The sequence below is a fragment of the Lysinibacillus sp. EB271-A1-10B genome, assembly GCF_058791335.1.
In genome coordinates this window covers 1-57,671 of the sequence record NZ_JBYTDL010000025.1, presented here as the reverse complement: position 1 = coordinate 57,671, position 57,671 = coordinate 1, and the positions used below count along the sequence as shown (strand labels likewise).

Sequence of the window (57,671 nt, the reverse complement as noted above, 5' to 3'; positions counted from 1 at the left end):
ATTTCTCTCCCTTTCTCCTGATACTCACTTGAATCAGAAGAATTACTTGTTAAAACTTTCATAATTTCTGCTTCATTCTCAGGATTTTGTTCAATCAATTTGGCGGATATTTCTCCCCAGGCTGTAATAGAATCCATTTTTAAATGATTGTAAAATATTTGATGTGAAATTAACTGATAAACCATAAATAGAGAAAATAAAACCACCAGTATTATCATATAACCTTTCAATTCGGTATTTTTCATCATCTATTCTCGGTTCACATCCTTATCCCAATGATATCCTAATCCTCTTTTAGTAATGATAAACTGAGGATTTTTGGGGTCATCTTCAATTTTTTCTCTTAAACGCATTATGTATACAGATAACGTATTTTCACCAAAAAAAACATCATCTTCTTCTGTTATTTTCAGTAGGATTTCATCTCTTTCTAATATTTTGTGAGCGTTTTTCATAAAAGTTAACAAAAGCTTATATTCTAAGCTTGTTAATGAAACAATTCCTTGATTTTTATATACCTTTACTTGGTTCATATCCACTTTTATATTTTCAGATATTAAAATCATTGAGATTTCTTCCACCCTAGCTTGTTTGCGTAATTGCACTCTTACTCTCGACATAAGTTCTCTAACTCGAAAAGGTTTTGTTATATAATCATCTCCGCCTATATCTAGCCCCATTACCACATTTGCTTCTTCATCAAGAGCCGTTAAAAAAATAATAGCTGTTGCATTATTTTGGTTTTTGAAGTGTAAGCATAAATCATAACCATTTCCATCTGGAAGGTTGATATCTAAAATAGCCAAGTCAAAAGTATTATCATTAAATTGGCTTTTCGCTTCTTTTACACTAGTGGCTCTAATCACCTCATACCTTTCATTTCTTAATGAAAATTCAATGGCTAGACCGAGCGCTTCATCGTCTTCTACAAGTAGTATTTTATTCAAATATATCTTCTCCTTCCTCTCACTCCATATTAACATTTACCACCAAATCAGAATAACCTGACTATAAGTAGCCAGGTCATAGGTATTACTCTTCTCTTATCATATCTATAATATTATCCTGTTGGACTCTTCTCAGCGGTAGCAGAACAGATAAATAACTGATTAACAAAGCTGCAGCAAACGTAATGATACAAGCATTATAGGGAATCGACCATTCAACATGAAAGTGACCCGATGCAGCCGTGTATATAACATATGAAAGTATACAACCGTAAAAAATACCTTGCAAGCTTCCAGAAAAACCGTAAATCAATGCTTCATAAATAATCATTTTTTTCAAATCTCTTTGGGACATGCCTATGGATTTTAATGCAGCCAGCTCTTTCCGTCTAATCATGATACTTATAGTAATTGTATTAAGTATATTTAAACTGCCAATTAAAGAAACGACCACAATAAAAGCATATACAAGAACTTTGATGGTGAGAGCTTCTTCATTTTTGGCTTTATTCTCTTCAAAGTTATTGACCACTGCAATATCGTGTTTTTTTCCAATAGTCTTCTGGATGTCTTCAACAGTCGCGATAGATTGATTTGTATCCTTCAATTCAATCTTAATACTTAAGTCTTGTTCGGAAACCTCGGATACATTTTTAATCAACTTTAATTGTTCTAAAACTTCCAGATTTTCAGAAGAAACATTATTTTCTGCTTGTAAATAGATTGTAAGATCCGATTCGGACGGATCGTTCACAAGTTTGGATGATAATGCGATGTTCATTAAAGATGAAAAAGTAATAAACAATACACTACTTATAATGATTGATAAAATAGTAACGACATAACGATTTTTATTTCTTTTTACATTTTTAATGGCCATACTTAATGGGAACGAAAAAGGCTTTCTTAGCACTTTATTATTTTGTTTTTTGATTCTCTCTTTTTTTATTGACAATCTACTGCTAATTGCCAACAATGGTGATATTCTTCCTGCGAAAAAGGCGGGGTAGTAACTGGACACTAATACAGCTATCAGAGTAAGAATCGAACTAGTAAATACTATCTTCCAATCAATATTGAAAAAGGAATATGAGCCTTTGTCTAATAAAATCCAGAAAAAAGCTTGGAGAATAGCAAGCGCCAATAAGCTGCATACAATCCCAATTGGTATGGCTATGAAAGCAAGAACCGCAGCTTCTTTCATGACAATTTGTCGAATTTGTTTTCGTGTAGCACCGATGCTTCTCAACAAGCCGAACTGCTTCATTCCCTCTACGATACTGATTTGAAAAGCGTTATAAATAACAACAATTGTCGTAATTACAACAATGCTAACTACAACTACTAGAATAGCCAAAATCGATTGATCCGATTCCGGTTTCAAAGCTCGAATCAAATCAGTATTAATAGCAATGTTATTGTCTTCAGTAATTGAGTTTAATTCGTCTAAAACCTCATTAAAATCTGCCTTCTCGTTAATTTCTATTAATATCCTTCCCTCTCCAATAGCAAACTCGCTTTTATACGTTAATAATCTCCCCTGTTTATTTTTTTGTGTAAACTCGCTATTATTTAGTAAACCGACCAGTTTATATGATTGTCCATCCAGTTCAAATGAATCACCTAATCGGAGATCTTTTTTTATAGAAGGAATTAACCAGGAATCGATAGCGGCTTCATGAGCATTGGTTGGTAATTTTCCATCCAGAAGACTGTAGGTTAGAAAATTTAAGGCGTGATGATCCGCGAAATTAATTTGCGCAGAAACCTCTCCAAGTGGAAAGATGTCCCCTTCAGACATTAAACCAAACGATTCAACTTGGGGATTAAATCTGATTTTATTTAATATTTCTTCATCGTAATCTGAAATACCAACATGAAAAGAAACACCGTTTAATTTCTTCATGTTCTCAATTCGAGCGAGTTGAGATCCTTTCATATATAGACCAATAGTTGAAATTAACGCTACAGAGAGTACGATTCCAACCAAGGTCAAAATTGTTCGTTTCATATTCCCTTTTAAATACTTAGTACCTAGTTGCTTATAACTATTGATCAAAATCATTCCCTCCGGTCAGTGACTCTTTCGCAGTCAGTCGTTGGTCAGAAATGATTTCACCATCTTGTATAGTGATAATCCGATCCGAAGCTGATGCTATCGTTAGATCATGAGTAATCATTACAATGGTTTGATTGTATTTCTTTGCAGTGAATCTAAATAAATCCATCACTTCTTTCGTATTTCGAGTATCTAGATTACCTGTAGGCTCATCAGCAAGTATCAAATGCGGACGATTAATAAGCGCCCTGCCGATTGAAACCCGTTGCTGTTGCCCTCCAGATAGTTCGGAAGGTAAGTGATCCTTACGTTCTTGAAGCCCCAGGATATTAATGATTTCATTTAAATACTCCATATCTATAGATTCACTATCCAATAACGTAGGTAAAGCAATATTTTCTTGGACATTTAATACCGGTAGCAAATTAAAGAATTGAAAAATGAACCCGACTTTTCTTCTTCTGAATACTGACAGCTCATTATCTGAATATTTATAAATATCATTATCCCCAATGAATACCTTCCCAGAACTAGGGTGGTCCAAACCACCTAAAATATGAAGTAGAGTACTTTTACCAGAACCAGAAGCACCGACGATTGAGACAAACTCGCCTTGCTGAATAGAAAGATTAATTCCTTTTAATGCATCTACCCTGTTATTGCCTTCCCCATAACTTTTCACTATATTCTCCATGCGTACAACTTCCATATGACCCATCCTTTCATCATTAAAACTCAATCTTTTATGTAAGTTTTGTCATTTAGAATAACAAAATCCAAAGCCATATATCCGACCCATATTTGATTCTTAATATAACTTACAAGTATCATTTGTCCATTCAAATCTATCTGGCTATCTATCAAATCATAATCACTTATAGAATAGAACAAATTTAGTGAACCAGGTAAATCTTTAATTTCATTAACAGGGTCTGAAATGGTAGACACACTGTCTGGTTCTTATCTTGCTCTAATAATTCCTTTCTTAACTACTTGTTCAGCAGTAGTTTTGTTAATAACCATATACTCACGTTCTGATTCACCTTTTTTTGTTACGATGAACTTCGCTTTGTAATCATCAGTTTGTTTGGTTTTATTTTTATATCCCTGCTTAACTTTATTTACATCTTCTTCTGTACTGATAACTAAAATTCCATTGGCCGGTTGTGGTGGTCCTTGAATATAACGTTTTACTCCGAATCCTATACCTATAAAAATAGCGATAACTAAAATAAACTTATAATTTTTTTCATTTTCTTTCTCCTTTTTACTAGATGTCTAAATTATAGACTAGATATTCTTTATATTTGAATAACTGTTATCTAACTATTTATTCTCTATTCTTACTCAATTGTAAGAATAGATACTTTTCCATATGTTAGGAAATGGCAATTTACTTCTAAAATAATAGTATGATACATTGCGTTGTTTGGAGAAGCATCGCTCGACTCCTGCGGGAAAGCGAGACAGACGAGACCCCGCACGAAGCGAAGCGTAGGAGGAGGCTCATCGCCCGTCCGCGGAAAGCGAGCGGAATGCTTCGGAAAACAACAGTAGAATCACAGTGCCAAATGAAAAAAGCGAGGTATTCAACGATTAAATCGTTGAATACCTCGCAATGTGAGAGGATATGGACTTTTTCAGTGCCCTTGAATCTAGCATTCAGTTTTTTTAAATATCATTTGATATGTATTTTGAAGCAATACTATACTACCTTTAGTTATGTTTAATTTTAAACCTACTGATTTCGTCAATTATTTCACTTGACATTTTATCTAATACGCTTGCATAACTAGCTATTTCTTCATTAGAAGCTGTTTGTTGCTCAATCGATAATGCAATAATTTGTAAGCTTGAAGATGTATCCTCTGCAACTTCAGCAATTTCAACAATTGCTTCATTGGTTTTATTTGCTTGTTTATTTACATTTAGCACAATACTTTTGACTTCATCTGTAGCAACGCTAATTTGATAAATATACTCTACAATGTCTTTAAATGCTTCACCTGATTGTTCTACTACTTCTCTACCTTCATCAACAAATTGCGAACCATTATTAATCGATTTAACAGCACTAGATGTTTTGCTTAGAATGTCATCAATTAATATTTTGATATCATACGTAGCCTTCCCTGCTTCTTCTGCTAATTTTCTAACCCTATCAGCTACCACTGCAAAACCTTTTCCTGCTTCACCAGCTTGAGCTGCTTCAATAGAAGCATTTATTGCTAGTAAGTTTGTTTGATAAGTAATACGTGTTATAAGCTCTAAAATCGTTCTAATTTCTTGTGATTTTTCCCCTAAAGCATTGACAACATCCGTTGATTCTTTTACAGAAGCGTTAATTGTGTTCATTTTATCAATTGATATTTCAATTAATGACAACCCTAAATCAGCTTTTAAATTAGTCTCACCCGCTACATCTGAAACTGCTTGTACTGCATGTGATACATTTCTCATTTCTTCATTAATAGCTTGAAACGATTCTGATATTATTCACCTGAACATCTGATCCAGATACGATTCCCTTATTGAAATTGGCTATTTTCTCAACTGAGGAACTATTTTGATCAGCAATTGATGTAAACTCCTCTGTATAAGACGATACTTTCAAAGAAGCTTTCTTCGCCTTTTGAATCACTGTTTCTATGTTATCAATCATATTATTAAAATAATAGGATAACTGTCCAATTTCATCTTTAGATTTATCCTCAAGGCGTATCGTTAGGTCACCTTTAGCAGCAAATGTCATCGCATTTAATACCTTGTCAATTCGCTTAATAACTATAAATCGTGTACATAAAGAAATAATGAATGTTCCAATAAATAAGGATACAAAAGTATTGATGGTAACTTCAAGACTACCATTGATTTTATCTACTTTATCAATTTGATCATTAATAAAATTTGAGATATGAGAACTGATATATAAACTGATAGCTACAGCTAAAATCATTTTAAAAATTAGACTTTTTCTAAATTTAATCGTACCTTTTTTAGTTTCATCTGTATTCATTTATTTACTCCAATCTTATGTATGCTTACGTCGTACTGCCCCTTACATACATATTCGTTACTGTATAATAAACTACTTCATATTTACATATGTTGGATTATCTTGTGTTGTAGCATACTTTCTGATGTTGCAAAATCCCAACTTGGTTCTGCAATACCCACTCCTGTAATGGCACTAGGAATTTAAATCATTTTCCCTGCAACTTCACCTATTAGCAAAAATGGTGTACTGAAACTATTTATAAGTTGTTCTATTTCATAGGCAATACCAAATAAGCTTTTTACATAAAATGCGCCTGTGTCGATTCAACCACAGGCGCTTTATCGTAGCATCATTACCTAACTAATTTAGTTAGATTAAGTGGGTTATAGCATTCTATTAAGATTCGTTAATGGTAAAAAGCTATGGCAATTTCAAGAGCTTTAAGTGGCTCTTTGATTGAATCAAGCGTATAGACCAGTTTTTCGTCCTGCCAAACAATTGAATTCCCTGATTCATAAACATCTAAGCGCGCAAAACCATTTTGTTTTGGAATTGGGAGCATATGTGTTTCTAGAAATTGGACTGCCTGTTTTGCAAGTTTTACACCTGCTTCTGAATTGACTGTTCGTGTATGTGTCGCAATTGCCCATCTACCCTCATTCCAACCAGTCCATAAAGAACCAGCTCCTGCATCCTGATAACCTTTAATTTTATAGCCAAGATCAACCTCTTGACCACCATTTTGACTGAAGTTCATAAAAGCAATTTGCTCATTTGCTTCTTTAGCATTCTGATATTGCTTTACTACCAGCCTTGCAATAGCAGTAGCTGACTGTGAATTTTTAAGCTTCGGATCATTGATTGGCAAATACTTTTTACTTTCAAAAAATAGTATTTCAACTTGGTTAGCTTCAGCCTTCGTTGTTGCAGTTAAAAATGTACCTTCTGTTATCGGTAGCCCTTTTGGTAAAGTTATAGATAAATTAGTTTTAAGCTGGTTCTTAATATTTTTTAGTACACCCGCCTGTGTAAGAGATGCTTCTGTGTTTCCCTTATTTGTTTTGGACGGTTCCTGATTTTCGTTTGATTGATGCTCTTCTTGTGACTTGTTTGGCACGTTAGATTCTTGTTCCTCTTGCGGCTTGCTCGGCACGTTAGATTCTTGCGCCTCTTGTGGCTTGCTCGGCACATTGGGTTTTTCTTCTTTATCAGAGCATGCACTTATTATACTGAAACTTAAAAGCATGGAGATAAAAAGTACTTTTTTCATGGCATTGGCCCCCTAATTTTTTTCTTCCTGTCCTTAATCAACTGAAACTTTTTGTTATTTAATCTCATTAATTCATTTCATCAAATCATTAAACTTTTGACCGAGTATAACGTATTCCTTATTCTTTGCCTTTAGAAAACCAAACTTATTTAAGCCTTAAACGAAGAACAGCTTTGTCATCAACTAAACCACAAAATACTGACGTTGTTACTACCACTAATGGAATTAGAGTTCTTTAATGTGAAAGGTTACTTGTTTCTTTTCAGGTTAATCTATTCTTTCACTTCTTTTAGGGTTACTTTAATACGAGGATAATAGATACTCGTAACACCTTCAAACGCAGAATCTGTGCCAATAAATAACCACAGTTCTCCTTTTTTATCAGTTTCAACAATAAACGGGCGTTGTTTATTATTAAAAGGCTTTAACTCATACTTCTTATCTATTGTCGTCTTTGCCAAGTCACCAATCATAAATGCATCTTTACCTTCTTTTTTTTGATTCCCTTTATCAATATTCATCAAATAAAATCCCGTGTTATCTAAAACTGGGATTGGTTCCGTATTGGTTGCACCAATTTTCACATATACACTTTCACCAGGCGATCCACCTACGCCTATTTTATCTCCAGCATTAGTGGCAATATCGAAATCAAACGTCACACTATATTTTGTATTTGGTTTTAATCGATCATTTGTATCCAATTTCTTCTTAACAAACATAAATAAATCGTCACTTCCATTATATCCACTTAAGTAAAGACCTTTTTGTTTATTGTTTATCTCTTTAGGTAGTGACTTAAGAGAAAATCGGAGCTTATAACGAAGTTTATCTTTATATGGATAGTCAGAAAATCCACCGATCCATCCATTTTTATCCTTGCTAAAAGTTGATTCAACAATGATATCATCGTAATTCGTTACTACCTGGTCTAAATCAATAAGTGTGACAAACGCATTTTTGTTTAACAATAAAATTTGCTCTTTGGTTAAATCTCCAGCAAAACCACTAATAACGCTATCATAAGTATATCTTATTGAAAATTCGCCAATTTCCTTTTCAAGTTTCGCATAGTCTTCTTTGTCGAGCATTTTATTAAAACTAACAATTACTGAGAATACATCCGATGTCGAAGCTCCCTCAATCTTTCGAGTTAGTTCTTCTGATATTTTATAAGGGAGAATATTTACATCGTGTACATTACTGTGTGCTGCTAATGCCGGTTTAGTCAAATTTAATCCTGAAACTGATCCGCAAAATACTAACGTTGTTGCTACTACTAATGAGATTTTTTTACTACTCATTTATTTACCTCCTAAAATTCGATTCAGTTAATAGACGAGAATAAGATTGGATTTTTTTAAAAAAATCCAATCCAAGAGTATTAAAATATACCTTACAGTTATAGAACTCATTTACCTAACTAAATTAGTTAGGTAAATGCTATTATAAACATTTATTCTCGAAAATTCACCAATTTTCTTTTCAACTTTTGCATAGTCAGTAGTCACATAATCTTCTTTATAAGCGTTTTATCAAAATAACAATTATTGAGAATTTGTTTGATGTCGAATCTTCTCCTATCTTATAAGGGTGAATACTTACTCTTGAACCTTACTGTTTCTAATAGCGGCTCAGTCAAATTTAATTCTGAAACTGGTCCGCAAAATAATACATTGTTACAACTACTAAGGATTTTTTTCAATTCATTATTTACCTCCTAAAATTATAATTTAATTATTAGACGAGAATTCATTAGAATGAGTTTCATTATTTTTCAAAAGAACCAATTAAAGGATGTAAAATGCTAACATAAAATTATAAAGTTCTTTAAAATGAGGCTGCGCCTAATAGGGTTCTTTCATCAACCGGAGCCCACTTTCGAAGGCTTTGGCCAACATGTTTTTTGTAAGAAAGCAGATAATGGGCGTTCGCGTAAGCCTAAAATAGCTTTGTACATATTCTGTGCTTAAGACATGTATTGAAACTTAACTAGAGAAAGGATGTAAGTATTAGCTCAAATATTGACTATACTTCACCGTCAACACAGTTCACCTCTGATGTCAATGACAACACTCTTTTTAAAAGAGATGATCGGAATTTTATAAACATTCTAGGTGTAGAACAATTAAATACGTTAGAAAATACATCTTTGCTTGATATTTTTCTAAGTAAGAATAAGATGATAGAGCCACACTATCATCAAAATGCAGCAGAACTTGTTTATTGTATTTCCGGTGCTGCGATTGTTTCTATATTTAATCCCTTTACAAAAGAGATTAAAAACTATCCGATCGAGCCTGGCCAAGTCGCCAATGTACCGCAAGGATGGTGGCATTATGAAATAGCTACTGAGAATGACACGCATTTACTGGCTATTTTTGATTCTCCAACTCCTGACGTTATTTTAGGTTCAGATATATTGAAATTTACACCTTCCAATGTCATGGCTCACGCGTATTGTTTAGATGAAACTCAGTGGAAGAAAACAATTGCGCCTGTTGTACCATCAACATATATCGGTCCACCTAAAGATTGTAACCGTGTAAAATCAACTGCTGAAAATCAAAAAGATCAAAAGCAACAAAATGATCCTCATCATGAACATAAAAATAAATATATGCCTTTGAACCCATATCCGCCATATCGCTATCCAAATATGAATCCTTATATGAATCCTTATGGCTCATATTATTAATCAAAAAACGAAAAATCATAATTGTTCATACGAGTGTATGACTCGACATCATAAGCTCTACACCTTTCATTGCATAAAAATAAATAAAAAGGAAAATCTATATTTTAAGTCATAGCTTCGTTATTACTAAAAGAGGTGTAGAAGATGGAATTATTTCCAGTGATCCATACAAATTTTTGGGATGCTGTAATAGCCGTTCCAGCAGTGTTACTTATTACACAGCTAATTAAGGTATTTATGCGCGTTAAGCCTAAATATGTTCCTGCAGTCGCCCTTGTTATTGGCTTGATTATTTCTATCTTCATTAGCCATAGACATAATCTTATTGCTGGAATATTTATGGGCTTTTTTTATGGTTATGCAGCTATCGGAAACTTTGCTGCATTAAAAACAACTATTAATAGCTATAAAAGAAAGAAATTAAAGGAATAAAACCTTAGCTCATAACGTGGAGCTGATTTCCGTTCCGACTGGGGGCGTCGAATAAACTGATCCCTAGACAAACGTTTTTACAAAATGACATCCAACTCTTTAGTTTTATCGGAACACTTTCAGAAATTATCGATCAACTTTCACATTTTATCACCCAACTTTTAATTTTTATCGACATCCACCTTCCAAAGAGCAAAAAAAGGATTCATACACAAAACTGTGTGTGAATCCTTTTACGTTGTCATCGCGATTACCCATTTTATTGTAAAAAATGATTAGAATTTCATTTATTAACACATCCTAATCTCAAATAAATGAACGAGAACATGAGTTAGGATGTGTATTTATGGAATTGGCAAATGGAAATCTAACATCTTTACGCTATAAGGAAATTTTTAAGATTTGGACGCAGATTGGCGTAAATAATGGTTATATAGCTTCAAATCATGCATTTTTCAAGCACGCTGTTGATAAAAAACTGAAGGCTATTATTGTGAATTTTGTGCAATGTTTAAAAGAGGAAAATAAACAACTAACAGCGTTATTAAAGGAAAATGGGATACTTGCCCCTACTACATCGATCGACTATGGAAAATTGAAAATGAAAAATATACGAGGGAAAAAAGCTATTAATGATACAGAGATCAGCACCATTTTATCGATGAATATAGCTTCTTCAGTTATTTCAGTCAGTCAGGCTTTAGAAATGTCTGTGAAGAAGAAGCATACTGCAAAATACGGTGAGCTTCATATGAGGTATGCGATACTTGGCGCAAAGCTAATACGGCTCAGTAACGACAAAGGCTGGCTACTAGCTCCTACAACAATTTAATGTTTCTCTTTAATGAGGAAGGTTCCTGTTCTATGTTACTCGCTTTCCCTTGGAAAGCGTCAGCAGCAAAGCGACCAGTCGGAACGGAAATCAACTCCTCATTTTGTCCAAGACTATACCTTATTTAAGTAAGATATCTTCATTTCATTACACAAGCGCCTCATTCACAAAAATTTCTGGTTTTTAACACTAAAAAGCTCTCGTTTCAACAAAACGAGAGCTTCAATATTTATTACTCATTATCGACTTCTCACAAACAACAGCTTGTACCACTGATTCACGATGAACGGTAACACAGACAAGCTATAAATAAAGCCTAATTGTGCGGTGCTTAATGTGGCAACTTCAAACACACCTGTAAGCATTGGAATAAACAATACTGCGTGTAAACTTAAAAAACCGATTAAGAATGCAAGCCAAGTATATTTATTCGAAAATAGTCCAATGGCGAAGATAGATTCTTTAGCTCTGGAATTGAAGCCATGCACTAATCGTGACAAGCATAATGTTGTAAATGCCATCGTGCTCGCCGTTAAAGTATCTCCAGTTGACAATCCGATTTCAAAGGCAACCGTTGTCGAAATGGCAATTAATATTCCTTCGAGCACCACTTGAGTAGTAAATGCTTTATTTAATAATGGTGCATGAATATTTCGAGGCTTGTCCTTCATTGTTTTTTTATTATTCGGCTCTAAACCGATTGCAATCGCCGGTAAACTATCCGTTAGTAAGTTAATAAATAATAGATGCACAGGTGCAAAAGGAACTGGCAAACCTAATATTGTTGCATATAAAACAACAAAAATGGCACCCGCATTCCCAGATAATAAGAACAAAATAGCGTTTTTGATATTCGTATAAATACTTCTACCGTTTGCAATAGCCTTTACAATCGTTGAAAAATTATCATCCGTTAGTATCATAGAGGAGGCATCCTTCGCGACCTCTGTGCCGGTAACTCCCATTGCCACACCAATGTCGGATTGTTTTAGCGCAGGACCATCATTAACACCATCTCCTGTCATGGCGACGACATGCCCTTTTTCTTGCCACGCTTTCACGATACGAATTTTTTGAGCCGGTGTTACTCGGGCATAAACAGAAAAATCGTTAACCTTTTCTTGAAGCTGCTGATCTGTTAAGCCTTCTATTTCATGCCCTTCAATCGCTTCAGAAGGATCATTTAAAATCCCAATTTGATTGGCAATAGCCGTTGCCGTAATTTTATGATCACCTGTAATCATCACCGGCTTGATACCAGCTTTTATACATTTTTCAACCGCACCTTCAGATTCTTTTCTTGGAGGATCCATCATCGCGACTAAACCAACAAAGATTAAATCTTTTTCAGCTCTTACATCGATTGCTCGATGTCCATTTACCTCTTTGTAGGCAACTGCTAGTACCCTTAACCCCTTTATAGAAAATTCACGATTTACCGCTTCGATTTTTTCGCGTTGTTGTTTTGTAATATTAAATATACCTTTTGAAGTTTCAACCTTTACAATTTTAGGAAGAAGGACATCTAATGCTCCTTTTGTAATCATAATAGATTGCTGATTGATAGTGTTCACAGTACTCATGAGCTTTCTATCTGAATCAAAAGGAATTTCGGCCACTCTTGGATAATAATCTCTTACTAATAATTCGTCAAAATCATATTGCTTCCCTAATTTTACGAGTGCCAGCTCAGTAGGGTCACCGATTTCCTTACCGTCCCTTTCCACAGCATCACTACATAATATTGCCTTTAACATAAGATCTTTCTCAACTGTATTTTCAGTGTATAGCTGATCATGTGGAATCACTTTTTCATCCACATAAACCTCTTGAACAACCATTTTATTTTCTGTTAATGTTCCTGTTTTATCTGAACAAATGACAGATACACTTCCAAGACTTTCAACAGCATAGAGCTTTCGAATAATGGCATTTTCCTTTGCCATTTTCTGTGTCCCAAAAGCTAGCACAATAGTAACGATCGAGCTTAACGCTTCTGGAATTGCTGCGACGGCAAGTGAAACAGCAAACATAAACGATTCTACAAGCGCACGTCCTCTAACAAGGTCAATTACGAAAATAGCTAGACAGATTAACGTAATCCCTAAAGCTAATTTTTCTCCGAAATGATCTAAACTTACTTGTAGCGGTGTTTTCTTCTCTTTCGCAGTATCTAGTAAATTTGCAATTTTGCCGATTTCAGTCTGCATTCCGATAGCTGTAACCATGACAATACCACGACCAGTTGTCACATAGCTTCCAGAGTATGCCATGTTCTTTTTATCAGCAACTGTTACATTGCTTTCCTTAATAGCATCAACACTTTTCCCCACAGCGATTGATTCACCTGTCAGCGAGCTTTCATTGATATGCAAATTATGACTTTCTAATAGTCTCCCATCTGCATTGATATAATCGCCAGCCTCCAAATAAAGAAGATCTCCAACGACTAGATCTTCTGAAGCAATCTCTATTAGCTGATTATTTCGCATTACTTTGGCAATTGGGGAGGTTAAGGCTTTTAAATTATCCAAAGACTGTTCTGCCTTGACATGCTGAACAGTACCTAGGATAGCGTTTAATATAACGACAACCATAATGACAACGGTGCTTCCTACTTCTCCTAATAGAAATGAAACGAAAGCAGCAATGATTAAAATAATGACTAATAAATCTTTAAATTGTCCAAAGAAAACGGCGAATGCACTTGTTTTTTTTCCTTCCGCTAATACATTATAGCCGTATACTTCCTGCCTCTTTTGAACGTCATAATCACTCAATCCTTGATCTGTCACGTTCAAAGTTTTCATCACTTCAGCTGATGATTGTTGATGATATTCTGACATTCGATTCCCCCTCCATTTGAAATTATTAGACAATCATGCCAATTAAGTAACTCACAGCATCCCTGAGAAAATGCTGTTATTAGTTAACAAGTTAGATTCCCATTAGTAGACCCCTTTGAATTATCTATCTTAGGCAGAGAGAACATAATGTATCCTAAAAATAGTATTGAATCATCAGACTCCCTATCTATTGAGCCCCTAAAATACTTTAACTACAACAATCTATTCCTTGTCCTATTCCAGTATGATAATAATCGATATAGAAATTAAATATTTGTTTAATATTGAACATATAAAATAAAGTGAAACTTGAATCAGTAGGGTTTTACGGGTAGTTCATGCAAGACAAAACGCGATGACAATGAAGCGATATCGAACATAATAACCTCCGCTTACTAGCTATATGAACAAAAAAAGACATTTGGAATATAGCTATTCCAAATGTCTTTCATCACATGCATAGACTCCCGATAGGCCAGTCTTGCAAATATTATCTTATTTTAGTTATCTTTCTTTATTTGCGGATATTAAGTAATCGAGTGTATTACGAGTTGTTATGTGCCGATTTCATCCCTAACTCAGCTCCATGTGAAACTGGCGCTCTTTTTAGAGAAAAAATGGCACAGCCTAAAGCACATAAAACTAAAATGGCACCGAAGCCCGCTAAATGCTTAGCAGATCCTGTAACAGCAAACATAGCCCCACCAACAGCTGATCCGATAGATATACCGATTTGTAATGCAGCAGTATTTAAGCTTTGTTGAATATCAGACGTTTTTGGATCAGTTTCTATTAAATAATTTTGTAATGGAGGGGTAAGTGCCCAGCTAAGTGCACCCCATAAAACTGTCGCGACTAAAAAGAGTGGAAAAGCAATAATTGTGTAAGGAATACTAAATAATACAACGGCAAATGTAGAGACAATAATTAGAATGGCTTTACCAGTACCAATTTTGTCACTTAGCCAACCACCAAGAGCATTCCCACTGACAGACGCTATTCCGAAGATTAGATAACAGATACTAATCCAAGAGGCATTCATATCAAATGCTTCTACTAAAAATGGCGTTAAATATGCATAAAGCATATAATGACCAGCCAGCATAAACAGTGTTGTTAATTGTGCACTTAAGATTTTTAAATTCGCCAATGATTTAATTTGAGCCTTTAATGGGACAATTTCTACAACTGGCATTTTTTCAAGTAATAACGCAATAAGAATCATAGATATAGTTGAAAGAAGCGCAATTCCTAAAAATATAGCTCTCCATCCAAATGCTTCCGAAACAAATATCCCAATTGGCACACCGATGACAAGTGCCGAACTAACACCTATGAAAACAAGCCCTAACGCTTTTGCACGATGTCTTGGTTCAACAATTTTTGTGGCAATTGTTAAGGATAAGACGATGACCAATGCAGTACTCATCGCCGTGAAAATTCTAGCAATCATGACGATCAAGAATGTCGTACTAAAATACGTCATAAGATTACCTAAAGTAAAAATAAATAAAGAAATAAGATAAAGGCGCTTCCGTTCCACTTTTGCGGTTAATGACAAAAGGACAGGCGCAGATATCGCATAGACGAGAGCAAATATTGTAATTAATTGTCCCGCTGTTGATAAGGACACATTTAAATCTTTTGCAATTGTTGGTAATATACCACCTACAATTAATTCCACCAATCCTACTGCAAAGGTAGTAACGGCCAGAATGTAAACTCTCCAATTCATAATTATCACCCTTCTGTTACACTTTCATTTTTGTAGGGAGATATGGATTATGCCTCGGCATAATTGCGTCCGGAATCGGCTTTATGCATAGGCCTGCACGACGCAGGTCAGTTAGCCGTTATCGCATGGATGCGATGATTTTAGGCTAACATCCTCTAAGAACTCCTTTCCGATTCCGTGACATCCGCCGGAGGCTTTAACTTCTTTCAGCAAATGATTTTTGTAGCGAAAGCGAAGCGTCGGCTACAAATGTATGTTTGGATACTGATGAAAGAAGTTAAAAAAAAATCCTGACTACAAAAATGAAGCACGATTTTTGTAGTCAGGATTTTATGGTTCCTGGTAGAGACCCTCAATCCATATTATTGAGGTTATACATATCAAATATTTACGTTAGCTATATTAGCATATTGAAATTTGCATGACAACACTTTTTTATTATTTCTTCTTGTCATCCATAAACTTAGTTCACTATAGCACTCTCATTCATTAAAGTGCAACCCCTTACCTACTAAAAAACCATATTAAAAGAAAGAAATTTCAGATTTTAATTATATTTTTTCAAGTTTGACCATACATACTAATATAACAGAACATTGTGAGGTGATTGTTTGCGAATAGTAGGTTTAGTATGCTATTTTTTATTGTTGTTTTATGGTGTAGAACCAATAACAGAAGAGCTCTCAATCGATCAACAAGCAATCAATTCTCCTAGTCTGAGCAAACAGCAAATCCCCATAAAAGAAACGGTTGAAAATTCAACAGTTTGTTCCTATTATTCCACTTATAAAGTTTGCAAAGATTTATCAGCGGACTAAAAAAAGAGGCTACTTAACGTAGCCTCTTTTTCACTGCAAGTCCCTATTTAATTTACTTTGAACCAATATGGAAACGATTAAACGGATATATTGTTAATTTAGCTTCACCATATACGGCATCTTTAGAAATTAAGCCATAATGGCGGCTATCAGAACTTCTTAAACGGTTGTCCCCGAGTACAAGATACTTACCTTCAGGTACCTTTTTCTCATTTACTAATTGCTCTAACGTGAAATTTTCTGTAATTCGTAATTGCTTAGGATCATCTGTTTGACGATTCACATAATCCTCTTTATAAGCTTTTCCATTTACATATAAAACATCGTCTTTCATTTCAACTGAATCACCTGGTAGGCCAATTACTCGTTTAATATATAACTCATCCTCTGTTGGTGATTGAAAGACAATTTGATCAAAGCGTTCAATTTTACTCATTTTACTTACAATAATAATATCCTTATCATGATAAGTTGGGTACATAGAAGCCCCTTGTACTTTAATCGGTGCAAATAAAAATTGCTTACAGCCTAAAACAACTATAGCAGTAATTACAATAATTTTAAGATAGGATATTATATCCTGTTTGAAACTACTTGTTTTCTCTTCTTGCATGCTCATTCCCCGATACTGTTTTTTTATAGTATAACATTTTCTACAGTATATGGACGAATTTTCACATAAATTGTTTCATGTTCATAAAAAATAGACAAAGCTATTTTATAACTTTGCCTAGATGCATTCTATTCTTTTATTTTTCGATTATGAGTGGTTACTTTACGTAGTAGTAGAGTGTTGCTGATTAGTTAATAAGTCTACTGTTAAAACAATACCTACATGTAATGCAACTGCTAAAAAAAATGTACCTATAATCATCACAATCACTCCTTCAACCATTTCTAATACAATTATACATCAATTTTCTGATATTTCAAATAAACAAAATAATAAATCAATTATGTTTAGGCCTAATGTGTCCGGTATCGGCTTTGTACCGAAAGCGTAGCGGCAGGTACAGGTGTTTAGACACCCACTGAAAGTAGATAAAATAAAAAAAACCATTCAACTAGGCATGCACCCTACCTGAATGATTTTTTATGTTTCACATGAAAATTTTTAAGCACAATAGTTGTAGATGACGCATAGCAGAACTGAATGAATTTTTTTGAACTTTACGCTTAGGCACATAGCTTTGCATGCAATTGTTTACAGCTGTATACCTAAGCACCTGGGTCCTTCCATTCATGTATCTCCCTCCCCTCATTGTCAAAAGGTTTACCACTATCGTACTCAAATTGTTACTCTTTTATTGCAAATGAGCTTTTAATTCCGATTTTATTTTTTCTAGCTCGGTCTCTTTAGGGATGAAATACCATATGTTATCAATTCTTTTGCCATCTCCCTCTTTAAACGACAACTGCTCAAGATTCCCATCCATATTTTTATAAATACTTTGTAGTTGAATTAAATCCTTCATCGTAAAATTCATACGAACATTATCTCCTACTACATCAAGCATATCTGAAGCCTTTAATAATATAGAAGATTTCGATGAAGCTTTTTTCAAAACCGCTTCAATAATTTGTCGTTGGCGAATTTGACGACCGAAATCACCACGAGGATCTTCATAACGAATACGTGAGAAGATCAGTGCATTATCACCATCTAAAGTTATCTCACCTTTCGGATAATGATAGGAATCAAAGGTTAAGTCCATGTCATTATCAATGGTTACCCCACCAATCGTGTCAATAATTTGCAGGAAGCCATCCATATTAACAAACACATAATAATCAATAGGTATATCTAAAAAATGCTCCACCGTATCGACTGCCATTGGGACGCCGCCAAATGCATAGGCATGGTTGATTTTATCGACGGAATTATGTCCAATAATTTCAGTACGAGTGTCTCGAGGTATACTGAGCATCTTCATCGTTTGTTTTTCAGGGTTCACGGTAATGACAATCATCGTGTCAGAACGTCCACTGTCATCTTTTCGTTCATCTACTCCAAGCATTAACACGGAAAACGGGTCTTTTTTCGTCACTATTTTTTGTTCTTTACTTTCATCCGTTGTTTCAATTAATGGTGTATTTATTTTATTCATTGTTTTTTGGATAGTGTAATAAGCAGTACCTATAAAAATTAAAAAAATCGTTAATAAGCCACCTACTATCCAAAGCCATATTTTCTTCTTGCTCTTTTTTTCTTTAGTGCGTTTTGTGTTTTTTTCCATACATAAGTCCTCTCTTGCAAAAATTTACCCTACTTTTTGACGTATTAAGTTGGAAAAAAGTTAATATAGTCTAATTATATGCATATCGGACGAAAAAAAGACGTACAGTAATATTTACTAATAACACATAATATTACTTTATTTGTAAATTAAATTTCGATTATTTAATGTCAGCTAACATTATGATAAAAGGACTAATATTATGCCACTATGTTTTTTACAAAAATAGACACTCTTTATCCGCATTCATCTCATGATCTATTGAGATTGCAGATTAGAATGGCCTTTGCTTTCTACTACAAAAAAGGAATAGAAAAAAGGTCAAGACACCTTTACATTGCCCTGACCCTTTTACACCTGTAACTGACGCTTCGCTTTCGCTACAAAAAAACACCCTGCTGAAATAAATTAAACCCTATTGTTCAACATTCTTACATTTCATTTGCAATCTGTTTGACAATTTCATCAATAGTTGGGATAGCTGAAGTTTTATTGGCCTGTGTCAAAATACTAAAGATATACCACTTGCCACTCTTTCCTTTTACATAGCCACACAAAGCATATGTTCCAGAAATATAGCCTGTTTTAGCAGATACACTATAGCCCTCCATGCGATTCTCTAAAGTCGCACCAACAAGGCTGCCCTTTCTTCCTGCATGCGGTAATGCATCTAAATAGGAGGAATACCAGGATTTATTGCGAACATTATATAATAATAGACTTACTTGCATACTGCTTACTCGATTTTGATGACTTAAACCAGAACCATCTTCAATATACCAATGCTCCATATTAAGCCCAATATCACTACCATACGTACGAATCGCTTTAATGCCAGCCGACCAGCTTCCTTCGTCAAGTAACTTTCGCCCGAGTTGTTTAGTAAACATATCACCCATCCCATTAATGCTTAACTTTAAATACATAAAGTTAATATCCTGTAATGGTTTTGAATATGAAATACCTACTTGTTGTGCATTCTCAGGTACTTTTCCTGTTTCAATTGGCATTGTTTGGATACCTTTCGCTATTAATTTTTCTCGGAATACATCAAGTGTATATAGCGTTGGATGATAGACAGCTACATTTGTACTTTCCTGCGAATCTACTGGTAAGTTACCTGTTACAATGATTTGATCTGTACCGTATTCTCTTGTAATTTTCACTGTACTTTTCTCGTCCTTGTTCACAACTTTTGTTTTGTTAACAACCGGAATGGTACTTGCAAACGGAACAAGCTGGACATTACCCGTAGTGCCAACCTTTGAGCCTGTCACTTTCACTTGCACAGTTGCAATATCATATTGATCATTAGGCGAAATCGTTAATGCCGAAATGCGCGAAGCATATGGTTGATCTTCTTCTTCAGGTACAATTCCCTTTGGTAAACGATCTGCATCAAACCAAGTATCATCCCCGATTAAGGAACCCGTAATTTTCGAGATACCTATCTTTTTCAATTCATTCGAAAACGATTCTAAATGAACAGGTAAAAGCGTTGGATCTCCCCCGCCTTGTATATAAATATTACCGTGAAGAACACCATCTTCAATTGTGCCATCGACATATGTCTTCGTAGCAAAGCGATAATCAGGCCCTAATAAATCCAAAGCAGCGGCGCTAACTAAAAGCTTGAGCGAAGAAGCAGGGCGTATCATTTTATCTCCATTTCTATTGTAAAGTACTTCCCCAGTTTCTATATCTCGTACAGTAATACTATACTCATTGTTCTTCCAATTTTCAGCAATGATGCTATTCACTTTTGTTGTCATCATTTGCTTTCGAGCTCTTTCCTTCACAACAAAGGTAATTGGCAAACAACAAACCATTAAAATAATCATAAAAAAAATAATTTTCTTTTTCATAGACCCTCCAATTGGCAATTTTTACTTCAACACACTTTATCCCGCAGGAAAAATCGGCATTTTTCACAAAAAATAATATGTCAACTTTTTTATTCGACAAGAATAAACTGTAATAGCTAGCTAAATCATTTCATCGGGAAAGGAGTTGTTTATAAATGGGTGCTAAATGGATAAAGATTTCAGTCTTATATTTAGTGATTGTTTTGGCTTTTGGACTGTTTATGCATTATACAATTCAACTCGAATGGACGGCGACACACGCACACATCGGTGTGGTAGGTTGGCTGACTACTGGTTTAATCGGTTTAATTTATTCAATATATAAAGATGCAGCCGAGACAGGACTGGCCAAAGCACAATTTTGGTTCTACAATCTCGGATTGCCGTTCCTCTTAGTCGGTATGATGATGGTTCATCTAGACGTACCGCGCTGGTTATTTGAGCTCTTTGTATCTGGTGGCGGTATCGCAGTAGCAATTTCAGTACTGTTCTTTTTTGTCAATGTCTTTAAAAATGTAAAATCTTAAAATGTAAAATCTTAAATAGAAAGCCTCACTTTTTCACAAAGTGAGGCTTTCAGCTTGTCGGAGTTTAAGTATTATTGCAATGAATTCGCCTGCATTTGATACATTTTTTCATAAATGCCACCCTGTGCTAATAGCTCATCATGTGTGCCACGTTCCATAATCTTGCCGCGATCTAACACAAGAATACGATCGGCATTTTTAATAGTAGAAAGTCGGTGAGCGATAATAAATGTTGTACGTCCTTTTTTCAGTACATCCATCGCATGCTGAATAATCTCCTCTGTTTCCGTATCTATATTAGAAGTAGCCTCATCTAAAATTAAAATTGCCGGATCAAAGGCAAGGGCACGCGCAAAGGAAATTAACTGGCGTTGCCCAGATGACAGTGTGCTCCCCTTCTCAATAACAGGCTCATCATAGCCATCTGGCAAGTTCGCTAAAACACGTTCCCCACCAACAGCCTTTAATGAGGCTTCTATTTTTTCTCGTGAAATTTTAGGATTATTTAGGCTAACGTTCGAAGCAATAGTACCTGTAAATAAGTATGGGTCCTGTAAAACAATACCCATATGTTCACGCATTGTTTGACGAGGAACCGAAGTGATGTCGATTCCATCAATCGTAATTCTCCCTATAGATGGGTCATAGAAACGGAACAATAAGTTCATAATAGAGCTTTTCCCAGACCCTGTATGGCCTACTAAGGCAATTGTTTCACCTTGGTGTGCTTCAAATGATAAATTTTTCAATACGTAATCATCATTTTTATAGGCAAAGGAAACATCTTCGAACACCACATTTCCTTTATATCTAGGCATACTTTTTTCAGCCACTGGCTCCCCGTTCGTATCTAACACTTCAAAGACACGCTTTCCTGCAACGAGTGAGCGCTCAAGCTGAGAAAATTGATTGACGATATTCGTGATTGGATTAAATAATCTCGTTAAATAATCGACAAAGGCATATAATGTCCCCGCAGAAATTACCTCCGTGGCCGTAAATGACTGTGTACTAAAGTAGAAAATAAAGACCGTAAACATAATTAGTCTTAATGTATTAACAAGGTTGAAGGACGTTGCAGAATCAAGGAAAAGTAGCTTGCGTTCATATGCATAATGCTCATTATTCATATCATCAAATTCCTTCGTCATTTGCTGCTCACGACGGAAAGCTTGAATAATTGTCATTCCTTGAATCGATTCGTTAATCATCGCGTTAATATCGGCAATTTTCGTTCTGATGACATCATTATATTTCGAGGCCACTTTACGGTATAAAATCATCCATAAATAAACGACTGGTATCATAGTCAATGCTAACAATGCCATTTTCCAATTTAAAATGAAGAGTGCGATATAAACACCCACAATAGAAATTAAACTCGTAACGAAGTTTGACAGTACTTGAACATATAAATTGCGAACAGCCTCGGTATCATTCGTTACACGGGCTACAATTTTCCCTGCTGGTAAAGTATCGAAGTACTGAATTGGCAATGTTTGAATATGCTCAAATACATCCTTACGTAATTTTTGTACAACACGGTTGGCACCCATTTGTAAATAAACATACATAAAATAGCGTAAAACAGCAGTAGCTATTGCTAAAAGTAAATACACAAGTAATAACCAAGTGATTGGTTTTAATTCAATGTGACCAATTGTCATGTAATTATCAATAATATGCTTTGCAATAAACGGTCCAACAAGCTCCGTAAAGACGGCGATTGTTAAGAAAAATAATCCTAGTAGAATCGTCTTTTTAAAATACATTGCATAGCGTGTTAAACGTTGACTCGTACTCATGAGGCACCTCCTTCAAGCTGCTGACGGTCAAATTGCTCTTTATACCATCCTTGTTGTGAAAGAAGCTGCTCATGCGTTCCCTGCTCTACAATTTGGCCTTCATCTAGCACGATAATTAAATCTGCATGCTGAATTCCTGATAAACGATGCGTTGTAATAATCGTCGTTTTATCTTGTCGTTCTCGCTGTATATTTTCAATAATTCTTGCCTCCGTCTTGGCGTCTACAGCAGAAAGCGAGTCATCAAGCATTAAAATTTCAGGGTCTTTAATAAGAGCACGCGCAATGGAAACACGTTGCTTTTGACCACCCGAAAGAGATACACCCTTTTCACCAACAAGTGTCTCAAGGCCCATCGGTAAATTTTTTAAATCTTTTTCAAAGTATGCAGAACGAATCGCCTGGTGCAATTCAGACTGTGTAGCATCTTCTTTCCCAAATAAAATATTTTCACGAATAGTACGTGAGAATAGAACATGATCTTGTGGAACATAACCAATCCAATCGAGTAACTGCTCCTTCGTTTGTGCAGCAATATCTACTCCATCAATCGATAGCTGGCCCTCCCCGATTGGATACTCACGTAATAGCTGTCGCAGGAAGGTCGTTTTTCCCGCTCCCGTTTTACCAACAATCCCTAGTGTTTGCCCCTTTTTCAACGACAAAGAAATTCGCTGAAGGTTTTTCACCTGACTCAGTGGATATTGGAAGCTTAAATCATCAAAGCCAATCGCATTTGGCATCGCAATTGTTTGTGGATTCGCAATATTTCGAACATCCGCCTCATAGTTTAGTGTTTCCTGTACGCGATCAAGAGAAGCGTTACCTTGCTGCATCACGTTTATAAGTTCCCCAATTGCAAATATTGGCCAAACTGCTAGCCCTAAGTAAACATTGAACGTTACAAGTTGCCCAACTGTCATAGCCTCAATTGCTACTAAATGAGCACCATAGCCAAGCGCTACAACATAACTAATCCCAGTACCGACCTTTGTAATCGGTCCAAATAAGGCATTAATTTTTGCGGTATGCATATTTTTTTCATACACTAACTCGCTCATCTCTGCAAAATTTGCTTCGTCCTTTTTTTCTTGTACGTATGCCCGTACAACTCGCACACCTGCAACCGACTCTAGAACACTATCATTCAGTTCACCAAAAGCATCCTGCGCCTTCATATAGCGTTCATGCACTATTTTCCCTAAATATTGAATAAGGATGGCCATGATCGGTACTGGTAGCATTGCAAAAAAAGTAAGCTTCCACGAAATCATATAACCCATGGCAAAAATAATAAAGCCCATGTAGATAGTAGAATCGATCAGTGTCATAATCCCAAACCCGGCAGTCATCGACACTGCGTTTAAATCATTCGTCGCACGGGCCATTAAATCTCCGGTACGATTTTTCTCATAAAACGTTGGCGTCATGCGCAAAAAATGCTGCATAAGGTTTCGACGCAAAATTTTCTCTAGATTAATAGCCCCTTCAAATAATCTGAATTGCCACACAAAATTAAGGGTATAACCCCCAATAATGATACATATGAAAATCAAAATATACTTCGTTAAAAGAGCTTGTGTCATTTCTCCAGCAGTCAATAAATCGATAATTGACCCTAGCAAATACGGTGGAACAACTTCTAAGCCACTCGCAATCATTAATAGCACGACAGCTATTGTATATTGTTTCCAATATTCCTTAAAAAACCAGCTTAATTTACTTAAAACATCAAACATACTTTATAACCTTCTTTCTCTAGTGCTGTTAAAGCTTTGCTACCCACTATCCAGAAATACCTTGATGAAAATCAATTTTTCTACTTTGTTTCGCATACACATGCACTCCTATTTTCATGTTCACTACAACCCTTTTTTGCAACAAAAAAAGACACATACCCAAAAAAGAGCATGTGTCTCTTAATAAAAGGCAAGGAGTAACCCATGCCTTTTATTGCAATGTAAAATAAAATGTTAGAGGACATGGACAATGTATGCAGTTGTGATTTGAAATGATACTGGTAAAATTAACATCGTCATGCCCTCCTTTACTTAAGTTTGTTATAGTGTTCTTGAAGATTATCACATCTTAGAAATATTTGTCAACCAACTCGTTGTTATTTTTTACGTTTTCCAGGAAATAATTAGCGCTTTAAAGCAATGAATTGCTACATGTCAATTATGGCGATACCTAATTGCGTTCGAGGGCTTTAGGCCAACAGATTTTGCGCGAAAGCGTCGTGCTAACGTAGCAGTAGAAAGTACGATAGGTCCAAATCATTTTATCGGAACAATTTTTAAATTCATCGCCTAACTTTGTTTATTTATCACCCAACTTTTAAACTTTATCGCTTCAAGAGGTCAAAATCATGTCATTTTAAATTTGCGCTCTCTTTCATATATTTGAATCCATATAACTTATAGAAATATATCTAAATTGATACTCTCATGATACACTTTTCAATATAGATATTTTAGTAAGGAGTCTTTACTTTGAAATCATTTTTAGCTGTTGGAATCGGCGGGTTTTTGGGTGCCATCTGTCGATATAACCTTGGTCAAGCACTTCAAAATACAGGTGGTTTTCCAATTGCAACACTTTGTATGAACTTAATTGGTTGCTTTTGTTTAGCATGGCTATTTACTATGTTTACAAAGCGTACGCCTATTATTTTAGGAATTGGCACTGGTTTTTTAGGTGCCTTTACGACATTTTCGACATTTTCTTTAGAAACGCTATTACTTTTGCAAGATAGTAAGTGGCTACTAGCTATTCTTTATATTTTAATAAGTGTTTTTGGCGGTTTAGCATGTGCATGGCTAGGATTTAGACTTGCGAAGGGGCGCAGCGTATGATAGTTATTGGTATCGGTGGATTCTTTGGTGCACTAACCAGATTTTATCTTGGAAAATTGATTGCTCATCCATACCCATGGGCAACATTTTTTATTAATATAACAGGTTCTTTTGCACTTGGCCTTCTATTTGCATTACAGCCAAATGATTGGATTTGGCAGTTTATAGGGCTTGGTTTTTTAGGGGCCTATACGACATTTTCAACATTTGGTTTTGAATGTTTGCAGCTCTTGGAACAGAAGAAATGGAAACAAGTGATTATTTATATATGTACTACCGTTTTATTTGGTTTACTTTTCGCTACACTTGGCTTTTTCCTTGTGTAGCAGCATTTATGACATACTAGAGGTGATTTTTTGACACAGCCATCCATTGAACAATTACAAGTGCTCGAAGCTGAAATTGAACAAACATTATATACTTTAATCGACTTAGAGCTAGAAGAAAACTTTCCAGAAATGAATACCCGCTTTGCACAATTACTTGCAAAGGTTCAGGCTGCTCAGTTAATTGATTATAAACTTGACGTCCTCGTTGATCCTCAAGCATTAGCAACAGAAACATGCACTCTACTCCAAAGTTTAATAGAGGCAAAAGCTAGACCACAAAAAAGACAACGACTTTTAACACACCGTATGATTTTAAAAATATGGCTACGTAAAAACCAACGCTTTATGACCGAATTTTTACCACAAATGTTTTAGGCGCCTCTTGATGTTTCAAGGGCGCCTCCTTTTAAAGTGACAATTGCTGCGACACTTCTTTTACTTTTCCTTCAACTGCATGATGCGCAATATCTAAATTAATATAAGCAGTTTTTCCTTTTGTCATCATTGGAAGTTGATTGACAGGAAACACTTCAAGGCTTGTCCGATAACAAGAACAAGCTCCGCTGCACTGATTGCTTCCATTGCATTGTTCCAGCTTATTTGTGGTAAGTTTTCTACAAAAAGCACTACATTTGGCCTTAGTTTGCCATTACAATGTACACTACTCTCTTTGTGTAAAAAACTTTCCATTGGAGCAGCTTTTTCGCAGCGATGACAACGAATGGAGCGTATTGAGCCATGTAACTCCTCTACCCTTTGATTTCCTGCTAGCTTATGAAAACCATCAACATTTTGCGTAGCAACTAACGATACAATTCCTCGCTTTTCCCAATCAGCTAAAGTTTGATGACTTTTCATGCGGTGCTACCTTTTGGAAGCTTCTCACTTTATGAAAATCCACGCCAACTTATAAAACAAGCGGGATTAACATTACGTGAAAGCTCGTCTGGTCAACATAAGGGACAAAAACATATCTCTAAACGAGGACGAAAGAAGCTTAGAAATGCTCTATTCAAGGTTATAGTCCCGCTGATTCGTCAAAACGAAGCGTTTAAAAAGCTTCATGAATATTACACAACAAGACAACAAAAACCCTTAAGGGGAAAGCAGTCAATGGTGATACTCTGTGGTAAATTACTGAAGGTATTACAGCGTCGTCATAAGTATCGCAGAGATCCATTGTGCATCACATAGTGAACGGAACTTGAAAAAGCTGCCGCCTGCAAAGTACAGACAGCAGCTTCAAAAGGTTGCCGCTCTTTTCAAAATGCCCTTACAAAGGGTACACTTCAATTCCCCAAAGTTTTTAATAAAATCACCTACACACTATGCCTTGGAAAATGTAATGGTTTCTCCAATATTAAATGTTTTACTTTTCTTCTTTCCCTCTAAATCCCAAGTTATTGTGATCGTTCCTTTACTCAATAAATCTTTGATATCCTTATTTTCAAGCTGCTTATAATTTATAATGATCTCGTCTTTATATTCTATCTTATTTTTTTCTGAATCTTTATCTTGATAACTAGAACCGTTCCAATAAACGTCTTCCCCTAATAACTCACGAAATGAATAGGGTATGTTTATTTCTAAATCATCGATATTATCGGAATAATCTACATTTAATGTAAATTCTAGTTTTTTATAGTTATTTTTCTGAGATTTATCTATATTACTGTAATTTTTCTGAGTCTTTTCATCAACCTCAATTATTTTAGTATTAATATTAATTATTGGATTAAAGCGATAATACGTATAAGTACCTACCCCGACTACTAAAAAGACTAGCAAAAGAACAACTATGAACCGACTTTTGTTCAAAATATCCCTCCTACTTAAAAAGAAAAACAATAACTTAATGCTCAAGCATCGGTTATTGTCTTTCTATTACCAATTACGGTTGAATTAACTTATTAATTTAACTTACTTTAATAACTACTTACCAGTTTAATACATTATCATCCCATAACGGCCACTTTTGTTGATTAGTACTTATACTAACGTCAAATGAAAGGCCACCTGTTATACTTCCTTTTTCGTAGTGGTACGTGCAAGTCGTAATATTAATAATGAAGAATTTATATTCTTCTTCTTTCTTGTATCTATAGCGTTTATTGCTTTTATGTTTTTGAGCTTATTAAAAGGAAGTTTTTTCCATAAACTTTCTTCATCATTACCTATTAGATTAAAGGCACAATCTTTTTTCTTGGATTAGGAAATGTTATTTATTTCTGATAGGGATTTTCTACAGTTTTACATTTTACGGCATTTTAACTAGTGTTTTTATTGTTGTTGGTCCTTATTTATTAAGGATTATAATGTCTACATTTATAAACAATACAATTACCAAGAAAATAAATCCAGTATATATTTTCCTATTGATTACATTTTTAATGATATTTGGATTTTACTCACCGATATTTATTATTCTTAGTGTAGTGTTTGGAAGCTATACAATTAATATGATTTCTTCTCAAAACAATATGAAAGTATATACCCTGAAGTTGTTCATATAACACCTAACTACCCTCAAACTTTTTTGACAGTTGGAGATGCTGATCCACTTGCCCCACAATCGACAGAGCTTATAGATGGATAGGCAATACTTATTCGGACAAATTTAATAGGGACTAAGGGGCAATCACCCATCATTCCAACGAAGAAGAGCTTGATATGGAGAGGTGGGCATGATGGCCTGGTTTGGCGAAGCAAGCCCTATTCAGCTGGCTTTTCGGGGCAAAGAATCATGCCCATAGAGGCTCCTTGAAGCTACTTATGCGCCCCTTATACTTGAAAAGAGCTATTTATTCCCCTTAAAAAAGCTGTCCAATTCTGTTGCCATTCCATGAACTCTCCCTAGAAAAAATTTAAAAAACCTTTTATTTATAATTTTCTTCATTTTTGCCAAACTAAAAAATATGTATTGATATTTAAGGTGGAGAGCGATGAATAGGATAATTACGGGCTTATTTATATTAACTGTAACACTCCCTCTTCTATCCGGATGTTGGGATGAGATAGAACCCCAAAAAATGTATTATGTTAATGGGGTCGGAGTGGATTTTAAAGATAATCAATACGAAATTTATCTACAATTAATTAACTTTAATGACGTAGCAAAATCTGAAACACCTTCTGTTCCGGAAGCGCCTGCAGAGATTGGATATGCTACAGGGGAAACTATGGAGGAAGCAATTTATGAATTATATCGCTCCATTGACCAAGAAGTATTTTGGGGACATATGACCTATCTGATATTTACAGAAGAGGCTTTAAAACACGAGGAAGTTAATTCAGTTTTCGATACTTTTTTGCGCTTTAGAGAAACAAGATACCAGATGAATGTTCACTTTACCCAAGACTCACTAAAAGAAATTCTTTTGATAACACCTATTTTGAATAAATCACTAATTGATTCAAAATTAAGCCATCCATTAAACGCCCGAAAATTAGAAGTGTTTACGGAACCTGTAAATTTAAGAAATCTAGTTATTGGTTTAAATGAACCTAGTCATGAAGTTAGTTTACCTCTCGTTTCGATTGATAAAAATTGGGATACAACAAAGGAGCACCCTTCAAAAGAAACTACAATTAAAGGGATTGGGATACTTTCAAAAGATGGATTTAAAGGGGTAATTAAAGGTGATACTGCAAGAGGTATCAACTGGATGTATAACAAAAAAAATAGAGGAGACTTAACCTTCAAATTAGACAACAATAAAAGTATAACAGTAGATATGGAAGAAAAATATTTTGATGTTAAACCAGTTATTAAAGGCAATCAAGTACAGTTTGAGGTTAACATTAAAGTCGATGTTATACTTAATGGTTTCAAAAAAAAGGCAACAGAAAATGAAATACGTAAGGGAGTTATTAAAAAAGTTAAAGAGGAAATAAAGACAACCTATAAAGCAGGGTTACAGTTAGACGTTGATATTTATCGTTTATCAGAACACCTTTATCGAAACAACGTAAAAGTATGGAAAACATTAGAGATCAATGGAAAAATACCCTTGACTGAAGAATCAATTAGTAAAATCAATGTTGAAATAGACAAAATAAAATCTGGAAGAAAAACATTTACAGAAACAATTAATAAATAAACACAAAATGACCAGGCTCACAAAGGCTGGCACCATTCAGTGACAAACAAATCATTTTGCCTGGTGCTTTAGTTAAATTTTTGAGTCACGAAAAATCAAACCAAAAGACAGATTTTCTACATTTGTAGATTAGATCTGTCTTTTTAGTTTTAACAGTAACAATCTTTGAGAACACAGCCTTCTTTAAACAATTCTCCCTCTTCATATAAAAGGTTATTTTACATCCAATCATCATACATTTCCTTACGAGCATGATCGAACAACTTGGTATATACTCGGGTAGTTTGATATATTTCATGTCCCAACAAGGTCTGAATACCCTCGATTGGCATTCCCTTTTGTGCTAGATGTGCAGCTAAATTGTGTCGTAAAGTGTGCGGTGTTACAAGGAACATTAAGGAATAAATATAAATGGAGATTGTTATGGGATACATTATGGATTTAAGAAAAATAGTTGGCAGTCGTCCACTAATTATGGCAGGGGCGTGTGTAATTCTTGTAAATAGTAATAATGAGTTATTGTTACAACTTAGAAAAGACAATAATTGTTGGGGGTTAGCTGTAGAGAGCTTCGCTTGCTGGCAAGTCCTTTTTTATGCACTAAAAAAGTGCGAGACTCTGTACAAATACGTTGCACAAGTCTGCACTTTTATTTTGCATAAACAGGTGAGAAAGTTTGTAACAACAAACCGATTTATTAAAATGAATCCAATGTCTGATCCAATCTTTCGTTCTTTTCAATGATTAAATCTTCAAATAAAACGCCATTTTTAATTACCATACTAAGCTTTGAAAGATTTTTGATATCTTCTATAGGATTATTTGGTAATATCAATAAATTCGCTCTCTTCCCTTCATCGATTGTACCTATTTGTTTATCAACTCCTAAAATTTCCGCATTACTTTTTGTCACCAAATGAATGGCTTTCTTTTCAGTAATACCACCAAAACGAATCATATGATCTAACTCACGCCATAAATCATAGTGTGATACGTAAGCCATTGCCGCATCATTTCCAACTCCAACACTAATATTATTCTTGATTGCTTGCTGGAAACTAATCAACATATCTTCATAGACAATTTTAGCATTTTCAAACAGGACATCATTAATATTTGTTATGCTTCTATCTAGTAATGCGTAGGGATAAGCAGCTTGAAATGTCGGAATCAGTGAGGTATATCCTCGTAAGGCATTAGGGTTTTGTTTATAAAGAGAAATGATATCTTCATCCATTGGAGCTCCATGTTCGATTGAATCTACGCCACCTTTTAAAGCAATCCTAACACCTTCAGTACTCTCTACATGTGCTGCAACCATTATCCCAATTTTATGAGCTTCTTTACAGATGGCAAATACTTCTTCTTCGGTTAATTGAATACGTCCGGCTTCACCAATTGTTTTTGCATCAGTTACGCCACCTGTTACACAAATTTTAATCCAATCTACACCTTGCCGTACATTTTTACGTACATTTTTCACACCATCCCAGGGACCGTCAGTCTCTAGTGCTAAATACGGGGCTCCATGACCACCAGTAGCGCTAATAAAGAAACCTGAGACGAGTAAATCTGGACCAATAACTTTTTTGTTTTGTATATCGTCTCTCAGTTTTACATCTTGATAAAAGAATTCACCCACAGAGCGTAATGTAGTTATGCCGGATTTAAATGCGACTAAAGCATTTTTCTTCATTCTATTGTAAATAAATTTCTTGCCCAATTTAGTATCTAATATTTTTATTCCGAAATTCAGCACTTCTTCACTAAAAGATAGTCCAGTAGGGTTTCCATCAGAAAATAAATGTGCATGTGCATTTATGAGTCCTGGCATAACATATTGATGATTAATATCAATTTGTTCATACTCTTTAGAAATTATTATATTTTGACGGCTTTCAATTTTTTCAATAATGCCTCGATTATCTATGAGAATAATCATATCTTTTTCGATTTCTCGATCCATATCGCCGTTTATAACTGTGCAATTAATTAATGCTGTTTTCATTTTCATATCATTATCCTCCTCGATTTAAATAGTAAATTTATCATTCAATCAATTAAATAAAAAACCGTACAATTATGATAAATTTTATGATAAATTAAATAACTCAGTACATAATCGTTTTACTATGAGCGAACAGAAATACCGAATGATGTCACATCTATACTTAAAAAGGTTGTACCGTTACTGACGAAAATAATTATACCTTTTTTAAAATTTTTGTTCTTTAAACTCTTCCATTAATATATTCCCTCTCAATTTTAGCTTTTTCTAAATAAACCTAATACTTCTGTTGACTCCATAATATTTACAAATGCTTGTGGATCAGCTTCAGAAATTAAGTTTTTTATTCTTGTTAGTTCTTCCCGAGAAATTACGGTCATTAATACATGTTTTTTCTCATTGGTATATGCACCTTCTCCATCCAATAAAGTAATCCCACGTACAAGATTTGATAATAGCTTTTCTTTCATTTTTCCTGCCTGGCTCGTTACAATCATTAGTGTTATTTTTCGATGTTTTTTATGAATTGTATCAATCACTTTTCCTGTAATAATAATGGATAATAAACTGTTTAAAGCAATGTCCCAATCGAAGAATAATCCTGAAACAATGACAACAACTGCATTAAGTAAGATTAAGAATCTGCCAAGCTGAATGTCTTTTTTTTGTGAAAGCAACATCCCAATAATATCGAATCCACCTGTTGAGCCCTTGCAGTTGAATACCAATCCAATACCGACACCGGCAACTACACCACCAAATATTGAAGAAAGTAGAAAATCGCTTGTCACTGCATTTATGGGAATAGCATATAGCGCTGCCGAAAATGTGATAACTGATACAATTGTATAACCAATAAATCGTCTTCCAAGCTTGACATAACCCAAAATAAGAATAGGTAAATTTAGTAAAAAGTTTACTAATCCAGTATTAAAAGGTGTTAAGATGCCAATGATAATTGCAACCCCACTAATCCCGCTGCTTAAAATATTATGGGGGATTAGGAAAAGATTAAAAGAAAGTGCTGTAATTAAAGAGCCAACAATCACTCCAAGTAACTGATACATATTTTACCGCCCTTCAATAAATAATATTATTTACGGATTCATCTTTTTTAATTCGAATTAATCCTATAAATTCAACAATTGTTAACTTAGCAATCAGAAGAAATTCTCCATTCCTCCAAGTTAAAACCATCTCTTTACCTTGACTTAATATTAAACAATAATAATAATTAAGAGAAATACTCAAAAAACGTCTTATTAATATCTTTTAGATATAAATGTTTGAAAGGGAGAAAAAGGAAATGGAATTGAGGCACATCAGATATTTTTTGACTTTGGCAGAAGAACTAAACTTTAGTAGAGCTGCAGAAAAACTCCATATCGCACAACCACCTCTAAGTAAGCAAATCAGAGAATTAGAAGAGGAAATGGGGGTACGATTATTTAATAGGACGAAGCGACATGTTGAATTAACAAATGCCGGAAAGGTGTTTCAGAATAAAGCCTATCAAATCATTGATCAAGTTGAACAAGCGTGTATTAGTACGAGATTAACCTCTACAGGATCTGAAGGCGAACTTATAATTGGCTTTAGTGGCTCAGTGCAAGACCTTATTCCGACAATTCGAAATTATCGTGAACGATACCCTAAAGTTGGAATAGTATTACAACAACTCAGTACACCTCTTCAAGTTAAAGCTTTAAATGAAAAAAGAATTGACATTGGTATAGTAGCTGCACCAGTGAATTGTAAAAAAATTTATGTAAAACCAGTCCGAAAGGTGAGTTTAAAGGCAATTATTCCAGAGAAACACCCCCTTGCTTTCAAACAATCAATTTATATTCGTGATTTGGAAAACGAATCATTTATAATGGCAACTAAATCAGCTGCTCCATTTTATTATGAAACGTTTATGGAACTGTTCCAAAATGTAGGATACGCTCCGAAAATTACAATCCAGGCAAATGACCTTCAAACTGTTTCGGCATTGGTCGCGAATGGTATGGGAGTTGCATTGTTACCGTCATCAATTAATCCATTAAGTGGTTTAGTACAAAGGAAAGTTGAGGATATAAATAATACAATTGAAGCATCGCTTGCGTGGCGAAAGGATAATAATTCGGAAATACTAGACAAATTTTTAAAGTTATATTTTGAATTTAATACTAATGATTAAGTTTGTTAAAAAAAGCAAAAACTACGCGATGCTTTATCACATCTCGTAGTTTTTCTTTAAAAATCTCGTAGTATTTAGACAGCCCTTTCGACTCTGCTATCTTTTAAATGATATAATTTGTCCAAAACAGTGATGCAAAAAAATAAGATCACCGATAAAACAATGCTTCGATTTTAAGCTTACTTATTGCATCACGAATGAGCTGTGTTAAAAATAATATATTCATTCAAATTACATCACGATTAAGTTGAGCTTTTTATTGCAAGATGAATTACATTATAAAAGAATAATCTTTTATGACCTTACAAATTTCCACATTATATTGCTTGTACCATTTTTCTTTTCCAAATTGCTGTGCAACTAGATGTTTTGAATTTTCTTTCCATGCCTGAATAGCCTCTAGTGATTCCCAATACGATACAGTAATACCCTTCCCTTCGGTATTTCTAGCACTTTCTATACGAAGAAAACCTGGCTGTTTTTGTGCTAATTCATCCATAACTTCTGCCATCTTAGCATAGCCTTCTCCATCCTCGTCTGTTCGTTGTGATGTAAAAATTACAGCATAATATGTTTCCATAACTATTTACTCCTTTCTAAATATGTATTATTGTAATCGATAAATACTTTTATGAATATCGAAATGTGGCATGCAGAAAGGATCGTGACGAAACTTGTGCACCCATTGTAATCATAACACCAATAACCCCCAACAAAACACCACACCATTGATACAATCGGTATCGCACATTCGTAAATATAGTAGCAAATATAACTACAAGCAAAGGATTCGTAAATGTTAAAATAGAGGATTCACTTGCCGTAATTGTACGTAAGCTTAAAAAAATACAACCCATTACACCAGCGGTTTGAAATGCCCCTATTATTAGAATTTTAATCCAGCCTTCTTTTGAGGTCGGATGAGGCCTTTTTAAAGCGATCACGATGACACCCATTATCATCCCTGCTAGTATAAAGCGGAGTGCAGCCAATAACAGTGGAGATGCGTACGGCAACCCCAATTTGACAACGGCAAATGAAGACCCCATTAGAAATGTTGTCAAAACTAATAATGCTATGAATTTATAAAACATTGTTGTCCCCCTATTTCTATGTCTAAGGACATTATAGATAGGAAATACTTCAACTCTTATCGAAGTATGAATTACATAATTTTAAAATTAGAGATGGTGAAACGAAGCATTTTCAGTTTCATTTCATTTTTCAAGCGTATACTTAGCTGAATATAATCACTAGGAGGAAGCTGCCTTGAAAATATTACTAGCAGAAGATGATGCACGATTAAGAAGAAATATCGTTCATATGTTAAAGAAAGAATTTCATAATGTCACTGAAGCGGAAAATGGACAGGAAGCGCTAGACCATACGCATACTGAGAAATATGATCTTGTTATTTTAGATTGGATGATGCCACTCGTTAGTGGTATTCAATTATGTCAAGAGCTACGAAACACTGGATTCAATGGTAGTATTTTAATGCTAACAGCAAAGGACGACACAGAGGACATTATTAAAGGGCTTGATAGTGGTGCTGACGATTACATAGTAAAGCCATTTAAAATAGAGGAACTGTTAGCAAGAATTCGCGCATTACTACGAAGAAAAGATAAAGTGATAGAACAGGTCATCCAGATCAATCAATTACAGCTGAATGTAGATTCCCGAGTGTTTTTGTACAATAATGAAGTAGTGGATCTTACTAAAAATGAATTTTTACTGTTAGAATATTTATTTTTCAATAAAGGACGTGTACTAACTAGGGAACAAATTTGTATTTATATATGGGGCTACGATTACGATGTTTCGAATAATTCTTTAGATGCTTTAGTTAAGCTTGTGCGGAAGAAAATTGATGATAGTCAATCTAAATCACGCATTCAAAATGTCAGAGGTATTGGCTATAAACTGAGGGAAGGCTAATGTTTCATAAAACGAAAAAAAAATTATCCTATTTGTATGCAACGCTTTACTTTTTATTATTTTCACTATTCGTTATTGTTCTATACTTTTCACTCGTAAAATTAATGGAAAATCAACAAATAAACGAGTTGGAAGACTTTTATGGTAGGCAAGAGCACGATTTCTTTGAACATGTTCATGCAAACACTAAAACTTTAAGTTATGACCCAAATCGCAATTTCTTTTACTATATTTACACAAAGAATCATAAGTTTGTCCATGGTGATGAATCTTCCAAAGGACTGAAGAATCAGATCGAAAAAGCATTTGCTAATAGGAATCCAAGTGAGGAACTCGTACAGCATTATGAATGGCAGGAAGAGCATTTTCTACTTCTAAAAAAGCCCATTTTCAACGACGATACTGTAGTAGGCTATATTATCGTTGGTAAATCTGTGACGTCACAGCATCACTTTTTCCAGATGACAAAGTATTTACTAATAGTATTAACTTTTATTTCAACGATTTTAATCGGTCTACTGGCCTATTATCTAGCTGGTAAAGCGATTGTCCCGATTCAATGGTCGTTCGATAAACAAAAAAAGTTCGTATCCGATGCCTCTCATGAATTACGAACACCACTAAGTATTTTTTATAGTTCACTTGAAATTTTAGAAATTGAGGAAGCACGGCAATTAAGCCCTTTGGGAAAAGAATTGATTGCAGATTTAAAAGATGAGGCTGAAATAATGAAGGAACTCATAGATAAAATGTTGTTCTTAGCAAGACACGATCAGCATCAGGTTGCCGTTCAAAAAGAAATCATTCCATTATCTACTTTACTCAAAAAAGTTAGCTCGAAATTTCAAAGGCTTATGCCTCCTGAAATACAGTTTTCTACTGATATCCAAGAAAACCTCGAGCTGCTCGGCGATGCTTCAAAAGTTCAAGAGTTGCTTTATATTCTTTTAGACAATGCCATTAGATATACAAATAGTGGAACCATAACACTTACCCTTTTCAAAAATCAAGACGCTGTAAAAATTACTGTTGTAGATAGCGGAGTCGGTATTACTGAACAGGAATTACCTTTAATATTCGAGCGATTCTACCGAAGTGATGCTGCTCGCCAACGAAATGGCACTGGTTTAGGTCTTGCCATAGCTAAAGCAATAGTGGAGCAACATGATGGGAAAATTCACGCGACAAGTATAGTAAATAAAAGCACTACAATTCATATTGAATTCCCTATTTAATAAGGAATCGGGGCTTTTTAAACAGCCCCGATTTTAGTTAATTATTGTGTAACATTGAAACATTTACTTTTTTCATGAACCCGCTTAATGTTCTTATAACTAGTACTAACATAGTCATCCCTCCGGAAATTACATAAAACATTATAATCAACGTATTTTCTGTATCCGTTCCTATAAGCACTCCGTGAACAAGTGATAATACCCATGCTGGTAACACAAGAAAGTGAAGTTTTTTCCATAAGGAGCGATTCATAGTTCGAATCCATAAATCTGATGTCATGATGACCATTAAAAACAAATAAAATGCGATTGTTCCAAGGGCCGATGGTAGAGACCTATAGTTAGCTGAGAAAGGAATTAAAATCCCCGCTATACTATAAGGCTCATAACGATCGATTAAAAGCACTACCATATGAGCGATTACGGTAATTAACCCTAGCCACCCTGCATTTTGATGGATATGATAAATTAAATTTTTATGTGATTTAATAAATGAGGATTTTCTCAACAAACCAAATATAATGGAAATTGTAAAGTAAAAATACGCTAACAACCCTAATAATCGAATCCATTCCCACGTACTTATGATCATTTATTTCACCCCTGTCATTTTCCAATTTCCTGCTTGCTCTTCTTTAACAATGAAACGGGCACTTTGTTGACAATTATTTTCGAACCATTGCTGCAATTCACGTTCATCCATAAGAAAGCAAAGTTTCGCCCCAACCTCTGCATCACATAAAGAGGACGTTACGACTGAAGCTTGTAATACTTCTGTATTGGCGATTTCACCTGTTTGTCCGTTTAATACATGATGTTTCTTCATCGCTCCTTGCATCCAGCTTCGATAAACCCGATTGGATGTAGCAATGGCGCCTGTTTTCAGTTTAATCGAGCTAATTTCCTTGTCGATATCCAAGGCATCCGCAACACCGATTGTCCAGGTCTTTTCCCCAGAAGACCACATTTTCATATCCCCTCCCCCGTCTATTAGTCCGAACTCAGGCGATATCTCTTGCTCAAGCCAATTCGCCAATTTTTCAATTGCATACCCTTTAGCAAATCCACCTAAATCAATTTCCTGCTGTGTCACCCTCAGTATTTGCTCATCACCTAGAAATTCAAATGGTTGCTCTGCCATTAGCGGTTTGTTTTGAAATGTCTTCCTTTTAGTTGAATCAAATGGGAAAGAATGATAGTAGCCATGATGTTCTAATTGACGTTTAAGATAGGGAGAAAATAAACCATTAGAAAATTGGTAATACCGATCCGCTTGCACTAAACAATCATATAGGAACGAACTAATGCGGAGCGTTTTTCCAATTTCTAAATTATTAAGTTGTGATAATTCATTATTTGATTGAAATCTTGACCATTCTTTTGCTACGTATTGAAGCCAATTCTCTGCTTTTTCTTTCCATACGAAATGAGCCCCTTTTGGCATAGCAATATAAAATTCAGTATTCATTATTTGTAAAGTTAGTGTATCCACACGACCCACTCCATTACGTTCTTTTCGTTTTGCGCTCGCTTTTGACAGCAGGTTGCCTTGTCACTTCAAAGTTTGTCCAATCTAGCTGTACTAGTTCTTTTTCTTTTTTTGTCATACTTCCGTGATCTACTTCCTGAACATTATTTGTGCGTGTAGAATCGGCTTCTGCTGGGCTGTTAATTTGGGATAGTATGGCTGCTGATAAAAGTAGCCCCGATGCCCCTAATACCCATTTAGCTTTTTTCGGATCTTTCATAGTGCTTTCCCCCTAATTCGTAATTGGCTGGCAGACAAACGTTTGGTTACTTTCTTGCCATTCAGCTATATAACCTAAGCCATTCGTTATTGTACTAATAGGTACATATAATTCTTCATTCACATAAAACGCTTGTGCAGGTGATGGTGCTTTCACATTGTTATCATATACAACGTTAGTTCCAGCACGGTAAATCAATTCATTTTTTTGATGTTGGATATTTAAAATCTTACTTGCTTTGTAAAAGGTTGCTTTTGCTCCTAAAGCTTGAGCTACTGCTTTTCCTGGCACAAAGAATTCCCCGTCTTTTGGTATTATAAAAAAGCTCAGCTCCTTATTTGTACCTTCTACCTTGAACGTAACCTTTTGAGAGCTTGTAAAAGGTAATACTTCTTTATCTGCTGCAACTGTTCGAGTCCAAATATTCCAAGTCCCTTTTGCACTTACAGCATCTTGAAAATAGTAAGTTTCACCTTCTTCTTCATCGTCATAGTAATAGTTCTCATCATCATCATCATCATCTTTATAGTCCTTATATTTTTTATACTTTTCTTGTTTTTTATCTTCATGTTTATGATCGTCTGCATGTACGACAACGTCATTTGTAACAAAACCCGCTAATATAAGAACTACAACAAGGCTAATTTTTTTCATCCTCATCTATAACACTCCTTTCCTTTGTCTTCATTCTAGGTTTTAAAAATGATACGAGACTGAATTTTTCAAACAATTTTTTACAGCTAAAAAAGCCATTCCTATGGACAGATTCCTCTGCACTTAGAAATGGCATTGTTCATTAGGCAATTATTTTAAGATTCCAATCAGAGTACTTAATCTTTTAATCAATGAAAATAGAAATACATTCACCCTTTGACAATCTTGCACTAGGTTTAATGATTTGATCATTTAATTGAATCATACCTTTTTCAATTTTTTTGATGATCTGTGATCGGCTCCAATCCTCAATTTGGTTTGCAAGCACTTTATCAATTCGATGTTTTCCTACCGCATCATCTAGTACAATGTGTATTATCTTTATTCCTTGTTCTGCTAAGCTAGATATCGCAATCGTTGACAAAATTAGAAATTCCTCTTTCTGGTCATCCACTTCAACAACATGCTCTGGGAACGTTTTATAAATAGCTAACTTTTTATTCCAAGTATGATTGTTTTCGCATTTATAAATTGCATATTGATAAATATTTTTTCCATTTGCGTTATGCCTTCGTACAGTTGTATCCGTAAAAACAGATATCGATCCACACATTTTACAGTGCTTCTTGACAGTTCGTTCTGGTAATTGAGAAAGCTTCCAGCGGAACGTAATAGTTAACATTAATCCTTCACCTCTTAAGATAAAGGTACGCAAGCGTCTATTTGGATATTTCGCTGTACAATGTGAAATTTCTTAAATAAATAAAAAAGGAGATCCTGCACAAGGACCTCCTGACACATTGAGACTACAGGGTTGCTCGGTTCCTTTGTAATGAAAAAATAGGCATACTACCCCCTTGGAAAAAAACATTGTTTTTTAAGGGGTATGCTATCCATTTTATTGATCATTACAAAGTAAAGTTTGGCATACGTGTTCTCCTGTATCCTTTCCACCCAAATAGAATTATCCTTATTTCACTATATAATTACATTTATATACAAATGGAAGGGTATTCAATTGTTGGATCTGCATAGAGCAAATTTTATCACACCTCGCCCATTGTCTTTATACACATAGCTACCTCCTATTTATATAAAGCCATTTCCGACTGAACATGACTGTAATTAACATTGTTTTCACACAAAAGAAGCAAGCAGTCCTAATTCTAAAAAAATTTAAATAGGATAAATACCCCCTTACTTTCCACAACCATACATATTATAGAAATAGAAAGGAGGAATATTTCATGGGATACTATTGCGGTGGCTCTTCAGGCGGCTATGGCGGTTCATCATTCGTTTTAATTGTCGTTCTATTTATTCTTTTAATTATTGTCGGCGCTAGTTTCATGTATTAATCTTCGGACCCTTTTTGCTCACAACAAAAAATAATAGGATATAGCTAATTAACTTTACACCTCCTTCTTTTAGGATCACTTTTATTTTAAAGTGATCCTTTTCATGTTAACTTGCCTGTAGAATTCAGAAAAAATCTATCCCTCTGCCTTCTTGAATTTCTTGTAATAGCATTCAATTACTTTATATTGTTAAAATGAACTGATTACTAATCACTTTTGAGTGTCACGCCCCTTTTCTAAAATTATTTAAGCATTGTATAGTTAATAATCAATATCCCTTTTGATTACGATGCATAGTATAAATTAAAGAAGGGGGGGAATTTATTATGTCTCAAAATTGTGGGAGTGGTAGTGGTGGCGGTTATGGTACAGGTTCAGCATTCGCGCTAATTGTTGTTCTATTCATTCTTTTAATTATTGTCGGCGCTAGTTTCATGAAATATTAATACCCAATACCGCCACAAATGCTCATAACTTGTGTAAGGTAATACTAATGTAACCTTACAACTTCAAATCTGTACTAAGGGTCACAATCCTCCGGTGACCCTTTTATACTTCCTCTCCCAATGTTCAGCGCCTAAAATTACGTTCATAATCATCTAATGCTATTTTTTTCAACATTTTACTAAGGCATCCTAAGATAAATATAGCAACTCTTTTTGACAACTTTACATATTATAAAGTATAAGAAAGGAGGGATTTACTATGTCTGAATATTGTGGTAGTGGTAGTGGATATGGCAATGGCTCAGCATTTGCGCTAATTGTTGTTCTATTCATTCTTCTAATTATTGTTGGCACTAGTTTCATGAGATATTAATACCTAATACCGCCACCTATACTGCTCATAACTATTAGGATAATACAAATTTAGACTTAAAATTATCCTCCCAACTAAATCTCAACAAGGGTCACTATCCTCCGGTGACCCTTTAATATTTCCTCTATCTATGCATACTCAACTTTCAATGGCATCAAAATAAGCCACTTCATTGATATGATAGATTTTAATTGTTGATTAAATGGACTACACTTTTCATTATCAATTAACCTAAGGCCTCAACAGAATTCTTCCAACCGAGTTTCTATCTTCCATTCTAGAATGCACCTTGGCTGCATCTTTTAAGGGATACGCATGATCTATTTTTATTGGATTCAGTCTTTGTTTACGTAATAAAAATATCAGTCACCATTGGTAAAACTACGTGCTCCGTTAGTGAAATTTCTTATACTTTATCTGTAAAACGCCCTTTCTCCTACACTTGACTTAGCCGATTCTGGCTACTATCATAATATAAAATCCATACAGCAATCTGAAAGAATTCAAATAATTGTATAAAAAGGTGTTATCATTAGGATAAACAAACCTATTTAGCCATGCTTCAATTGAGTTTACAAAACTGAACAGAAATAAATAATTTGAGTTTTCGTGGGTGATCATTTGAAGATTTCAATAGAAAAAATAAGCCAAGAATTCGAAGAAGAGATTCTTATTAAGTGTCATGAAGTTGATGACGAAATAAATGAAATCATTAGCAAGCTGAAAATTGAAACCCCTATTTTACTTGGAAATCAAAATGATCGTATTCACCGCATTCAGCTAAATAATATTTATTATTTCGAGGCAGTCGAGGGAAAAGTTTTTATTTACTGCAAGGACAACGTTTTTGAGGCAAAACAAAAACTATACGAGTTAGAAGAATTATGTAAAGGAAAAAACTGTTTTCGCGCATCGAAATCAACCATTTTGAACATCACCAAAATTTCATCTGTTTATCCGACCATAAGTGGTCGATTCGAAGCGGTGCTGGATAACGGAGAACGCGCTGTTATTTCAAGGCAGTATGTGCCTGTCCTAAAAAAAATGCTTGGTCTGTAAAGAGGGATACATATGAATTTTTTTGAATTTCTGCAAAAGATCATTAAGAATTTCTTTATCATCTTCGCATCCATAATCATGATTATTACTTTGTTGCGTCAAATGTTTTATCCTGATATGCCCTTTGATTTGAAATCAATTTATATCATTATGGCATTTGCATTTTTAAGTGCATTAACCTTTATGTTCTCCTAACGATCTAAGCGAGAAGAAAATGCGAATAAGGATTATTATTCATTTCTTCACTTTGGAGATTCTATTGATTGCCATTAGCAGCGCTTTTAATCTTATTAATAGCACATCAGAAATAATCATTCTTGCACTGCAAATTGCCGTAATCTATATTATTGTTCGTCTACTATCATGGCAAAATGATAAAAAAGATGCAAAAAAAATCAATGAAAAACTAAAGGCATTTAAGAAGGATTTTTAGTCATAAATAATAAGCAGTTGTTGTCTATAACAAATTATTTTTGCGGTAAGCATTAGAGCTTGCCGTTTTTTTGCATCTTATTGGCCTGTGAATACAGCTTACCATTTTTCCATATACATCCTTCCATCCGTTTCGTATGATGATTTTACAAAAAAAATTTTCCAATGAGGTGGAGTTATGAATATGGGAATTTTACTTTTATTAGTCGATTTGATTTTCGAGATTACCTTTGCCATCTATTGCCTTTCAACTAAGCAAAACCACAAAAAAATAAAGAATTGGATTAGAATTGCTGTATGTATTATATTTGTACTACTTACTGTTTCATCGGTGATTGACTGGGCTTTCCGCTGGATAATGCTTGCTATACTACTTTTCTTATTAGCCGTAAATGGGACTGTTTCTCTTATTCTTAACAAAATAAATATCAAACCATACAAAACTTCTAACATTGTGTGGAAGTCCATTATGATGATATTGACATTTGCATTAGCACTCTCACCTGTAATTATCTTTCCACAACACCCATCACCAAAAGTGACAGGAAAATATGAAGTCGTAACCACTACTGACACATACATTGACAAGAATCGTATTGAGGAATTTACTGACAACGGGGACAACAGATTTGTTAATGTAGAATTTTGGTATCCCAAAAATGCAGATGGAACATACCCTTTATTGGTGTTCTCACACGGGGCATACGGTATCAAGACAAGCAACAGTTCTACCTATACTGAGCTGGCAAGCCACGGTTATGTAGTCGTTTCAATCGATCATCCCTATCACTCCTTCTATACTCGTTCAGAGGATGGGACAGTAGTTATGATCAATTCAGATTTTAGTCATGAAGTCACAAATATGAATAAAGGCGTTTACTCGAATGAAGAAATGTACAATCTCATTCAAAAATGGATGAAATTACGAACAGACGATATGAATTTTGTCATTGATACGATCCTTAAAAAGTCAAAAAATGATAATAACCCCCTTTATCAACAAATCGATACAGAGAAAATTGGTGTATTCGGGCATTCTATGGGCGGTGCTGCAAGTGTGCGGTTAGGCAGAGAGCGTAATGATATAAGTGCAGTTGTAAATATTGATGCCCCGTTCTTTAGTGAGCTTGTTTATAAGAAAGAAATGGATGATTTTGTAGCTAACAGCAAAGACTTTACGCCCCATCTTCTTAACATTTATTCTGACGATGTATGGAGACAGCTTGAGAGAAACTCCATTTATATAGCAAACAACCCCAAAAATGAACACTTCAAAGAAGCATATACTGTGCATTTTCAAGGGGCGAAACATTTAAGCTTGACTGATTTACCCCTTTTCTCTCCTATACTGGCAAATATTATACAAGGAGGAAAAGCCGATATTGCTCAATCTTACTGTATTGAAACTGAAAATGAACTAATTCTTAAATTTTTTGACTTTGAATTAAAAGGAATCGGCCATTTCACTCACAAAGAGACCTATTGAACAAAGTTTCTACCGTATTTTCATCGTTAATTAGGATACGGCGATTACCCCAGTTTATTACTGGGTTTTTTTAACTGTTCAATAATTAATAAATTACGAGGTAATATACAGTTAATGTTAGCTGGTATTAACTCTGCCTTAGGATTATTTTATTCGAATAATAAAACATCTTCTGTACAGACTACTTTCAGGAGGTGAAATCCATGAATAACAACAACCAAAACTTTAACTCGATGAACGAAGAATTTGGGAATGAGACTGATGTTCAACAAATTAAACAACAAATCCAACAGGCAGAAGCTAACAAAAATCAAGCTTCTGGTTCAGTAAACTCGATGAACGAAGAATTCGGGAATGAGACTGATGTTAATCAAATTAGACAACAAATCCAGCAAGCAGAAGCTAACAAAAATCAAGCTTCTGGTCAATTTGCAAATAAAAACAGTACAAAATAAATTGATACTCATCATCCAGAACCGGCAACCTTTATTTCTGCCGGTTTATACTATTTTAATCATCATCCCCTAAATCTACCCAGAGAATTTTATCTTTAATATGGTTAAAATAATTCTTATCATGCGTAGTATCATCACTATCTAATCATAATAACTCGCCGTTAAGAGGCTAGGATAACACTGGTTCAAAACTATAAAAAGCACGAGAAATCAATATTAGAAACATTGATCTCTCGCGCTTTTCTGATGTGACATTATGAAAATAAAACTCTTAAATATCAATTCAACTGCTTGTATATGGTACTAGTTAATTAGATTCTACATCTGCATCTTTCGAGTAATTATACTTAGAAGGATCCACTGGCGTATAATCTGTTGGCGTATAGAATCTCAATAAGTCACCATTCACTACTTTATCTGATAGATGCAGTTTAAGATCTACTTGATCTTTGATAGTTTTCGCAAGCTCTAATTGACTATCATCTAGTAGTAAACCTGTTTTATTATCATAAAATTTCCCATTAATTGAGTAAATCGTAGGGCTGACAAAATCGCTATTTCTAAATGGTACAATTTCATCATGCTCTTTTGATAATAAGTCTGAACCAAATTGAACAAATTTTTGCGTATCAATTCCTAGTAAATGTAATAGCGTTGGAAGAAGGTCTGTTTGACCACCATAAGCATGGTTAGTCCCACCTTGCATTCCTGGAACATGTATAAATAATGGTACGCGTTGCAAATTAGCACTTTCATATGGTGTAATTTCTTTTCCAATGACTTGTTCCATCGCATCATTATGATTATCTGAAATTCCGTAATGGTCACCATAAAGAACGATCATCGTATTATCATATAAACCTGATTCTTTTAATTGGTCGAATGCTTGTTTGATTGCTTCATCTGCATAACGTGCTGTTTGGAAATAATTATCTACACTTGAATCTCCAGTATTAGCTTTATCAATTGTAACTAAGCTTTGATCCATTTTATAAGGGAAGTGGTTCCCTACCGTAATTAATTTCGTATAAAAAGGTTGTGGTAACGAACTTAAAAGATTTTCAGATTGTTTAAAGAATGGTTTATCTAACAATCCGTATTCAGCCATGTTTTCTGTAGAACCAGTATCATAATAACTAGCATCAAAGAAGTGATCGAATCCAAATGATTTATAAATTTCATTTCGATTCCAGAAGCTTCCGTTGTTACCATGGAATACAGCAGATGTATAACCATAATCTTTTAAAATACTAGGAGCTGCTTGGTACGTATTTTGTGCTTTAGTAATATAAGCAGATCCTTGTGGTAACCCAAATAAAGAATTTTCCAGCATAAATTCTGCATCAGAAGTTTTACCTTGACCTGTCTGATGGAAGAAATTATCAAAATACATTGTATTCTTATCTTTTGCTAATGAATTTAAGAAAGGTGTAACTTCTTCACCGTTTAATTTATAGTCGATTAAAAAGTTTTGGAATGATTCTAAATGTAAATAGACGACGTTCATTCCTTTTGCTGCACCAAAATATTCTGCATTGGGTTTGGCGTAGTTAGATTTTGTATAGTTCATCACTTCTGTAATATCACTACTATCCGCCAAAGCTCTCTGTGAAGATGCTTTCATCGTTTCTACTGAATCATAAATCGTATAGTTGTACATTCCTAGATATTTCACAATATAGTTTCTATCAAAACCTCGAGATAATAATTGCGGACGATCAGCTTCAGCTAGTCCTAAATTTAGGACGGATATTGCCAATGCAAATGCAATGATTGCCGTTGCTTTTTTATATCCTAAACGATTAGACTCTTTTTGTACTTTTCTTGAGAATCGTAGGTAAAACATTACAAATACATCTACAAAGAACAAGATATCATAAGGTTTTAGTAAAGAAAGAACACTACCACCTAAATCTCCGAAGTTCTGCGTTTGGGTAACAGTAGGTAATGTTATGAAATCACTAAAAAATCGGTAATAAACAATATTAGCATATAAAACAATAGACATCAGAGTGTATACTACAACTAGTGATGTATATTTTCTCTTTCCACTAAATAAAAATGACAATCCTAGAAATAGCATTGCGGAACCTAGTGGATTTATTAGTAAAAGGAATTGTTGAAGTACTCCTTCTACTCCTAGTTTAAATTGTGCTGTTTGAGCGATGTATGTTTTCATCCATAACATTAAAACAGCTAATAAATATATCCCTAAAAATTTATTTAAAAGGCCATCTTTTTTACTTAATAAATTTTTCATTTTTACACCTCTTTTACTTACTTAACAATCAATTATGCCTGCGTGAAGGCCGAAACGATGTCGGTTATTTCGGTAATGCCACAGGACGTAGCGTTTTTACCGATGCAGGTCACTAGCCGTTATCGCATACGATGATTTTAAGCTAACATTCTATATTAACTTAGATTATAAGTATTTCATTTAAAAAATGTTACTTCACAATAGCTTTTTTCGCAGCTAATGTAGCTTACTCCCCATTTAGAATTCTGTCAAGTTGTTAAATATAATTGAAGCCAGCTAGTACATTACTCCCTACTTTTGTAAACCTCTTTCATAAAAACCCCCAGCATATGTTATTTTTTCAACTAACATTTACGGGGTATATAGGAATACCTCATTGTATATTAAAATGTTTATTCATATTTCCAATTTATTAGGAATAAAAGAAACATTCAGATAGCAGTATTTTCTAGTTTCTTTTACTTTAACTATTACATTCGTCATGGATTGCAATCTTCAAATACAAAATACGGTTCATTTTAGGACGAGTGACCTTTAATAAATTTTCAACAATAGTAATTCTAAAACACAATTTTAGTTTTAACAATTAATTTTGATGACATGTACCTTATAATTTTGTAAGTTTTAATTCAATAAATTTAAACTAATGTTACTGAACATTAAAGGTTAAATAAATCCAAACGCAAATCTTTTAATAATAAATCCATTAATGGTAAAAACACCATTATCATTTTAAATTATTCGAATTTTTTTAACCCTCGATTTTGTTGTCAAATGATCGGTGATCGTCTACTTTTTGTTTTCATAGTAGTTCAAATATTTAATCTCCATATTTTTCAAGTAACCTTTTCACCACTCTTTTCTTTTATAAGGGAATTAATCTCATCCCAATGTATCTTTACAGGCAGATGTAGAAAAGCGTTCCTGTAATAACAGGAACGCTTTTCTACTCTTCCCTTATAAAATTCCCACTTTAAAGATTAGTTGCTTTTTCATGAAATTACCAAGTTAAATCATTTAAGAATGTAAGAATATCTTTGTTCACGTCGTTAATGTCGGTGCCTATTGTCATTAAATGTTTAGAGTTCGGATACCCTTTTATTGTTTTTTGATTTGTTGCAACGCTTTGAAAAATCACCTCTGCACTCTCTTTATACAATGGTTCATCTAATTCACCATATAATATACGAATTGGTGAGGTTAAAAGTCTTAGTTTATTCATCGTTGTATTAATTAGCTGTTGGAACTCAATTAATGAATCGATAGACATATTCTGAAGACGTTTCAATTCTAAATTTATTTGCTCTTCATTTTTCCCTTCAAGTTGTTTGTATCCTTTTGCATAATGAAAGACACGCTTTTGGAGAAAAGCCGCTTCCCTATTTGTTGGCACTGACATTGTGACAACACCATTAATCTCCAACTCTTGACCAACTTTTAATGCAAACACACCACCAAGAGAAAGACCAATCACAGCTATTTTTTCAAAACCTTCATCCTTCAACAATTGGTACCCGTTTAGGACATCTTGCCACCAATCTGATGGTCTATATGTGAGAAGTTCTTCTGCTGTTAAACCATGCCCACTATATAATGGTGCGTAGCAAGAATAATTGTTCTTTTGTAAATACTTCCCTAACTTCTTCATATCAATAGTATTGCTAGTAAAAGAATGCAATAGTAAAACGGCCTTCTTTCCACCTTTATAGAAAAAAGGCTTAGGGGGTACTATTTTCATCATTATTTAAAATACCTCACTAACATATTCTTAGGTTTTAATTAAGTAAATGAACATCGAATTTTTACAATTCCCTTAAAGTATAACATCATGCGTTATTGAACTAAACCGCTCCATTAGGATTATACGGTCAGCAAAATATTTATGGTTGACCATTTTTAGAAATGTATAAAATCACTTTTTAAAAATACTAATAAATTTATTTTTTCAAACAATCATGTTGCACACACTTTTACTAAAAAATATAGTCTTATATAATTAAGGCCTTTTATTTAAACTTTTATATTAGTAGTAAATAACTGTATTGAAAGGTGTGCTATTGTGGCAAAAGGCTTCAAAATTGAATTACCAAAATTACCATTACATTTAGAAAAAGCGAATTTTCAAGATATTTATTATGAAGAAGAACCATATTTATCAAACTGCATGATCTCTAACACTGTAATTGATAACGAGGATGTCGAAAGACTAATTTTATCAAAAGTTATTTTTAAAAATGTAAGATTCATAAATGTTACTTTTAGAAAAATTGATTTGACTGATGTAATTTTTGAAAACTGTGATTTATCTAATTCCAGCTTTTGTGAAGGCATCATACATCGAGTCAAATTTGAAAACTGTAAAATATTAGGGCTAGATTTTTCAGAATCTAATTTAGGAAACGTTTCTTTTGAAAATTGTATTGCAAATTTATGTAACTTTTCTGAGACTCGTTTAAAACAAGTAATATTCGATAATTCAAATCTACAGGGTGCGAACTATTATGAATGCTCTTTTAATAAGGTAATATTTTCTCAAAGTGATATTAATGATGTTGATTTTTCGCAAACGTCACTAAAAGGCATTGATATTAGCACATGTAAATTTGAAAGACTTAATGTTACGTTGGAAAGCTTGAAAGGCTGTGAAGTATCCTCGGAACAAGCGGTTGGATTTGCTTCATTGTTAGGATTAAAGGTTAAAGCTTAAAACTGATAAAAATTCAATTTACATTTCTTAGCTGTAGCGTGAAACGACGCCGCGGCTATTTTACACCCGCTGAAAAGTAGCTTAAATCCACATCCATCTGACCAACTATAGAGGTGGGAAACTTCCGCAACAGACGTTGTGCTTTCGCTTAAGACAGTTGCTGAAAGAAATTAAATCTAGTTTCTCAGGCTATGAACTATACAAACAACGTCATCACGACATATAAATAGTAATGTAAAGCTAATTTAGCCTTACACCTCCGAATTTTGTTACTGAGGGTCACTCCTATCCCAAGTGACCCTTTTTATAGTTTCTTCCCTCTAGGTGTTCAGTAGGGAAAAAGCCGATTTTCTTTATGAAAGATCGGCATATTGCTTGATTATTTGCTTTAAAAAATTAAAAGTTCTCCTTTATTATTAGCAAAAACTACAGTCTAAAAATAATATTTATCTGTTATAGTCGGTGATCCTTTTGGAAGTTTAGATAAAAATGGCTTGCATCGTTGTATACTCCAAATTCATATCCTTGCTCCTTATAAAATTTAATGATATCAGGAAGAGCTTGTAACGTTTGTGGTTTTTCATGCATCAAAACAACTTCTACATCTTCTGTTGTTTGTCTTTTTACATTTTCTGTAATTTGATTTGGATTATCTTTTAATTCCCAATCACGAGAATCAATTGTCCAATCCCACACCCTTATTTCAGATTCTGCAATTTGATTGCGAATTTCTTTACTCTCCAATCCTGGTACAGACCCATACGGTGGGCGAACTAGTTTAGGATTTGTACCGGTAATATCATATATAAGCGCTAACGTTTCTTTCATCTCTGGTACGAATTGTCCTTTTTTATATAGCTTATCACTATTATGTGACATACTATGTGCACCAATATAATGTCCCTCTATTACTGCTCGCTTTACACTTTCCTGATAATTTGTATTTTGCTAATTACTTCCTATCATAAAAAATGTTGCCTTAATATTTTGTTCCTTTAATACTTCTAAAAATTGACTTGTTAATGTGGTAGGACCGTCATCAAATGTTAAATAAACAACTTTCTCGACTGGCTTTTTATCAGGGCTTTCTTGCTTCTTTGGTGATGCTTCATATAGTTCTTTTTCATGTTGTTGCATATTTGCTGGAATAGAGTTTAACTTTCCAATAAAAAAGAATATGAAAAAAGATATTGCTAGAACAATTCCTAGGGATTTTACTACCTTTATTACATTTATTTTATTCTTTGATTCTTTCATTATTTGTCTATCCTCTCTCTATTAATTATTACTTGTTATAAAGCTGAACCTTTTCTATTAGATTTATTATCTTCAAATGTTTATTACAATAAATAGTCTATTGGAGATAGATAAAGATAAAATGCAGATAATATCTAAGTAAGTTAAAGAATAGTTTCATTTACACTTATGTCATTACAATTTGTAATCAATACAAACAAAATAAAAATACTATTCTTCCTGATTATAAAAATTTGAAAGAATAGTATTTTTTATAAGTTAGTTAAATAAAAATTTTGCCATTCACTATACTTATTTTCGTTTTCTCCTAGAATTTTGTTGAACTCATTCCTTGGATTAAGCATATCAATCTAATTATTAACTACTTTTATTTATTCCAATTCATTATTTTCCTATCAACTAAGGGATTATGATTTTTAATTCTTTACTTACATCTTGCCTGACTGTGCGTGAGAAAGTGTCAATGTTGTACAATTGCTATGGTAACTCCTAATGCGCTATCCAGGTAACTGAAGATAGTGATACATCTCGAAAGATTACATTTGGATTCTGAACTATACGCCTTTTCTTTTTATTATCATGGTAGTACAGATCCACTGGCTAACGATCTATTAACACGTTCATTTACTATAGAAAATATTGATTCTTCTAATAGTTAAAACTACCTTATTTTAATTCTTTAATTTACCTCAATCTAATCTGCATTTAATCTTTATCTCCATCTATTAACTTATATTCAGAACGATTTGCAAAACACTTTATATGCAAAGCCTAGACAAGACATAATACGAAAGGAAACTGTCTATGATAAAAAAACTGATTACAATCCCATTGTTAGGAATTACCGTCTTATCGGCTTGCGGAAATCTCGATAGCGAGAAAAAAATCACTAAATCGGATTATTCTTCCACAATGTTTGAAAAAGAATCCTCCCCTGTGTCTAATATAGATACTTCTACATTTGGATCCGTTTTTAGAACAAGTGTATTTTTAGGAGATTCAATAACAGATGGACTTCATGATCTTGATTTATTGGACGAGGCTAACGTAGTAAGTGCTATTGGGAAATCACTTGGAGATGCTCATAAAGATGTTGAACAAGTAGTTAACCAAAAGCCGAAAAATATATTTATTTTGCTTGGACTATGTAATCTTATCGATACAAAAGAATCTGCTATAACTCAATACTCTCAACTGATTCAAGAAATAAAAGAAAAATTACCTGACACAAAGATAAATATCCTATCGATTACACCCGTTACACCGGAACGTGCACAGAAAGAAATGCGCTATCAAAATATTAATGATTTTAATGAAGGTTTTAAAACGTTAGCGAAAAACGAACGAGTAAATTTCATCGACTTATCTCCGATATTCAAAAATAGTAAAGATCTGTATGTGAAGGACGGTATACATTTTAAGCCTGAATTTTACTCAATTTGGTTGGAGTACTTAAAAAATCAAATGAAATAAACCCTTAAAGGCATAAAAAATCGTATTTATTATATAAAACTAATACAAAAGGAAGCGAACTATTGCTACAAGCAACAATTCGCTTCCTTTTTAATTATCACAATACATATTCTCTAAATTAAATTTGCATAATAACAACATTAAATTTTTTTGTTCCTTTCCTTCACTTTGTCTATTCTTTAAATGATTTATATCTTATCTGCATCTTATCTTTATCCAAAAGCATTAATCTATATTTTGTAAACGCCAGATGCTTATGCAAACGACTATCGCTTACAAAAAATATGATTTGAGAGGAAGAAAAAGATGTTAAAGAAAGTATGTATTTGTCTAATGATGGGGGCTATTGCACTAACCTCCGCAGCCTGTGCAGAAAAGGGAACTGAAAAAACTTCGAATACAGTCACACAAAATACCTCGCATGAAAAAAAACCGGAAGACATATATAAATCTATTTTTAAAAATAGTTTATTTTTTGGAGATTCTGTTACAGAAGGACTTAATTATCAAGAATTAATCGATGATACAAATGTTATCGCTGACGCAGGTAAAGTTACAGTTATGGCATTAGAGGGGGATGTTGACAAAGTAGTAGAAAGAAACCCTGAACATATTTTTATGAGTTTTGGAATTAATGATTTACTGATGCCAATGGATCTTGAAGGAAACCCTATCGATAATCCAGTCAAGTATTCATTAGATAATTATTCAATACTAATACAAAAAGTAAAAGAAAAGCTTCCTAATGTAAAAATACACATTTTATCTGTAACACCTGTTACGGATAAAGCATTACAGGAGTTTCCACAATATATACACATTGATGAATATAATGCGAAACTTAAAGAGTTAGCAAAAGCTGAAAAAGCAGAATACATTGATCTATCTCCGATTTTTGATAAAAATACAGAATTACATGATGAAGATGGAGTACACTTTAAAGCTAATTATTATACGCAGCTACTCGACCTTGTAAAAATTTCTGTTAAGTAGTGTCCATATTTAAAAATTTACAGTCTAGAGGGACTGTAAATTTTTAAAAAGTAAGTTTAACTATTTAGGAGGTGACGAATCTTGGTATTCAGCAGCTTAATTTTTCTTTTTGTATTTTTACCATTAACAATTCTTTTATATTATATATCCCCTAAGTTTCTTCGGAACTTTGTATTATTTATAGTCAGTCTAATTTTTTACGCCTGGGGTGAACCAGTATATATAGTCATTATGATATTCTCCACCCTATTTGACTATGTGAATGGAGTACTTATAGACAAATATAGAAGTCGCAAGGGTATTACAAAAGCTATATTCATTAACTCAATCATAATAAATTTAGGATTACTTGGATTCTTCAAATATTATGGTTTCGTAGTGGACAACATCAATACCCTTTTCAACTTAAATATTCACGTTGAGACTCTCCCTCTTCCAATAGGAATCTCTTTCTATACATTCCAAACGATGTCTTATGTGATAGACGTATATTTAGGTAAAGTACATGCACAAAGAAATATTATTTCTTTCGGTACTTATGTAACAATGTTCCCACAACTTGTCGCAGGGCCTATTGTAAAATACAGCGATATTGATAAACAATTACAAGATAGAAAAGTAACATTAGATCGTTTTGGCGAAGGAATGGAGCTATTTATTAGAGGTCTTGCACTAAAAGTACTATTAGCTAATAATATAGGACTTCTTTGGACGAGTGTTAAATCAACCTCTATGTCAGACCTAACTATTTTAACAGCATGGATTGGGATTATTGCATTTGCCTTCCAAATTTATTTTGATTTTAGAGGATACTCGGCTATGGCTCAAGGTTTAGGGAAAATGTTTGGTTTTGATTTTCCAGAAAACTTTAACTATCCCTATATATCGAGAAGTGTCACCGAGTTTTGGCGTAGATGGCACATTTCACTAGGCTCTTGGTTTAGAGAGTATGTATACATCCCTCTTGGGGGAAATCGGGCAGGACTACTCAAACAGCTTAGAAATTTGTTAATAGTATGGTTCTTAACAGGATTATGGCATGGAGCTAGCTGGAATTTTGTTGTTTGGGGGCTGTACTTCGGATTATTTGTAACACTAGAAAAGCTATTTCTTTTAAAATGGCTTAAAAATAGAATGCGTATTATTGCACATGTGTACACACTTATTATCGTATTAATTGGATGGGTATTTTTTGAATTTGATAACTTATCAGTAGCAATTAGTTTCATCGGAACAATGTTTGGCTTTAATCAAACTGCTTTCTTGGATAATAATACACTCTATTATCTATCAACTAATTTTATGCTATTTTGCATCTTAACTATTTGTTCAACACCATTCCCCAAAAAGGCACTTGTTTATATAAGAGAACAATTGAAATTGCCAGGCGCTATTTGCATGCCAATCTTTTATGTAATATTAGTAGTTCTTTCAACTGCATATTTAGTAAACGACACTTATAACCCATTCCTATATTTTAGATTTTAATTTTTATCTATATCATATTTAGTTGAAAGAGGTGAGTTATTTGAATACTTATGAAAAAATATACAAACGTATAATGGCATGTTTGTTGTCACTGTTTATAGGTGGAATGTTCACTATTAATTTATTAACTCCAAACAAATCATTTTCAGATTCAGAGAATAGAAACTTAGAACAGTTACCCGCGTTCTCTATTCAAAATCTTTTAGATAAAAAATTCACTCCTAGCTATGAAAAATATATTTCTGACCAGTTTGCATTTAGAGATTTTTGGATCAGCATGAAATCTGATATAGATCGAACAATCGGTAAAAAAGAAAATAACGGAGTGTATATCGGTAAGAATGGTTTTTTATTTCAAAAATTTAATAAACCTGAAGATCAAGATGTGAAAAGTAAAATTGAAGCAATCAATAATTTTCATCTTGCAAATCCAAATGTGCAAAAACACGTAATGTTGGTACCTACGGCAATTAGTATTTTAGAAAATAAACTTCCTAATTATGTTTCGCGTGTTGATGAGGTTACGTATATTGATAAAGTAAAGAAATCCTTGAATAAGGGAATTAATTTTATTGATGTATATCCAATATTGAGTTCAAAAAAGAATGAATATATATTTTATAAAACCGATCATCATTGGACTACTAAAGGCGCATATTATGCCTACCTAGAGTTGAGTAAAAATATGAAATTTACTCCTATCCAAAAAGGGTCATTCAACATAAAAAAAATTACGAATAGTTTCTATGGTTCACTATATTCAAAAGCAGGTTTTAGACATATAGATCCGGATAGCATTGAAATATACGAGCCTAAGGAAGCTATCAAATACAAAGTGGAGTATGTCGATGAAGCTAAAACCTCTCAATCCCTTTATGAGATGAATAACATTAAGAAAAAAGATAAATATACTGTCTTTTTCAACGGAAATCATCCATTCGTGAAGATAACAACTGAAAATACGAATGGAAAAAAATTATTAGTTGTAAAAGATTCTTATGCAAATACCTTACTTCCCTTTTTACTATCACATTTTAGTGAAATTCATATAATTGATCTTAGATACTATACCGATAACCTAAATATGTTCATACAAAAAAACAAAATCGAAGAAATGCTACTGCTTTACAATGCAAATACTTTCTTTGAGGATTCATCTATAACTGATTTAAACGACAAGGAGAATTAAACCTATGAGAAATATAATAAAATCTTTTAATATAAAATCTGTTATTACTATTTTTGCTTGCACAATTACACTAGTAGTTTTAAGTGGTTGTTCTGTAAAACAAGAAACATCTGATAACCCTTCCGCTATAGAAATAGGAAAACAAATAAAACAAACTACAAATATAGAAGAAATGAAAGAAGGAGATCATAAAAAACTTCAAAAGTTATATAACATTAATGCTGATGAAGTGGACAGTTTTGTTCTTTTTACTGCCCCTACAAACATTAATGCTGATGAAATAACTGTGATTAAAGTAAAAGATATGAAAAATGTAGACACCATGAAAGAGAAAATTTCAAATAGAATCGAAAAAAAATCAAAAAGTTTTAAAGACTATTTACCAGAAGAATATTTCCTAATAGAAAAACATGTCTTGAAAACAAAAGATAGCTATATTCTCTTAGCAATTTCAAAAGACTCTGATGAAATAGAAAAAACATTTGATAAAGCCCTTAAATCGAGTAGGAGGGAGTGATTAGCTCCCGACCTCTCACACCACCGTACGTACGGATCCGTATACGGCGGTTCAATT

At 33.9% G+C, this 57,671-nt stretch carries 56 protein-coding genes, 5 pseudogenes and 1 riboswitch (1 of these 62 running past the window's edge); of the genes and pseudogenes, 29 read left to right on the top strand and 32 right to left on the bottom strand.

Features of this window, described 5'->3' with window-relative positions; translation table 11 throughout:
* The 9 genes from AC3WSK_RS22515 to AC3WSK_RS22475 form a co-directional block, all read right to left on the bottom strand.
* Positions 1-245, bottom strand: partial view of a HAMP domain-containing sensor histidine kinase gene (locus tag AC3WSK_RS22515; RefSeq protein WP_492414536.1) — the start only. Its footprint begins 991 nt before the window's first position; the window shows 245 of its 1,236 coding nt (coding positions 1-245); the start codon lies at positions 243-245; its stop codon lies beyond the left edge, outside the window.
* Between the two features lie 3 nt (positions 246-248).
* Positions 249-947, bottom strand: a complete 699-nt coding sequence (locus tag AC3WSK_RS22510) for a response regulator transcription factor (protein ID WP_079561304.1) — start codon at positions 945-947, stop codon at positions 249-251.
* Positions 948-1,032: 85 nt separating this feature from the next.
* Complete coding sequence (locus tag AC3WSK_RS22505; RefSeq protein ID WP_492414510.1) at positions 1,033-3,006, bottom strand: ABC transporter permease; 1,974 nt, start codon at positions 3,004-3,006, stop codon at positions 1,033-1,035.
* Positions 2,996-3,715, bottom strand: a complete 720-nt coding sequence (locus tag AC3WSK_RS22500) for an ABC transporter ATP-binding protein (RefSeq protein ID WP_079561302.1) — start codon at positions 3,713-3,715, stop codon at positions 2,996-2,998. Before AC3WSK_RS22500 ends, AC3WSK_RS22505 begins: the two co-directional genes overlap by 11 nt.
* A gap of 251 nt (positions 3,716-3,966) precedes the next feature.
* The gene (locus AC3WSK_RS22495) at positions 3,967-4,149 is read right to left on the bottom strand and encodes a lipoprotein BA_5634 family protein (protein WP_368483748.1); all 183 of its coding nucleotides are present in this window, start codon (positions 4,147-4,149) and stop codon (positions 3,967-3,969) included.
* A gap of 573 nt (positions 4,150-4,722) precedes the next feature.
* Positions 4,723-5,466, bottom strand: a complete 744-nt coding sequence (locus AC3WSK_RS22490) for a methyl-accepting chemotaxis protein (RefSeq protein WP_427482325.1) — start codon at positions 5,464-5,466, stop codon at positions 4,723-4,725.
* A 7-nt stretch (positions 5,467-5,473) separates the two neighbouring features.
* Entirely contained in the window at positions 5,474-6,022 is a 549-nt protein-coding gene (locus AC3WSK_RS22485) for a HAMP domain-containing protein (protein ID WP_427482323.1), read from the bottom strand.
* 388 nt (positions 6,023-6,410) lie between these two features.
* Positions 6,411-7,274, bottom strand: coding sequence for a hypothetical protein (locus AC3WSK_RS22480; RefSeq protein WP_427482321.1), 864 nt, complete (start codon positions 7,272-7,274; stop codon positions 6,411-6,413).
* A 272-nt stretch (positions 7,275-7,546) separates the two neighbouring features.
* Positions 7,547-8,578 (bottom strand): protease inhibitor I9 family protein, encoded by a 1,032-nt coding sequence (locus AC3WSK_RS22475; protein ID WP_492414511.1) that lies wholly within the window; start codon positions 8,576-8,578, stop codon positions 7,547-7,549.
* A 707-nt stretch (positions 8,579-9,285) separates the two neighbouring features.
* Here AC3WSK_RS22475 and AC3WSK_RS22470 point away from each other — a divergent pair.
* From AC3WSK_RS22470 to AC3WSK_RS22460, 3 genes are all read left to right on the top strand, one after another.
* Entirely contained in the window at positions 9,286-9,972 is a 687-nt protein-coding gene (locus AC3WSK_RS22470; protein WP_079561298.1) for a cupin domain-containing protein, read from the top strand.
* 144 nt (positions 9,973-10,116) lie between these two features.
* A complete protein-coding gene (locus tag AC3WSK_RS22465; protein WP_427482317.1) occupies positions 10,117-10,404 on the top strand; it encodes a hypothetical protein in 288 nt (95 codons plus the stop codon).
* A gap of 346 nt (positions 10,405-10,750) precedes the next feature.
* Positions 10,751-11,236 (top strand): DUF3231 family protein, encoded by a 486-nt coding sequence (locus tag AC3WSK_RS22460; RefSeq protein ID WP_492414512.1) that lies wholly within the window; start codon positions 10,751-10,753, stop codon positions 11,234-11,236.
* A gap of 239 nt (positions 11,237-11,475) precedes the next feature.
* On the opposite strand, the gene AC3WSK_RS22455 is transcribed toward AC3WSK_RS22460, so the two are convergent.
* Together AC3WSK_RS22455 and AC3WSK_RS22450 are read right to left on the bottom strand one after the other, a co-directional pair.
* Positions 11,476-14,082: a cation-translocating P-type ATPase gene (locus AC3WSK_RS22455; RefSeq protein ID WP_492414513.1), complete on the bottom strand. Its 2,607-nt coding sequence runs from the start codon at positions 14,080-14,082 to the stop codon at positions 11,476-11,478.
* Between the two features lie 544 nt (positions 14,083-14,626).
* On the bottom strand, positions 14,627-15,817 hold the full coding sequence (locus AC3WSK_RS22450) for an MFS transporter (RefSeq protein WP_079561294.1): 1,191 nt from the start codon (positions 15,815-15,817) through the stop codon (positions 14,627-14,629).
* 299 nt (positions 15,818-16,116) lie between these two features.
* Positions 16,117-16,216: riboswitch (purine riboswitch) on the bottom strand.
* 212 nt (positions 16,217-16,428) lie between these two features.
* Between AC3WSK_RS22450 and AC3WSK_RS22445 the strand changes: the two genes are divergently transcribed.
* Positions 16,429-16,635: a hypothetical protein gene (locus AC3WSK_RS22445; protein ID WP_492414514.1), complete on the top strand. Its 207-nt coding sequence runs from the start codon at positions 16,429-16,431 to the stop codon at positions 16,633-16,635.
* Positions 16,636-16,687: 52 nt separating this feature from the next.
* Here AC3WSK_RS22445 and lepB read toward each other — a convergent pair whose 3' ends face one another.
* The 4 genes from lepB to dacB form a co-directional block, all read right to left on the bottom strand.
* Positions 16,688-17,248: a signal peptidase I gene (lepB, locus tag AC3WSK_RS22440; protein ID WP_492414515.1), complete on the bottom strand. Its 561-nt coding sequence runs from the start codon at positions 17,246-17,248 to the stop codon at positions 16,688-16,690.
* A gap of 162 nt (positions 17,249-17,410) precedes the next feature.
* A complete protein-coding gene (locus tag AC3WSK_RS22435) occupies positions 17,411-17,509 on the bottom strand; it encodes a transcriptional regulator (protein WP_386830290.1) in 99 nt (32 codons plus the stop codon).
* A 430-nt stretch (positions 17,510-17,939) separates the two neighbouring features.
* Entirely contained in the window at positions 17,940-18,872 is a 933-nt protein-coding gene (locus AC3WSK_RS22430) for an LCP family glycopolymer transferase (protein ID WP_079561292.1), read from the bottom strand.
* Between the two features lie 431 nt (positions 18,873-19,303).
* Positions 19,304-20,737 (bottom strand): D-alanyl-D-alanine carboxypeptidase/D-alanyl-D-alanine endopeptidase, encoded by a 1,434-nt coding sequence (gene dacB, locus AC3WSK_RS22425; protein ID WP_492414516.1) that lies wholly within the window; start codon positions 20,735-20,737, stop codon positions 19,304-19,306.
* Between the two features lie 155 nt (positions 20,738-20,892).
* Here dacB and AC3WSK_RS22420 point away from each other — a divergent pair, with 155 nt between their 5' ends.
* On the top strand, positions 20,893-21,264 hold the full coding sequence (locus AC3WSK_RS22420) for a hypothetical protein (protein WP_427482301.1): 372 nt from the start codon (positions 20,893-20,895) through the stop codon (positions 21,262-21,264).
* Positions 21,265-21,335: 71 nt separating this feature from the next.
* Here AC3WSK_RS22420 and AC3WSK_RS22415 read toward each other — a convergent pair whose 3' ends face one another.
* Together AC3WSK_RS22415 and AC3WSK_RS22410 are read right to left on the bottom strand one after the other, a co-directional pair.
* A complete protein-coding gene (locus AC3WSK_RS22415) occupies positions 21,336-23,069 on the bottom strand; it encodes an ABC transporter ATP-binding protein (RefSeq protein WP_427482299.1) in 1,734 nt (577 codons plus the stop codon).
* Entirely contained in the window at positions 23,066-24,808 is a 1,743-nt protein-coding gene (locus tag AC3WSK_RS22410; RefSeq protein WP_492414517.1) for an ABC transporter ATP-binding protein, read from the bottom strand. Before AC3WSK_RS22410 ends, AC3WSK_RS22415 begins: the two co-directional genes overlap by 4 nt.
* A gap of 753 nt (positions 24,809-25,561) precedes the next feature.
* On the opposite strand from AC3WSK_RS22410, the gene crcB (AC3WSK_RS22405) reads away from it, so the two are divergent.
* From crcB (AC3WSK_RS22405) to AC3WSK_RS22395, 3 genes are read left to right on the top strand one after another with little or no spacing between them, the layout of a single operon-like run.
* A complete protein-coding gene (gene crcB, locus AC3WSK_RS22405; protein WP_079561287.1) occupies positions 25,562-25,924 on the top strand; it encodes a fluoride efflux transporter CrcB in 363 nt (120 codons plus the stop codon).
* Positions 25,921-26,250 (top strand): fluoride efflux transporter CrcB, encoded by a 330-nt coding sequence (gene crcB / locus AC3WSK_RS22400; protein ID WP_079561286.1) that lies wholly within the window; start codon positions 25,921-25,923, stop codon positions 26,248-26,250. The genes crcB (AC3WSK_RS22405) and crcB (AC3WSK_RS22400) overlap by 4 nt, the downstream gene beginning before the upstream one ends.
* A gap of 30 nt (positions 26,251-26,280) precedes the next feature.
* Entirely contained in the window at positions 26,281-26,628 is a 348-nt protein-coding gene (locus AC3WSK_RS22395) for a hypothetical protein (RefSeq protein ID WP_079561285.1), read from the top strand.
* A 126-nt stretch (positions 26,629-26,754) separates the two neighbouring features.
* On the opposite strand, the gene AC3WSK_RS22390 is transcribed toward AC3WSK_RS22395, so the two are convergent.
* Positions 26,755-27,111 carry a Sir2 family NAD-dependent protein deacetylase gene (locus AC3WSK_RS22390; RefSeq protein ID WP_492414518.1) on the bottom strand — a complete coding sequence of 119 codons (357 nt, stop codon included), beginning with the start codon at positions 27,109-27,111 and terminating at the stop codon, positions 26,755-26,757.
* A 15-nt stretch (positions 27,112-27,126) separates the two neighbouring features.
* On the opposite strand from AC3WSK_RS22390, the pseudogene AC3WSK_RS22385 reads away from it, so the two are divergent.
* Positions 27,127-27,402 (top strand): annotated as a pseudogene (locus AC3WSK_RS22385) (transposase); the annotation flags it as partial.
* Between the two features lie 177 nt (positions 27,403-27,579).
* Here the strand turns inward: AC3WSK_RS22385 and AC3WSK_RS22380 are convergent.
* On the bottom strand, positions 27,580-28,071 hold the full coding sequence (locus AC3WSK_RS22380) for a hypothetical protein (protein ID WP_492414519.1): 492 nt from the start codon (positions 28,069-28,071) through the stop codon (positions 27,580-27,582).
* Positions 28,072-28,288: 217 nt separating this feature from the next.
* On the opposite strand from AC3WSK_RS22380, the pseudogene AC3WSK_RS22375 reads away from it, so the two are divergent.
* Positions 28,289-28,745: pseudogene (locus AC3WSK_RS22375) on the top strand (hypothetical protein); the annotation flags it as partial.
* 450 nt (positions 28,746-29,195) lie between these two features.
* Positions 29,196-30,353, top strand: coding sequence for a Ger(x)C family spore germination protein (locus AC3WSK_RS22370; RefSeq protein ID WP_079561283.1), 1,158 nt, complete (start codon positions 29,196-29,198; stop codon positions 30,351-30,353).
* A 218-nt stretch (positions 30,354-30,571) separates the two neighbouring features.
* Here AC3WSK_RS22370 and AC3WSK_RS22365 read toward each other — a convergent pair whose 3' ends face one another.
* Positions 30,572-30,748 (bottom strand): tyrosine-type recombinase/integrase, encoded by a 177-nt coding sequence (locus AC3WSK_RS22365; protein WP_492535136.1) that lies wholly within the window; start codon positions 30,746-30,748, stop codon positions 30,572-30,574.
* A gap of 28 nt (positions 30,749-30,776) precedes the next feature.
* Here AC3WSK_RS22365 and AC3WSK_RS22360 point away from each other — a divergent pair.
* A pseudogene (locus AC3WSK_RS22360) lies at positions 30,777-30,911 on the top strand (ADP-ribose pyrophosphatase); the annotation flags it as partial.
* A gap of 139 nt (positions 30,912-31,050) precedes the next feature.
* Here AC3WSK_RS22360 and AC3WSK_RS22355 read toward each other — a convergent pair.
* A complete protein-coding gene (locus AC3WSK_RS22355) occupies positions 31,051-32,367 on the bottom strand; it encodes an amidohydrolase family protein (protein WP_492414521.1) in 1,317 nt (438 codons plus the stop codon).
* Positions 32,368-32,618: 251 nt separating this feature from the next.
* Complete coding sequence (locus AC3WSK_RS22350) at positions 32,619-33,428, bottom strand: YitT family protein (RefSeq protein WP_492414522.1); 810 nt, start codon at positions 33,426-33,428, stop codon at positions 32,619-32,621.
* A 239-nt stretch (positions 33,429-33,667) separates the two neighbouring features.
* Between AC3WSK_RS22350 and AC3WSK_RS22345 the strand changes: the two genes are divergently transcribed.
* Complete coding sequence (locus AC3WSK_RS22345; protein ID WP_492414523.1) at positions 33,668-34,543, top strand: LysR substrate-binding domain-containing protein; 876 nt, start codon at positions 33,668-33,670, stop codon at positions 34,541-34,543.
* 271 nt (positions 34,544-34,814) lie between these two features.
* On the opposite strand, the gene AC3WSK_RS22340 is transcribed toward AC3WSK_RS22345, so the two are convergent.
* Positions 34,815-35,123, bottom strand: a complete 309-nt coding sequence (locus tag AC3WSK_RS22340; RefSeq protein WP_079561280.1) for an antibiotic biosynthesis monooxygenase family protein — start codon at positions 35,121-35,123, stop codon at positions 34,815-34,817.
* Between the two features lie 91 nt (positions 35,124-35,214).
* Positions 35,215-35,637: pseudogene (locus AC3WSK_RS22335) on the bottom strand (DMT family transporter); the annotation flags it as partial.
* 175 nt (positions 35,638-35,812) lie between these two features.
* Here AC3WSK_RS22335 and AC3WSK_RS22330 point away from each other — a divergent pair.
* Both AC3WSK_RS22330 and AC3WSK_RS22325 read left to right on the top strand, forming a co-directional pair.
* The gene (locus tag AC3WSK_RS22330) at positions 35,813-36,484 is read left to right on the top strand and encodes a response regulator transcription factor (protein ID WP_079561279.1); all 672 of its coding nucleotides are present in this window, start codon (positions 35,813-35,815) and stop codon (positions 36,482-36,484) included.
* Positions 36,484-37,719 (top strand): sensor histidine kinase, encoded by a 1,236-nt coding sequence (locus AC3WSK_RS22325; RefSeq protein ID WP_492414524.1) that lies wholly within the window; start codon positions 36,484-36,486, stop codon positions 37,717-37,719. The genes AC3WSK_RS22330 and AC3WSK_RS22325 overlap by 1 nt, the downstream gene beginning before the upstream one ends.
* A gap of 37 nt (positions 37,720-37,756) precedes the next feature.
* Here the strand turns inward: AC3WSK_RS22325 and AC3WSK_RS22320 are convergent, their stop codons facing one another.
* From AC3WSK_RS22320 to AC3WSK_RS22300, 5 genes are all read right to left on the bottom strand, one after another.
* Positions 37,757-38,311: a ferric reductase-like transmembrane domain-containing protein gene (locus AC3WSK_RS22320; RefSeq protein WP_079561277.1), complete on the bottom strand. Its 555-nt coding sequence runs from the start codon at positions 38,309-38,311 to the stop codon at positions 37,757-37,759.
* Positions 38,312-39,211, bottom strand: a complete 900-nt coding sequence (locus AC3WSK_RS22315; RefSeq protein WP_492414525.1) for an FAD:protein FMN transferase — start codon at positions 39,209-39,211, stop codon at positions 38,312-38,314. It lies immediately after the preceding gene.
* Between the two features lie 13 nt (positions 39,212-39,224).
* Positions 39,225-39,467, bottom strand: coding sequence for a hypothetical protein (locus AC3WSK_RS22310; RefSeq protein WP_079561276.1), 243 nt, complete (start codon positions 39,465-39,467; stop codon positions 39,225-39,227).
* A gap of 12 nt (positions 39,468-39,479) precedes the next feature.
* On the bottom strand, positions 39,480-40,127 hold the full coding sequence (locus AC3WSK_RS22305; protein WP_492414526.1) for a copper amine oxidase N-terminal domain-containing protein: 648 nt from the start codon (positions 40,125-40,127) through the stop codon (positions 39,480-39,482).
* Positions 40,128-40,305: 178 nt separating this feature from the next.
* A complete protein-coding gene (locus tag AC3WSK_RS22300; protein WP_492414527.1) occupies positions 40,306-40,803 on the bottom strand; it encodes a DUF1062 domain-containing protein in 498 nt (165 codons plus the stop codon).
* 565 nt (positions 40,804-41,368) lie between these two features.
* Here AC3WSK_RS22300 and AC3WSK_RS22295 point away from each other — a divergent pair.
* From AC3WSK_RS22295 to AC3WSK_RS22260, 8 genes are all read left to right on the top strand, one after another.
* Positions 41,369-41,479: a YjcZ family sporulation protein gene (locus tag AC3WSK_RS22295; RefSeq protein WP_079561273.1), complete on the top strand. Its 111-nt coding sequence runs from the start codon at positions 41,369-41,371 to the stop codon at positions 41,477-41,479.
* A 326-nt stretch (positions 41,480-41,805) separates the two neighbouring features.
* Entirely contained in the window at positions 41,806-41,925 is a 120-nt protein-coding gene (locus tag AC3WSK_RS22290; protein ID WP_079561272.1) for a YjcZ family sporulation protein, read from the top strand.
* A gap of 259 nt (positions 41,926-42,184) precedes the next feature.
* Entirely contained in the window at positions 42,185-42,298 is a 114-nt protein-coding gene (locus AC3WSK_RS22285) for a YjcZ family sporulation protein (protein ID WP_079561271.1), read from the top strand.
* A 621-nt stretch (positions 42,299-42,919) separates the two neighbouring features.
* The gene (locus tag AC3WSK_RS22280) at positions 42,920-43,357 is read left to right on the top strand and encodes a LytTR family DNA-binding domain-containing protein (protein WP_079561270.1); all 438 of its coding nucleotides are present in this window, start codon (positions 42,920-42,922) and stop codon (positions 43,355-43,357) included.
* 12 nt (positions 43,358-43,369) lie between these two features.
* Positions 43,370-43,552: a hypothetical protein gene (locus AC3WSK_RS22275; protein ID WP_492414528.1), complete on the top strand. Its 183-nt coding sequence runs from the start codon at positions 43,370-43,372 to the stop codon at positions 43,550-43,552.
* Between the two features lie 19 nt (positions 43,553-43,571).
* Positions 43,572-43,790: a DUF3021 family protein gene (locus AC3WSK_RS22270; RefSeq protein WP_492414529.1), complete on the top strand. Its 219-nt coding sequence runs from the start codon at positions 43,572-43,574 to the stop codon at positions 43,788-43,790.
* 177 nt (positions 43,791-43,967) lie between these two features.
* Positions 43,968-45,275, top strand: coding sequence for an alpha/beta hydrolase family protein (locus AC3WSK_RS22265; RefSeq protein WP_492414530.1), 1,308 nt, complete (start codon positions 43,968-43,970; stop codon positions 45,273-45,275).
* Between the two features lie 194 nt (positions 45,276-45,469).
* The gene (locus tag AC3WSK_RS22260) at positions 45,470-45,730 is read left to right on the top strand and encodes a gamma-type small acid-soluble spore protein (RefSeq protein WP_276207748.1); all 261 of its coding nucleotides are present in this window, start codon (positions 45,470-45,472) and stop codon (positions 45,728-45,730) included.
* Positions 45,731-46,037: 307 nt separating this feature from the next.
* On the opposite strand, the gene ltaS is transcribed toward AC3WSK_RS22260, so the two are convergent.
* Together ltaS and AC3WSK_RS22250 are read right to left on the bottom strand one after the other, a co-directional pair.
* Positions 46,038-47,990, bottom strand: coding sequence for a lipoteichoic acid synthase (gene ltaS, locus AC3WSK_RS22255; protein WP_079561266.1), 1,953 nt, complete (start codon positions 47,988-47,990; stop codon positions 46,038-46,040).
* A 1,000-nt stretch (positions 47,991-48,990) separates the two neighbouring features.
* Positions 48,991-49,731 carry an alpha/beta hydrolase gene (locus tag AC3WSK_RS22250; RefSeq protein ID WP_240518258.1) on the bottom strand — a complete coding sequence of 247 codons (741 nt, stop codon included), beginning with the start codon at positions 49,729-49,731 and terminating at the stop codon, positions 48,991-48,993.
* Between the two features lie 318 nt (positions 49,732-50,049).
* On the opposite strand from AC3WSK_RS22250, the gene AC3WSK_RS22245 reads away from it, so the two are divergent.
* Positions 50,050-50,697, top strand: a complete 648-nt coding sequence (locus tag AC3WSK_RS22245; RefSeq protein WP_492414531.1) for a pentapeptide repeat-containing protein — start codon at positions 50,050-50,052, stop codon at positions 50,695-50,697.
* 453 nt (positions 50,698-51,150) lie between these two features.
* Here the strand turns inward: AC3WSK_RS22245 and AC3WSK_RS22240 are convergent.
* A pseudogene (locus tag AC3WSK_RS22240) lies at positions 51,151-51,954 on the bottom strand (polysaccharide deacetylase family protein).
* Between the two features lie 804 nt (positions 51,955-52,758).
* Between AC3WSK_RS22240 and AC3WSK_RS22235 the strand changes: the two are divergent.
* From AC3WSK_RS22235 to AC3WSK_RS22215, 5 genes are all read left to right on the top strand, one after another.
* On the top strand, positions 52,759-53,427 hold the full coding sequence (locus tag AC3WSK_RS22235) for a GDSL-type esterase/lipase family protein (protein ID WP_492414532.1): 669 nt from the start codon (positions 52,759-52,761) through the stop codon (positions 53,425-53,427).
* A 306-nt stretch (positions 53,428-53,733) separates the two neighbouring features.
* Positions 53,734-54,420, top strand: a complete 687-nt coding sequence (locus AC3WSK_RS22230) for a GDSL-type esterase/lipase family protein (RefSeq protein ID WP_492414533.1) — start codon at positions 53,734-53,736, stop codon at positions 54,418-54,420.
* Between the two features lie 81 nt (positions 54,421-54,501).
* Positions 54,502-55,908 (top strand): MBOAT family O-acyltransferase, encoded by a 1,407-nt coding sequence (locus AC3WSK_RS22225; protein ID WP_079561262.1) that lies wholly within the window; start codon positions 54,502-54,504, stop codon positions 55,906-55,908.
* A 40-nt stretch (positions 55,909-55,948) separates the two neighbouring features.
* Positions 55,949-57,097 (top strand): DHHW family protein, encoded by a 1,149-nt coding sequence (locus AC3WSK_RS22220; RefSeq protein ID WP_492414534.1) that lies wholly within the window; start codon positions 55,949-55,951, stop codon positions 57,095-57,097.
* A gap of 4 nt (positions 57,098-57,101) precedes the next feature.
* On the top strand, positions 57,102-57,614 hold the full coding sequence (locus AC3WSK_RS22215; protein WP_492414535.1) for a DUF4358 domain-containing protein: 513 nt from the start codon (positions 57,102-57,104) through the stop codon (positions 57,612-57,614).
* Positions 57,615-57,671 lie beyond the last annotated feature (57 nt).

What these genes read in the sequence shown, in the direction of transcription:
- AC3WSK_RS22215 (WP_492414535.1), top strand. Translation starts at nt 57,102, where the DNA reads ATGAGAAATATAATAAAATCTTTTAATATAAAATCTGTTATTACTATT.
- AC3WSK_RS22310 (WP_079561276.1), bottom strand. Translation starts at nt 39,467, where the DNA reads ATGAAAGATCCGAAAAAAGCTAAATGGGTATTAGGGGCATCGGGGCTA.
- AC3WSK_RS22250 (WP_240518258.1), bottom strand. Translation starts at nt 49,731, where the DNA reads ATGATGAAAATAGTACCCCCTAAGCCTTTTTTCTATAAAGGTGGAAAG.
- AC3WSK_RS22435 (WP_386830290.1), bottom strand. Translation starts at nt 17,509, where the DNA reads ATGATTATAGGTACATTTTTTTTAGCAGTTGCATTACATGTAGGTATT.
- AC3WSK_RS22365 (WP_492535136.1), bottom strand. Translation starts at nt 30,748, where the DNA reads ATGTTCCTTGTAACACCGCACACTTTACGACACAATTTAGCTGCACAT.
- AC3WSK_RS22295 (WP_079561273.1), top strand. Translation starts at nt 41,369, where the DNA reads ATGGGATACTATTGCGGTGGCTCTTCAGGCGGCTATGGCGGTTCATCA.
- AC3WSK_RS22460 (WP_492414512.1), top strand. Translation starts at nt 10,751, where the DNA reads ATGGAATTGGCAAATGGAAATCTAACATCTTTACGCTATAAGGAAATT.
- AC3WSK_RS22300 (WP_492414527.1), bottom strand. Translation starts at nt 40,803, where the DNA reads ATGTTAACTATTACGTTCCGCTGGAAGCTTTCTCAATTACCAGAACGA.
- ltaS (WP_079561266.1), bottom strand. Translation starts at nt 47,990, where the DNA reads ATGAAAAATTTATTAAGTAAAAAAGATGGCCTTTTAAATAAATTTTTA.
- AC3WSK_RS22270 (WP_492414529.1), top strand. Translation starts at nt 43,572, where the DNA reads ATGCGAATAAGGATTATTATTCATTTCTTCACTTTGGAGATTCTATTG.
- AC3WSK_RS22420 (WP_427482301.1), top strand. Translation starts at nt 20,893, where the DNA reads ATGGGTGCTAAATGGATAAAGATTTCAGTCTTATATTTAGTGATTGTT.
- AC3WSK_RS22430 (WP_079561292.1), bottom strand. Translation starts at nt 18,872, where the DNA reads ATGGAAAAAAACACAAAACGCACTAAAGAAAAAAAGAGCAAGAAGAAA.
- crcB (WP_079561286.1), top strand. Translation starts at nt 25,921, where the DNA reads ATGATAGTTATTGGTATCGGTGGATTCTTTGGTGCACTAACCAGATTT.
- AC3WSK_RS22390 (WP_492414518.1), bottom strand. Translation starts at nt 27,111, where the DNA reads ATGAAAAGTCATCAAACTTTAGCTGATTGGGAAAAGCGAGGAATTGTA.
- AC3WSK_RS22305 (WP_492414526.1), bottom strand. Translation starts at nt 40,127, where the DNA reads ATGAGGATGAAAAAAATTAGCCTTGTTGTAGTTCTTATATTAGCGGGT.
- AC3WSK_RS22355 (WP_492414521.1), bottom strand. Translation starts at nt 32,367, where the DNA reads ATGAAAATGAAAACAGCATTAATTAATTGCACAGTTATAAACGGCGAT.
- AC3WSK_RS22485 (WP_427482323.1), bottom strand. Translation starts at nt 6,022, where the DNA reads ATGAATACAGATGAAACTAAAAAAGGTACGATTAAATTTAGAAAAAGT.
- AC3WSK_RS22475 (WP_492414511.1), bottom strand. Translation starts at nt 8,578, where the DNA reads ATGAGTAGTAAAAAAATCTCATTAGTAGTAGCAACAACGTTAGTATTT.
- AC3WSK_RS22410 (WP_492414517.1), bottom strand. Translation starts at nt 24,808, where the DNA reads ATGTTTGATGTTTTAAGTAAATTAAGCTGGTTTTTTAAGGAATATTGG.
- AC3WSK_RS22230 (WP_492414533.1), top strand. Translation starts at nt 53,734, where the DNA reads ATGTTAAAGAAAGTATGTATTTGTCTAATGATGGGGGCTATTGCACTA.
- AC3WSK_RS22340 (WP_079561280.1), bottom strand. Translation starts at nt 35,123, where the DNA reads ATGGAAACATATTATGCTGTAATTTTTACATCACAACGAACAGACGAG.
- AC3WSK_RS22285 (WP_079561271.1), top strand. Translation starts at nt 42,185, where the DNA reads ATGTCTGAATATTGTGGTAGTGGTAGTGGATATGGCAATGGCTCAGCA.
- AC3WSK_RS22450 (WP_079561294.1), bottom strand. Translation starts at nt 15,817, where the DNA reads ATGAATTGGAGAGTTTACATTCTGGCCGTTACTACCTTTGCAGTAGGA.
- dacB (WP_492414516.1), bottom strand. Translation starts at nt 20,737, where the DNA reads ATGAAAAAGAAAATTATTTTTTTTATGATTATTTTAATGGTTTGTTGT.
- AC3WSK_RS22480 (WP_427482321.1), bottom strand. Translation starts at nt 7,274, where the DNA reads ATGAAAAAAGTACTTTTTATCTCCATGCTTTTAAGTTTCAGTATAATA.
- AC3WSK_RS22490 (WP_427482325.1), bottom strand. Translation starts at nt 5,466, where the DNA reads ATGAGAAATGTATCACATGCAGTACAAGCAGTTTCAGATGTAGCGGGT.
- AC3WSK_RS22455 (WP_492414513.1), bottom strand. Translation starts at nt 14,082, where the DNA reads ATGTCAGAATATCATCAACAATCATCAGCTGAAGTGATGAAAACTTTG.
- AC3WSK_RS22235 (WP_492414532.1), top strand. Translation starts at nt 52,759, where the DNA reads ATGATAAAAAAACTGATTACAATCCCATTGTTAGGAATTACCGTCTTA.
- AC3WSK_RS22465 (WP_427482317.1), top strand. Translation starts at nt 10,117, where the DNA reads ATGGAATTATTTCCAGTGATCCATACAAATTTTTGGGATGCTGTAATA.
- AC3WSK_RS22265 (WP_492414530.1), top strand. Translation starts at nt 43,968, where the DNA reads ATGAATATGGGAATTTTACTTTTATTAGTCGATTTGATTTTCGAGATT.
- AC3WSK_RS22325 (WP_492414524.1), top strand. Translation starts at nt 36,484, where the DNA reads ATGTTTCATAAAACGAAAAAAAAATTATCCTATTTGTATGCAACGCTT.
- AC3WSK_RS22350 (WP_492414522.1), bottom strand. Translation starts at nt 33,428, where the DNA reads ATGTATCAGTTACTTGGAGTGATTGTTGGCTCTTTAATTACAGCACTT.
- AC3WSK_RS22320 (WP_079561277.1), bottom strand. Translation starts at nt 38,311, where the DNA reads ATGATCATAAGTACGTGGGAATGGATTCGATTATTAGGGTTGTTAGCG.
- AC3WSK_RS22370 (WP_079561283.1), top strand. Translation starts at nt 29,196, where the DNA reads ATGAATAGGATAATTACGGGCTTATTTATATTAACTGTAACACTCCCT.
- lepB (WP_492414515.1), bottom strand. Translation starts at nt 17,248, where the DNA reads ATGCAAGAAGAGAAAACAAGTAGTTTCAAACAGGATATAATATCCTAT.
- AC3WSK_RS22345 (WP_492414523.1), top strand. Translation starts at nt 33,668, where the DNA reads ATGGAATTGAGGCACATCAGATATTTTTTGACTTTGGCAGAAGAACTA.
- AC3WSK_RS22290 (WP_079561272.1), top strand. Translation starts at nt 41,806, where the DNA reads ATGTCTCAAAATTGTGGGAGTGGTAGTGGTGGCGGTTATGGTACAGGT.
- AC3WSK_RS22275 (WP_492414528.1), top strand. Translation starts at nt 43,370, where the DNA reads ATGAATTTTTTTGAATTTCTGCAAAAGATCATTAAGAATTTCTTTATC.
- AC3WSK_RS22415 (WP_427482299.1), bottom strand. Translation starts at nt 23,069, where the DNA reads ATGAGTACGAGTCAACGTTTAACACGCTATGCAATGTATTTTAAAAAG.
- AC3WSK_RS22500 (WP_079561302.1), bottom strand. Translation starts at nt 3,715, where the DNA reads ATGGAAGTTGTACGCATGGAGAATATAGTGAAAAGTTATGGGGAAGGC.